The organism is Aeromonas sp. FDAARGOS 1414, from assembly GCF_019047065.1.
In the GTDB taxonomy this organism is placed as follows: Bacteria; Pseudomonadota; Gammaproteobacteria; order Enterobacterales; family Aeromonadaceae; genus Aeromonas; species Aeromonas veronii_A.
Window position 1 is genome coordinate 227,437 of sequence record NZ_CP077210.1, and the last position, 56,438, is coordinate 283,874.

Consider the following 56,438-nt stretch of genomic DNA (forward strand, 5'->3'; position numbering starts at 1 on the left):
GCAAATCCGTCGTCGTCCGCGAGTTGATGATTCCCATCTCCCCGCCACCCTGCACCCCCTGCTTCGTCAAATCTTCGCCAGCCGTGGCGTAGAGGATCCCGCCCTGCTGGAGCGCAGCGCCAGCCAGCTGTTGCCGCCCCAGCGCCTCTATGGGATGGAGCAGGCGGTGCCGCTGCTGGCGGATGCCCTGACTGCCCAGAAACGGATCCTTATCGTCGGCGACTTCGACTGCGATGGTGCCACCAGCTCCGCCCTGTGTTTGCTGGCCCTGCGCGCCATGGGCGGTCGCCACATCGATTTTCTGGTGCCCAACCGCTTCGAGTTTGGCTACGGCCTTACCCCCGAAATTGTCGAGCTGGCGGTGGCCCGCGGCGCCGAGTTCCTGATCACGGTGGATAACGGCATCTCCAGCATCGCCGGGGTGGCGGCTGCCAAGGCGGCTGGTATGCAGGTACTGGTTACCGATCACCATTTGCCGGGTCAGGAGCTGCCTGATGCCGATGCCATCGTCAACCCTAACCAGCGCGGTTGCGATTTCCCCTCCAAGTCCCTGGCCGGGGTGGGGGTGGCCTTCTACCTGATGGCGGCCCTCAACACCCATCTGCGTCAGCTTGGCTGGTACGAACGGCAAGGGTTGCGAGCCCCCAATGTGGCGGATTACCTCGATCTGGTGGCTCTTGGTACGGTCGCCGACGTGGTGGCGCTCGATGGCAACAACCGCATCCTGGTCCATCAGGGGTTGCAGCGGATCCGGGCCGGCCGCTGTCGCCCCGGCATTCAGGCGCTGGTGGATGTGTCGGGCCGCGATGGTCGCCGCCTCACCGCCGCCGACCTCGGTTTTGCGCTGGGGCCACGTCTCAATGCGGTAGGGCGCCTCGATGATATGTCCCTTGGGGTCGCCTGTCTGCTCTGCGATGATCTCAATCTGGCGCGCCAGCTTGCGGCCGAGATGGACAGCCTCAATCAGGAGCGCAAGGAGATCGAGCAGGGGATGCAGCAGGAGGCCCTCGCCACTCTGGAGCAGATCCGGTTTCGCGATGGCGAGGTGCCGTCGGGCATAGTGCTGCACCGCAACGAGTGGCATCAGGGGGTGGTGGGGCTGGTGGCCTCCAAGGTGAAGGAGAAGTACTACCGCCCGGTCATCGCGTTTGCCGAGAGCAGCGAGACCGAGCTCAAGGGCTCCGGCCGCTCCATCCCCGGGGTGCACCTGCGCGATGCGCTGGAACTGCTCGATACCCGCCATCCGGGCCTGATGGGCAAGTTTGGCGGCCATGCCATGGCGGCGGGGCTGACCCTGCCCAAGGCCAATATCGAGGCGTTCGGTCGGGCCTTTGAGGCGGTCATCAGCGAGCTGGTGACGCCGGAGCTCTTGACCGGGGTGCTGCTCACCGATGGCGAGCTGCTGCCGGACGAGCTCACTCTCGAGCTGGCGGAGCTTATTCGCGCCTCCGGCCCCTGGGGTCAGGCCTTCCCCGAGCCGCTGTTTGACGGCGAATTCGTGCTAGTGCAGCAGCGGCTGGTGGGGGAGAAGCACCTCAAGATGATGCTGACTACCGATTCTGGCCACGCGGTGGATGCCATCGCCTTCGGCGTCGATCTCAAGCGCTGGCCCGATGCCTCGGTCAAGCGGGTGCGGCTTGTCTACCGGCTTGACGTCAATGAGTGGCGCGGCAACCGCAGTGTGCAGCTGCTGGTGGAGCATCTGGAGGCGGCCGGTCTCTGAGCAGGTAGCATTGCTGCTCTGATCGCTGACATCGCTGACAACGGCCACCCTCGGGTGGCCGTTTTACTGTGGGCCCGGGGGTGACTCTACCGCCTTGTTATGTTGGTATTTAATTGCTGGCTTTCTTAGAAAGAGGGTTTTTAGTATCGTTTTACGTCAGTTAGTACGGTTTCAAATTCAAGAAAAAGAGGCGTTGTGATACATTCATCCCCGCATCATTTTGTTGTTTGAACGGGACTGACTCTTTGCTGTCTTCTGGCCGACTATCGACCTGGGCGATGGTCCTCGCTATCGCCAGCCTGCTGTGGTTTGCCGCTTTCGCTGCGGTAGGGGTCACTGCAACACCTCATCAGGCGTCGGTCAGGCAGAAGGTCTCGATGCAGTTGCATGAGCAATCCGATCCGGGATTGGTCAACAGTGTCGGCCTTCCTCCTGCCTCCCAGTGGCGACTCGGCTTCGAGCCGGGGCGGCGACTCGAAGGCGCCACTCATTCCGAGCGCTATCAGATGGTGCTGGCCTGGTTCCAGCACGATATCCTCGGCCTGCTCTGCGGTCTGCTACTGGTTCTCCCTCTTCTCTATGTCAGGCAGCTCCCCGTCTACTTCGGTTATTTGCACCGACGGCTGCTGCGCTGTCGCCACCTGCAATATCGTTTCTGTCACGGCGACTAGCCCACCCTGCTGGCGGGCGCCCATCCACCTTTTCACTCGGTTTGTAACGCTCCTGATTGACTGACGGGCAGGCTGATACCTGCTGCCTGCGCTCTATCGTCTGGTGCTGCGTCCGCGCTTTCTGTTGTGTCGTCCATGCTGCTGGCCATCGGCCAGAGGCAGACTTTTCTTTGCGCAAACATCTGGTGAGCACACCCTATGGACTACTACTTCAACCTGTTTATTCACTCGATCTTTGTCGAGAACCTCGCCCTGGCCTTCTTTCTGGGGATGTGTACCTTTCTGGCCGTTTCGAAGAACATCAACACTGCCTTTGGCCTTGGCATGACAATCCTGGTGGTGATGGTGATCGCCATTCCCCTCAACAACTTGATTTACCGCCATATCTTGCGGGCAGGCAGCACCTTTTTCGGAGAATTCGATTTGGGATTTCTCGATTACATCATCTACATCGGGGTGTTGGCGGCGTTGGTGCAGGTGATGGAGATGCTGCTCGACAAGTACTTCCCAAGCCTCTATCAGGCGCTCGGCATCTATCTGCCGTTGTTGACGGTCCATTGCGCCATCTTCGGCGGGGTGATGTTTATGGCGCAGCGGGATTACGATTTTGCCGAGTCGCTGGTCTACAGCGCAGGCTCCGGGCTTGGCTGGCTGCTGGCTATTGTCGCCATGGCCGGTTTGCGCCAGAAGCTGAAATACGCCGATGTCCCCGAGGGGCTGCGGGGCATCGGCATCACCTTTATCGTGGCGGGGCTGATGTCCCTCGGTTTTATGTCCTTCTCCGGTATATCGCTTTGATTGGAGATGAAAAAAACGAGGCGCCTGCGGGCGCCTCATTGTTTATCAGGGATGGCGGATGGCCATTACAGCTCGCGTGCCCAGGGGTGTGCCTTGGGGCGCAGCGCCAGCGCCAGACCCAGCAGCAGCACGGTCAGGCCGTAGAGGGGCCAGCTGCCAAAGCGCATGTAGGGGGTCTCGCCGTGGGCGGGACGCACTTCGCTGCGCAGCACGCCCGCTTCAAACTGCGGGATCTGGCCGATGATGCTGCCATCGATCTCGGTCACGATAGTGATGCCGGTGTTGGTGTCGCGCAGCAGCGGACGAGCCAGCTCCAGTGCGCGCATCCGGGCGATCTCCATATGTTGCCAGGGGCCTATGCTGGTGCCAAACCAGGCATCGTTGGAGACGGTCAGCAGGAAATCGGTATCGGCATTGACGTTGCGGCGCACCTCCTCCGGGAAGATGATCTCGTAGCAGATGGCGGCGGCGAACTTGAGCCCCTTGGCGATCAGATTCGGCTGCACTTCGTCACCCCGGCTGAAAGAGGACATCGGCAGGTTGAAGAAGGGGGCGATGGGGCGCAGCAGATCTTCAAACGGCACGAACTCGCCGATGGGCAGCAGGTGGTACTTGTTGTAACGGTTGGGGTGCCCGTAGAAGTAGGACTCCTTGCCATCCGCATCCTGCACCCCCATGCCGAGTACGGTATTGAAGAATCGTCTTTGCTCGAAATCATAGTGAATGATCCCCGCCAGCAGACCGGTGTTGTTCACCTTCATCGCCTTGTCCAGATTCTCCAGATAGGGCCCCATCTCCTTCTCGATGGCCGGGATGGCCGACTCCGGCCAGACGATGATATCGGCATCCTGATTCTCGCGGCTGAGATCCTGATATTTGCGCACCGTCGGCACTAGCGCCTCCGGATCCCACTTGAGGGACTGGGCGATATTGCCCTGAACCAGCGCCACCTTGACCGGCTCGCCACGGGTGACCCAGCTGAGCTGCATCAGACCGTGGGCACCGGCTACCAGCAGAGCGGGCACTGCCAGCCAGAGCGGGGAGCGGGATTTCCACACCTGCCAGATGGCGGAGGCAGAGAGCAACAGGGCGAGGGTGATGCCCTGCACCCCAAGGATTGGGGCGAAGCCCCTGAGCGGGCCGTCGATCTGGCTGTAGCCAAACCAGAGCCAAGGGAAGCCGGTCATTACCCAGCCACGCAGCCAGTCCGCCAGCAGCCAGAGTGCCGGGAAGGCGAGCAGCCAGCGGCTCCAGTGACGGCCGCCAAAGAAGCGGGCGAAAACCCAGCAGGCGAGCGTCGGGTAGAGCGCCAGATAGGCGGAGAGCCCGGCCAGCAGTACGAAGGCCATCGGCAGCGGGATGCCGCCAAATTCAGTCATGCTGACGTGGATCCACCACAGGCCAGGTAAAAAGAGTCCCATGGCATAGCCAAAGCCACGCCAGGCGGCCTGCTTTGGCGTGGCTTTGTCCAGCAGGGCGTAGAGGCCCAGCAGGGAGGGGAGCACCAGCGGCCAGTAGCCAAAGGGAGAGAAAGCCAATATAGCGATGGCACCACTGGCCAGTGCGCCGAGGCTCAACAGGATTTTGGACGTAACGGGGGATAATCTCACGGGCGATGGTGCTCGTCTTGGTCTGCAACTGGGTCGAATGGCCGGTATCTTAACCTGTAAGCGGGGCAACGGCGAGCCTCGATGCCGGTGGCAGAGAGCACAACGCCCCGAGGTCGGGGCGTTGTTTCACACATTGAGCGGATCTGCTTATTGCGGCTCGGATTGCGCCGCCGCGTGGTGCTCGGGGATCTTCACCTGCAACTGCTGCAGACGACGCCGGTCGGCATGCATCACCTTGAACAGGTAGCCGTCCAGCTCGATCTCCTCGCCCTTCTTGGGCAGATGACTGAAGGCGTGCATCACCAGACCACCCACAGTATCCACCTCTTCATCGCTGAACTGGGTGCCGAAGAAGTCGTTGAAATCCTCGATCTCGGTAAGGGCACTAACCGAGAAGACCCGTTTGCTGATGCGGCGGATCTCGTCCGGCTCATCCTCGATGTCATCGAATTCGTCATCTATCTCGCCGACGATAAGCTCGAGAATGTCTTCAATGGTCACCAGACCGGAGACGCCACCAAATTCGTCGACCACGATGGCCATGTGGTAGCGCTCTTCGCGGAACTCCTTGAGCAGACGGTCAACCCGTTTGCTTTCAGGCACGATCACCGTGGGGCGCAAGATTTTCTCGAGCTGCAGCGGCTCGCTGGCGTGATGGCCGCCAAACCCGAAGGGGAGCAGATCCTTGGCGAGCAGAATGCCCTCCACATGATCCTTGTCCTCGTTGATCACCGGGAAGCGGGAGTGGCCGGACTCGATGATCACCGGCAGGATTGCATCCACCGGCTGGGACTTCTCGATGGTCACCATCTGGGAGCGGGGGATCATGATATCGCGCACGCGAAGATCGGCTATCTCCAGCACCCCCTCGATCATGTCCTTGGTGTCCTGATCGATGAGGTCGCGCTCTTCGGCATCGGCTATCACGTCTACCAAATCATTGCGGTCTTTTGGCTCGCCCTGGAAGAGTTGGCTGAGTTTGTCGAGCCAGGTTTTCTTCGGCGAGCCGGTACTAGGGTGATCGTCGGTCATTTTCTCTCTTGGTTACTCGTATGAACACACTTGAAATAGTTCGGGTTATATAAGGATGGCCATCTGCTGTTTCAAGACGATGACCATCCGGTTCTTTACTCTTCGTCGTTCAGATAAGGATCGGCAAAACCGAGCTCCTGCATGATGTCGCGCTCAAGCGCTTCCATCTCTTCGGCTTCCTCATCCTCGATATGGTCATAACCTAGCAGATGCAGACTGCCGTGCACAACCATGTGGGCCCAGTGGGCCATCAGGGGCTTGCCCTGCTCCTCGGCCTCGCGCTCTACCACCTGACGGCAGATCACCAGATCGCCGAGCAGCGGCAGCTCCAGACCGGGTGGCGCCTCGAACGGGAAGGAGAGCACGTTGGTGGGCTTGTCCTTGCCGCGATAGGTGAGGTTGAGCTCGTTGCTCTCCGCCTCGTCGACGATACGCACCGTCACTTCTGCCTCCTGCTGGAAGCCGAGAATGGTGCCATCGAGCCAGCCTTGCAGCTGGGCTTCGGTGGGCAGGCCGTCAGTGCTGGCGCTGGCCAGTTGCAGATCCAGGGTTACGCTCATTGCTCACTCTCTTTGCTGGCGTTTGTTTGGCCGGTAACCTTCTCCGCTGCCTGTTTGGCATCGAATGCCTCGTAAGCCTGCACGATACGGGCCACCACCGGGTGGCGCACCACGTCTTTGGACTCGAAGAAGTTGAACGACAGACCATCGACCCCTTGCAGCACTTCCAGAGCATGGCGCAGGCCGGATTTGGCGTTGCGCGGCAGGTCTACCTGGGTGATGTCACCGGTGACCACCGCCTTGGAGTTGAAACCGATGCGGGTGAGGAACATCTTCATCTGCTCGGTGGTGGTGTTCTGGGCCTCATCGAGAATGATAAAGGCGTCATTGAGGGTTCTTCCGCGCATATAGGCGAGCGGCGCCACCTCGATGATGTTGCGCTCCATCAGCTTCTCGACCCGCTCAAAGCCCAGCATCTCGAACAGGGCGTCGTAGAGCGGGCGCAGGTAAGGATCCACCTTCTGGGAGAGATCGCCAGGCAGGAAGCCGAGCTTCTCACCCGCTTCCACCGCCGGACGGGTTAGCAGAATGCGGCGAATTTCCTGACGCTCCAGCGCATCCACCGCCGCCGCGACCGCCAGATAGGTCTTGCCGGTACCGGCCGGGCCGATGCCGAAGCAGATATCGTGGCGCACGATATTGGCGATGTACTGAGCCTGGTTGGGGCTGCGCGGTTTGATGAGACCGCGCTTGGTCTTGACCGTCACCTCCTTGCCATAAGGGATGCTCGGCGCCGGTTCGTCATCCTGCTCCAGCACTCGCGACTCCTGAATAGCCAAATGGACCATGTCGGGAGTGATGTCAGTCACCTTGCCACCCTTGAGGGGCTGGGTTTCCACATAGAGGTGCTTGAGGATGACTGCGGCGGCATCCAGCTGGGCCGGTTTGCCCACCAGCTGGAAGTGGCTGTCACGGTAGCTGATCTCGACGCCGAGGCGGCGCTCCAGCTGCTTGATGTTGTCATCGAAGGGGCCGCACAGGCTGGCAAGGCGCTGGTTGTCGGCGGGCTCCAGATGCAGATTCAGGGTCGAGATGTGTCGGCTCAAAATATCCTCGTCTCAAGGCGCTCCCCATCCGCCGGGCGAATGGGGAGGAGGGGATTAATGGGGAGTGAAGGCGGCAACGCCCAGCTCGTCCGGTACGTTATCCGGGCGACGGGCCAGGATTTCGCTCGGGGCGGTGGCGATCCGCAGGTTCATCTCGCTCTCGCCGCGGATGAACTTGCCGCGCAGGGAGTTGGGACGCACCTCGGTGATCTCCACGTCGGCAAAGCCGCCGATCAGGGTGTGCTGGCCTTCGAAGTTGACCACCCGGTTGTTCTCGGTGCGGCCACACAACTGCATCGGGTCGAGCTTGGAGGGCCCTTCCACCAGGATGCGCTGGGTGGTGCCCAGCATGGCACGGCCAATCTGCATCGCCTGGTTGTTGATGACGTGCTGCAGGCGGGCCAGACGGGCTTTTTTCACTTCCATATCGACATCGTCGGGCATGTCGGCGGCCGGGGTGCCCGGGCGCGGGCTGAAGATGAAGCTGAAGCTCATGTCGAAACCCACATCCTCGATCAGCTTCATGGTCGCTTCAAAGTCTTCGTCCGTCTCGTTCGGGAAGCCAACGATGAAGTCGGAGCTGATGGTGATGTCAGGACGGGCGGCACGCAGGCGACGGATCTTGGATTTGTACTCCAGGATGGTGTGCGGGCGCTTCATCATGGTCAGAATACGGTCGGAGCCGCTCTGCACCGGCAGGTGCAGGAAGCTGACCACTTCCGGGGTGTCTTTGTAGACTTCGATGATGTCGTCGGTGAACTCGATCGGGTGGCTGGTGGTGTAGCGAATGCGATCGATACCGTCGATAGCGGCCACCAGACGCAGCAATTCGGCGAAGGTGCAGATGCCGTCATCAAAGGTCGGGCCGCGGTAGGCGTTGACGTTCTGGCCGAGCAGGTTCACTTCGCGCACGCCCTGCTGGGCGAGCTGGGCGATTTCGTAGAGCACGTCGTCCAGCGGTCGGCTCACCTCTTCACCGCGGGTGTAGGGCACCACGCAGTAAGTACAGTATTTGGAGCAGCCTTCCATGATGGAGACGAACGCGGTGGCCCCTTCGGCGCGCGGTTCGGGCAGGCTGTCGAATTTTTCGATCTCGGGGAAGGCGATATCAACCTGGGCACCACGGCCCTCTTGCACTTCCTTGATCATGGCGGGCAGGCGATGCAGGGTCTGCGGGCCGAACACGATATCCACATAGGGAGCGCGCTGGCGGATGGCATCGCCCTCCTGAGAGGCAACGCAGCCACCCACGCCGATCACCAGACCGGGCTTGTTGGCCTTGAGCTTTTTCCAGCGTCCCAGCTGGTGGAACACCTTCTCCTGCGCCTTTTCGCGGATGGAGCAGGTATTCAGCAGCAAGACATCTGCCTCTTCGGGCTCTTCGGTAAGGGTGTAGCCATTGCTGGCATCCAACAGGTCGGCCATTTTGGACGAGTCATACTCGTTCATCTGGCAACCCCAGGTTTTAATGTGAAGTTTCTTGCTCATTGCTTCTCTTGACTTGTTTTGAAATCGGCATGGTCAAAGGACCGCGCATTTTACTCCGCAATCTGGATACTGCCTAGCTAATATCCAGCTGGCAATGGTGCTCACCCGATACCTGTTGCCAGTAAGCTCAATAAGCTTTCTCCTTGATTTGACGCAGCAATTCCCCGTTTGTCTCACTGTTTATCAGTCGCCCTTGCGCTATCATGCTGCCATCCGGTTCACGTCCGGGCGCTGTCGCCGGACGCACCCTTTCAGGAATAAATGTATGGAACAGTGTGATATCGCCATCGTCGGCGCCGGCATGGTGGGCGCCGCCACCGCCTGTCTGCTGGCGGCTCAGGGCCTCTCGGTGCGGGTCATCGAGACCCAACTGCCGGAGTATTACGCGCCGGAGCAGCCGCTGGATCTGCGGGTCTCCGCCATCAGTCAGGCCTCGGTGGCGCTGCTGGAGCAGGCCGGTGCCTGGCACCATCTGCAGCAGATGCGGCTCTGCCCCTATCGCCGGCTGGAGACCTGGGAGCTGGACGGCTTTGCCACCCGCTTCAATGCCGCCGATCTCGGTCTGCCCCAGCTCGGTTACATCATCGAAAACCGGTTGGTGCAGCTCGCCCTGCTCAAACGGATGGAGGATTTTCCCACCATCCAGACCCACACCCCGGCGGCGGTGACCAGCCTGCGCCAGAGTGCGGATGAAGCTGTGCTGACTCTGGATGACGGCTCCGAGCTGGCCGCGCGCTGGGTGCTGGCTTGCGACGGCGCCGAATCCCACACCCGCAAGCTGGCGGGTATCGGCGTATCGCGCTTCGAGTACCGCCAGCACTGCATGCTGATCAATATCGACACCGACTTTGCGCAGGAAGATATCACCTGGCAGCAGTTCACCCCGAGTGGCCCGCGCGCTTTCCTGCCGCTGCCCGGTCAGCACGGCTCCCTGGTGTGGTATGACAGCCCGGCCCGGATCCGGGCGCTCACTGCCATGAGCAACGAAGGGCTTGCCGCCGAGGTGCGTCGCCACTTCCCGAGCAGGCTCGGCGGATTTACCGTCACCGGTAAGGGAAGCTTCCCGCTGGTGCGCCGCCACGCCAACGACTATCACACCGGTCGGGTGGTGCTGCTTGGCGATGCTGCCCACACCATCAACCCGCTGGCGGGGCAGGGGGTCAACCTTGGCTTCAAGGATGTGGCCTGCTGGACTGATCTGCTGCAAGGAGCTGGCGCCGACTGGCATCAGCTGGCGTTGGCCGAGCGTTACGAGCGACGCCGTCGCCCCGACAACCTGCTGATGCAGTCGGGGATGGACCTCTTCTACGGGGTGTTCAGCAACGAGATTGGCCCCCTCAAGCTGGCCCGCAATCTGGCCCTCAATCTGGCGGATAAAGCTGGCCCCTTAAAGGAGATGGCACTGCGCTATGCACTGGGGCTGGTTTGACAGGTAGAAACCAGATAGCACGGGCTGAATGCGCGAAGGAGCAAAGGTGATGAACAAGGCACTGCTGGTGATCGATTTTATCAACGATATTGCCCATCCCGATGGGCGCATCGCCGCCTCCGCAGCCCACGTGCTGGAGCAGGATGCCATTGCGCATGCCAATCAGGCGCTGGCCCATGCCCGCGCCCATGGCTGGCTGGTGGTGCTGATCAAGGTAGGCTTTGATGGCGGCTATCAGCTGCAACCCAAGGGGTCTCCCATGTTTGGTCGCGCTCACCAGTTGGGGGCGCTCTCTTTGGCTGACAGCGGCACCGACTTTCATCCTGATCTGGATGTGAAGCCCGGCGATCTGGTGCTGACCAAGCCCAGGGTCAGTCCCTTCTATGGCACGGCGCTGGAGCCTGCGCTGCGGGCCAATCACATCGACCACCTCTATCTGTGCGGGGTGAGCACTAGCTGGGCCATTCAGGCGGCAGCGCGGGATGGTCACGATCGCGACTACGCCATCACCATTCTGGAGGATGCCTGCGCCGCCGCAGATGCCACCGAGCATCACACCTCGCTGCGCATGCTGGGTCGCATCGCCGAGATCATCAAGGTGTCCCGGCTGGCTTGATCCTTAACGCAGGCTGCACCCGATCACCGTTTTGAGATTGACTCTGCGGCCCCCTGTCGGGCCGCTGCACTTTTGGGCAACATGATTGTCGGGCAATATAGTGCTCACATGGATAACAACAAGGATGGACAGATGCGTTATCAGGGACGGATCGCGAGCTGGAACGAGGCGCGCGGCTTTGGATTTATTACGCCGGAGCAAAATGGCGCCGAGCAGGCAACCAATGGATCACGCAGTGCGGGGCTGTTTGTGCATGTTACGGCGCTGCAATCAGATGGCCGGGTGCCAGAGCCGGGGGAGCGTGTCACCTATCTGATCGGCAGTGGCCGGGATGGCAAACCGAGGGCGTTGCAGGTCTTTTTCCCCGATCGCCCGCTCATGTTGGCGGATGCCGTGCCGTCGGCCGCATCATCGGCGGCGCCATCGTTTCGGGCGGCAAGTCAGCCGCCACGCCCCACCTCGACCAGAGAGAGAAGCAACCCCTATCGACGTCGCAAGAGCAGCTGGAGTGGCAAACTGATCCCCCTGCTGGTGCTCGTCGGCCTCTTTTCCATCTATTCCCGTTTCTCGGCCGAGTCGATGGCGCCATTGCCGGTCTCCTCTTTCAATCGGGAGGAGGTCGGCACGCCACAGGCAACGACCTTTATTCGCCAGTGTGATGGTCGGCAGCATTGCTCCCAGATGACCTCCTGCGAGGAGGCAACCTGGTTTTTACAAAACTGCCCTGGTACCAAGATGGATGGGGAAGGAGATGGCATCCCCTGTGAAGATCAGTGGTGTGTTAATTGAAATGCTTTGATTCACAAAGGCCCGATTAATTCATCTCGATTGCTGAGCGCTATCTTCTCCTGGTTCCGTCTGCGGGAGTTTTTGGCTGGGTCAGCGATCGATTGTGGCTGGGTGCGGTGCGGGATGGGGATCGAGGACCAGCTGCACGAAGCGATCGCGGATCGGGTCGGCAAAGGCGGGGTTCCACACCAGACTTATCTCCCACTCGGAACAGGGGCCAAAGAGGGGATAGAGGGTGACGTCCGGGCCCGCGATAAAGCTGACGCTGTGCGGCAGGATGGCATTACCTATGCCTGCCGCAACCAATGCCACCAGAGTCTGAATATCCTCTGCCTCTTGAACCATGCCGGTCAGCCGGTTGGCGCCGAGAAACCCGGCGATCTGCCGGGTTAGGCCGGGACAACGGTAGCCCACCATCTGCAACAGGGGTTGACTGGTCAGTGCCTGCTGGACGTCAAACGATGACGGATCTGGCTGGGTCATCCGGGTTGGCACCGCCAGTACCAGCCGGTCGGTCAGCAGCCGATGCTCCTGCAACAGCGGAGTCTCTGGCCGACGCATAAAACCAAGTTGCAACTGGCCGGAGAGCAGCTGCTCCTGCTGGATCGCGGAGGGCATATCCTGCAGATGGACCATCACGTCCGTGACCTGCTGTTTGAAGCGGGCCACCAGCGCAGGGGCCAGCGCGAAACTCGACAGGCCAAACCCAATCTTGAGCCGACCGGCCACGCCACTCGCCACTGCCAGCGCGTGACGTTCAAACTCCCTGCCGTGTTTGACCAGTGCGCTTGCCTGAGTGAGCAGCTGGGCGCCGAGCGCCGTCAGCTCGGCACCATGGCGGCCCCGCTTGAACAGGGTGCAGCCCAGCGTCTGCTCCAGCCCCTGGATCTGCTTGGTGAGGGCCGGTTGGGTAATGAAGAGGCGATTGGCCGCTTCCCGGTAGTTGGCGGTCTCGGCCAGCGTCACAAACGCCTGCAGTTGCCTCAAGTCGAATTTCATTCCAATTGGTTATCCAAAGTGGCGATTTATTGATTATAAATTATCTAATCGCCTTGTTCTAATGGCTCGGCAAGGGGGGAATCGCCCTCCTCTGAACCGGAATAAGGAGCCATATCATGTCTACCCAACGTTATCTGTTTTTGATCAAGGGCAAGCTGGTGCTGGCTCAGCCGTTGGCGGCCCCGGAGACTGGGGAGCTGCTCGCCAGCCTGTTGCAACAGGGGTTTGTGGTCGGCCCCTTGCAAGTGTGGGCTGGCAGTACCGAGCAGGCGCTCGCCTGTTATGAGCGTGCCGCCCAGCAGCAGGCCTTTGCCGATGCGCTCTCTGGCTCTCTGCCCGAGCTGGCCGGGGTGCCTGTATGAGTGTCTGTATGAGTGCTGGCATGAACACGATCACCCTGTCGGTATCCGCCCTGCTGCTCGATATGGATGGCACCCTGGTCTGCTCGACAGGCGATGTGGAGCAGGTATGGCAGCTCTGGTGTCGTGAACATCTGCTCGATCCCGAGCCAGTGTTGGCGATGTGCCACGGTATACGTTCGCGCGAGGTGATCCGGGAGCTGGCCCCGCAGCTGGATGTGGAGCGGGAAGCGGCGCGGCTCGACGAGCTGGAGATGCTGCATACCGGCGGCGACGCCATCGCAGGAGCTGGCGAGTTGCTGCGCCATTTGCCGCCAGAGCTTTGGGCCATCGTGACCTCCGCCAGCGAGCAGGTTGCCCGTCACCGCCTGAATTGTGCCGGTTTGCCGCTGCCGGCCGTGCTGGTGGGGGCCGAAGCTGTGATCAATGGCAAACCCGATCCCGAGCCCTATCTGCTGGGCGCTGTACGGCTTGGCGTGTCGCCCGCTCGTTGCTTGGTGTTCGAGGATGCCCCGGCCGGTATCGAGAGCGCCCTGCGTGCAGGTTGCACCGTGGTGCAGGTAGGGGGCGATGCGCCGCTCAATCCGGCGGTGGTGGCGGTGATCCGCGACTGGCGCGAGGTGAGAGTGGTGTCAGGGAAAGGCGAGTCCTTGCTGGTGATGCTGTCGATGCAGGGCGCCAACCAAGAATGACGGCACGAGAGCTCTGGGAGTTGAATTAGGGGGCTGAGCCTGATGGCTGGCGGTCAGTTACTCAGGCGCATGTGGCTCTTGGTCGCAAAAGTTATAGACGATCCCCACCGATTATATTCCGGGCGTTTACATGCAGTGGGTTCACTTTCAACCGGAGGTAAAAAACCGTCTGCAGGCGACCGGATTGATCGCCTGCAGATGGAGCTGGTTTAGCTGAACAGCAGGTAGGAGAGGGTCATGCAGCAGATGATGCCCGAGATGATGGGCACCGAGGTGCGCTTGATAATCTCGATGGGGTTGCTGCCGGTGATCGAGGCGATGACGATGATCACCGCGGCGACCGGCGACATGGAGCGGATCAGGTTGGCGGTGAGCTGCATCGGCAGGGCCACCGCGACACTGTTGACCCCGACCTTCTCGGTGATCTCGGGAATGATGTTGATAAAGGAGTAGAAGACCGCCAGCCCGCTGCCGCTGATAAAGCCGATCAGCGCCGCCGTGCCGGAGAAGAAGAACATCAGGATGGAGCCGACGCCGTCGATGTGCTTCACGCTATCGACCAGGGTATCTATGATGCCGATGGCTTTGAGCCCCTCCACCAGCATGCTGGCCGCCACGATGAGCGAGACCACCTGAGCCAGACCTGTGCCCATGCCGGTAAAGAAGATGGCGAACTCCTTGCTGGTCTCCTTGATATTGCCTTTGCGCAGCAGCTCCACCCCTATGGTGAGCAGCAGGCAGACGAAGGTGATCTCCACCAACCCGAGGGAGATATGGGTGAAGCAGATGCCGAACAGCAGTACCAGCACCAGTGGCAGTACCGGAAAGAGGCCGTAGTAGGCGGGCGGCAAGCCGGTGGGCACGGCGAGCGACTCCTCTTTTTCCTCCAGTCCACCGCGCGCCTGCTGGCGCTTGTCCATCGCCTTCTGCCAGAAGTAGTGCACCACCGCCATCAACGCCAGCGTCGGCAGCGAGATGGGGGCGTGGTAGGAGACGATGTACTCCACCAGCGGGATCCCCAGCTTCTGGGCGGCCAGCACGTTATCGGCCCCCAGCGGGCTGGGCATGATGGTGGCAGTGGTGGCAATGACGGCCCCCGCGGTGAGGGAGGACATGTTCGACGCCTTGAGCACCGGATAGAGGGTCGCCATCAGCAACACCGCCAGACTGGCTGCGCTTGGCACCACCAGCGAGAGCAGGTTGCCCAAGAGGAAAATCACCGGCACCAGCAGATAGGGGGAGCGGATGCGGCTCAAGGGGCGGGTCAGCAGCATGACGGTGACGTCGTTGGCGCCGATGTGGCTCATGTAGCTGGAGAAGCCGAACAACACCATGATGGTGAGGCCGACATTGCCCATCTGGCTGATGAAGATCTGCTTGATCTGGACGAAGGGGTCAAGCCAGTTGAGGCCGCTGCTCTCCGCCGCAGGCAGCAGGGAGTGGCCCAGTCCGACGGCGGCAAACATCAGCAGCAATCCGGCGCCAAACAGCACTATCTTGGCATCGTAGTTTTTGGCGATGAGATAGCCGCAGATGACCAGGATCAGGGTGCTGACAATTATTTCCAGCATGTTTCCAACACTCTCTTCTTGATGTGAATGGGCCAGCGAGCTGGCGGTTCGGGATCAGATGGCGCGGGCAAGGGTCTCCATGCACCAGGCCCTGAATCCGGGCACGTCGATATCGAGGCACACCTCGGCGTTGGGCGCTCGTTTGAGCCGGTTGTTGATATCCACCGAGGTGGTGCCGAGGGTGTGTTCACCCCGGGTCTCGATGGCCACATGGCAGGCCCGGGTGATAAAGAGGTCGGGGCGAACCAGATAGGCGATGGCGCAGAGATCGTGCATCTTGAGTCCGGTCTGCATGCTGCCACCGCGATAGTGGCCGAACAGGGCGTGGAGCATGGCGCCGGTGCGGTTGAGGGCAGGCAGCGCCGCAATCATCTCGCCGGTCAGGGTGGCGCGGCTGGTGACATCGAGCCCGCACATCACGATGGGCAGGCCGCTGCTGAAGACGATGTGGGCCGCCTCGGGATCCACGTAGATATTGAACTCGGCATTGGGGGTGTGGTTGCCCCGACCGGCCGAGCCGCCCATCAGCACGATCCGTGCGATCTTCTCCCGACACTCGGGGTGTAGGGTGAGCAGCAGGGCGATATTGGTCAGCGGCCCGATGGGCACCAGCGTCATGGGCTGTTCGCTGGCGAGCAGAGTGGCCTTCATGGCTTCGACGGCATGCATCGGCAGCGGCTGTTGCCCGGGCTCGGCAAACTCGTAACCATCGAGGCCGGAATGGCCGTGGATATGGCTGGCATTGTCGAGGGGGCGCACGAGGGGTTGGCTGGCCCCCTGTGCCACCGGCACCTCTTTGCCGAAAAAGTGCAGCAGGCGCAGGGCGTTGCGGGTGGTCTTGCTGACATCGACATTGCCGGCGACCGTGGTGATGAGCGCCAGCTCGATCCCGGGATGAAACAGGGCGGCGGCGATGGCAACGGCATCATCGATGCCGGGGTCGGTATCCAGAATAATGGCGACAGGGTTCACGCTGTTCTCCTCGAGGTTAATCGGCTTGGCTGGCATCGTGGGGCCAGCAGCAGATAAAGGGGTCGACAATCTCGCGGGTCAGGCCATCGGTGAGACCGAGATCGGTCAGATGGGGCCCCGCATTGCAGGCAAGGCAGGTTCCCTCGATGGCCTTGAAGACACGGTAGGGGGGCTCCCACTCCACCACCTTGCCGCTCACTTCGCGCAGAGCGTGGAAGCTGGCGGCCAGCTCGCTGGCCGGCAGGTCGGAGAGCATGCCGGCGATGGGCATGGCAACGTGGGCCAGCACCTCACCCTGCTGGACGACCGCCATGCCGCCCCCGCTGGTGATCAGAGTGTTGGCGGCCAGCATCATCTCTTGCGGGTCGCGCCCCAGCACCACCAGATTGTGGGAGTCGTGGGAGTAGCTGGTGGCGATGGCCCCTTGCAGCTCGCCCCACCCCTCCAGCAGCGCCAGCCGGGTGCCCGCCTGATGGCGGCCATGGCGGTGTTGCACCGAGATGAGGCTAAATCCCGCAGGCACGATGACCTGACCATCCCGAACCTCAACCTCGGTTTCACTCCACTGGGTGAAGCGAGCCCCCTTGATGGTCTTGAAGCGGGCCCGACCCGCAGTCAGCCCGGGTACCCGGATGATGAACTCCTCCTGCGTGCGCAGGGGGATCTGCATGGTATCGCGCGGCGCCTGACAACCAGCGACAGGCTCGGAGGGTTTGAGAATGGCGCCATGGCGGGCGACCCGCTGGCCGCTGCTGTAGACCCAGATCGGGTTGAGATCAGTGAGGTTGTCGAACACCACCAGGTCGGCGCAGCGGCCGGCGGCAACCAGCCCCAGATCGTTGCGCTGCAACCGGATGGCGGCATTGAGGGTGGCCATTCGCAGCACGTCGGGCACCGCCAGCCCCAGCTCTGCCAGCAGCTTGACCAGCGCAATCATGCCTCCCTTCTCCAGCAGCATGTCGGGCGGCACATCGTCGGTACAGAGGGTGACTTGGGAGGAGAGGTGGGGCAGCTGTTTCAGCGCAGCGACGATCTCCGGCAGCAGGTAGGGGTGGGAGCCGCGCAGCTGGAGGGTGAGCCCGGCCCGCAGCTTCTCCAGCGCATCGGCTGCCGAGGTGAGTTCGTGATCCGAGCTGACCCCGGCAGCCAGATAGGCTTGCAGCCGGTGACCAGTGAGGCCCCTGGCGTGTCCCTCAATCAGGGCATTGCGCTGCAAACCGGCATGCAGAATGCCGGTCATCCGCTCGCTGCCGCCCAGCACCCCCTGCATGTCCATCACCTCGGCGATCCCCGCCACCTCAGGCCACTCCAGCATGGTGGCCATCTCGGGGCCGTGGAAGTCGGCGCCCGACATCTCGAGACCCGGCGTCGAGGGAACGCTGGAGGGGGCGGTGCAGATGACCCGCAGCGGCAGATTGCGGCTGGCGTCGATGGCATAGCGTACCCCCGCCAGCCCGAGCACATTGGCCAGCTCGTGGGGATCCCAGAAGATGGTGGTGGTGCCCTGCGCGACCACCACATCGGCGTAGCGCTCCGGCGTCAGGTGGGAGCTCTCCACATGGACATGGCTGTCGATAAGACCGGGCGAGAGATAGGCGCCGGCCAGATCGTGGGTCTCGCGTGCCTGCTGGAAGGAGCCGACCGGATGGACGCTGGCAATCAGCGGGCCGACCAGCCCCACGTCGACGGGGCGGATCTCGCCGGTCACCATGTCGATCAGGTTGGCGTTGGTCAGCAGCAGATCGAAGGGGGCTTCGCCGAGGGCAGCCTGCACGGCGCGGCGGCGCAAGTTGAGGGATGCATCTTGTTCACACATGAAGGAGATGGCCTGACAAGGGGAATAATGGGCCCACTTTAGGGAGGGGATTGGTCCGTGCATAGCGCAAAGAATTTATAACTGGATAAGAAAGGGTTATGCTGCTGTAAACGTTTTTCTCCGGTTGTCGATTTCATGTCCGAACCCTGGCGCCGTCTGCCTGCGCTCTCTCTCAAGCAGATCCAGTATTTTGTCACGCTGGCCCAGCTGCGCCACTTCACCGAAACGGCCAATCAGATGGCCATCAGCCAGCCCGCCCTGAGCAGTGCCCTGCGCCAGATTGAATCTGTGCTTGGCGGTAAACTGTTTCACCGTACCGCGCAGGCGGTTACCCTGACCGAACAGGGGGAGGCGATCCTGCCCCACGCCAAGGGGCTGCTCAATGTAGCCCACGCCGCTTTTTCCGATATGCAGCAGGTGATGGTCGAAGGGGGCGATGGCACCCTGCGCATCGGTCTGATCCCGTCGGCCTGCACCCTGATGTTTCCGCTGGCGGCCGCCCGTCTGCAGCAGCAATTTCCGGGCTTGCGGGTCGAGTTTCAGGATCACACCAACGACGGTCTGTTGCAGGCGCTGGCCGAGGGGGCTCTGGATGCGGGAATTGGCGTGCTGGATGGCGAGTTGCCCGACTCGCTGGAGGTGACGCCGCTGCTGGACGATGCGCTGGTGGCGGTGATCAACCAGCAGGATCCGCTGGCAGGGGAAGAGGCCATCAGCTGGCATGAGCTGACCCGCCGCGACATCGCCCTTTTTGCCAGAGGCAACGTCAGCCGGCAGGTCAACGGACTGGCCCAGAGCCAGTTGCCCGGGCTCAAGCCCAGATACACCACAGATTATGTCGAGACGCTTTACGGCTTGGTGCGCTCAGGGTTGGCAGTTGCTATCCTGCCCGGACTCTATGCCGCGAACCTGCGCGATCCCCAGCTGAAAGTCGTGGCGCTGCACGAGCCAGTGCTGAGTCGAACCCTGGCGCTGATGTGGGCGAAAGGACTCTCCCGATCAACTCGCATCGACGAAGGGCGAGCCCTGCTGCGCGCCACCATTATCGAACAGCTAAGTAGTCAGCACGGCTGAGGCTGGCACGAGGTGAAGGTGGAACCTGGAGAGACATCCCTGCTGGTGACGCTGCCCGCCTGAGCTGTGGTGCGAGTGCGTGACGACCGCAGATTGCGGTATGAACCATCGCTATCCGAACTCTTGATGTCGCAATAAAAACGCCCCCGAGATGCGGGGGCGTTTTGCTATCAGGCCGTTATTTGAAAACGCGGAAACGGGTGGCATCGTCGATGAAGGTCTTGTCGCCGGCCGGTTGCTGGATGCTGCCAAAGGGCATCTGGGCACGCAGCAGCCAGCTGGCTGGCAGGTTCCACTCCTTGCGTACCGCCTCGTCGATGAGGGGGTTGTAGTGTTGCAGGGAGGCGCCGATCTTCTCCTGGGCCAGGGTGGTCCAGACCGCAAACTGGGCGATGCCGGTGGCATGTTCCGACCAGATGGGGAAGTTGTCTGCATAGAGGGCAAACTTTTGCTGCAGATCCTTGATGACGTCGGTGTCTTCGAAGAACAGCACAGTGCCGAAACCTGCGCGGAAGCTGCCATCCACCTTGGCCTCACTCTGGGCGTAGGCCTCCGGCGGCACGATCTTTTTCAGCTCGGCTTTGACGATATCCCACAGCTTATGGTGCTGGGCGCCAAACAGGATGACGGCGCGGGAGCTCTGGGAATTGAAGGAGGAGGGGCTGTGCCTGATGGCATCCTGGATCAGGGCCGTCAGTTGTTCTGGTGTATGGGACACCTGGCTGCCCAGGGCATAGATGGTACGACGTGCTTTGATCTGTTCGATAAACGGACTGCTCATAACATCTCCTTGTTCTGCTTGGCGTTGCAGCCGGTGATGGACGGTTTGTCCAGCGCCGGCCGCGTCAGGTATAGACTATAACACCCGCAATGCAGAGCGGGGTTAACCCGGGGTAACTAGCGTTTTTCCTGTCAGTTGATATTCGTTTGCGAACCTTGATGTTTTGTTAGTATTGGAAATGTCATTAAAGGGGCGTTGAAGTGATATTAATCAATGATTCACTCTCCTTTCTCTCGCACAATCCCGCTATGTTTTCCCCTGTTCGGATGTCATGTGAGCCGCTCGTATCTCAACAAGCGTTACTATGTGCTGGCCCCCCTCTCCGCACTGCTTGGCTTGTTGATCCTGATCGTGACTATCATCATGGCCATTGCCAGCTATCTGCGGGATATCGACATGACGGTATCCGGCTTCGGTCACATGGCTTCCTCCGTTGAGGCGTCCTTGATCCACGAGATGGTGAAGGTCAATGAGCGGCAACTGGCAGTGCTGGAGGGCTCCCTAGACAAGGAGAAGATAGCCCGCGGCGAGCCGGCCGACTCTCCCATCTGGGCTATTGCCCATCAGATCAAGCCCGGCAACCACTATATCTACTTTTACAACCTGAAAGCGGATCGCATCGACAGTTACCCGGAGTGGCTCGCGCCCCCAGGTTATAAGGCAGCGCTGCGCCCCTGGTATCAGGTGACCGCCATGCCGGGCGACGAGCCCGTCTGGTTTGGCCCCTACCCTGAATACAATACTCAGGAGCTGATTCTCAGCCTGATCAAACGGGTGAGGGACGAGCAGGGGCAGTTGCTGGGTCTGCTGATGGTTGACATGTCATTCGACTCGCTGCAGCAGGCGCTGCAGCGCACGGTCGGTAGTAATCAGGCGGCACTCTATCTGACCTTGCGTGACACTGATCAGCTGGTAGTGGGCAGCAATATGGATCTGCTGGCGACCAACACCATCAAGCAGCATCAGAGTCAGCAGTGGCTCGGCCTGGATGTGCTGTGGCATGGGACGTATATCAAGCGTGAGCTGGCGGATATTGGTTGGGATCTCAACATCTATCTGCCGCCAGTACTGTTTCGTGACAGCCTCTACGATGCGTTGCAGATGGTGGTTTTTCCACTGCTCTCTCTGTTTGCCATCTGGTGTTGCAGCCTGAGTCTGCTGGTGCGGATCTTCCGCCAGGAGCAGGAGCTGGTGTCGGGCTCATTGACCGGCATCGTGCGCGATCTGGAGCGTTCAGCGCCTGTCAGTGAGCCCAAGACCTGGTTCGTGCGGCGTAGCCTGAACGAGATCGATCAGGTCAGGGCCAGTTTTCTCAAGGGGCAGGATGCGCTGTTGCGGGATCCCCTGACCGGTATCATGAACCGACGAGCCTTCGAGCAGCACAAGGCGGCACTGGAGCAGAGGGGGGCGTGCTTCTGGCTGCTGCTGTTTGATGTCGATCACTTCAAGGGGATCAACGACAGCCAGGGCCATGCCTTCGGCGATCAGGTGCTGTGTCGGGTGGCCAACTGTCTTGCTGATGTGCTGGGGGTGAGTACGGTTTACCGGATAGGTGGGGATGAATTTGCCGCTCTGCTGCAACAGCCACAGGATGAGTTGGCGGAGAAACTCGGTTGTCTGCTTGAACTGGTGCGTCAGCAACAGTGGCGTGAACACCATGGGCCGATCACCCTGAGTGCCGGCGGCGCCTGCCATTCTCCTGCCGCCGGCCCTATCTTCGAGCGGGCTGATGCTGCCCTCTACCGCAGCAAGGAGGCTGGCCGGAACTGCTGGCATCTGGCTGAAGGGGTGGCAGGGGCCCTTGACTGACAGCTTTTGTCCCAGCGCGCTGACTATTCGACAGGACGCGGCTGCCAGGTTATCGGTCACTTTGTCGTGACTGTCTGGTTCAATGTTAATTTTCACGTTTTAATTCAATAGGTTGATTCTACTCTTCCTGTGTTGGCTGTGACTGTACTGCCATTGACTGTCGCATCCCTGTTTTCTGCTGGCTGGCGAACCTGATAGCTCTTTGTATAGTGCTGCTGATTATTAATCAGGTTTGACAGGAGTATCCATGGATATGAGTACGCGTGGCATCGGTGCTCTGGCTCTGTTGGGGGCGTCATTGCTGGGCAGCACTGCGGCCCACGGTTCGGAAACTCTCAACACCATTCTCGGTGGTGGCGCAGGCGGGGTGGCGGGCACCATGATCGGCAAGGAGTTGGGGGGAGATACCGGTGCGCTGGTAGGTGCGGCCATTGGCGGCGCAGCCGGTGGTGCGGCGACGGCCAACAAGGGCAACAAGAATGAAGCGGCCCTTGGCGGCGCGGTGGGGGCGCTGGGCGGTGCCGCCATCGGAAAGAGTGTCGGTGGTGATACCGGCCAGCTGATCGGCGCCGGGGTTGGTGGGGCGAGTGGCTCGGCCATCGGTGCCAAGACTGGCGATGGCCACCAGAGTCAGGATCGCTATTACGATGATGACGACGATCATCACCATCACAAGCACCACAAGAAGTACAAAAAGCATAAAAAGCACAGATGGCATGACGACGATTGATGCGTGTGCAGTGAGTGCGGAAGATGCAAAACGGGGCCTGTTGGTCCCGTTTTGCATGGTGTGGTCACTCGATTTTGTGGTTACTCGATCGTGCAGTCACACCAGCCGGTGCTGGCGGCGACCGGCGGCAAAGGCGTTGATGTTGTCGATAAGCTGGTCGGCCAGTCGCTGCATCGACTCTTCGCTGGCCCAGGCCACATGGGGGGTCAGAATGAAGTGGGGGTATTGCAGCGCTTTCATCAAGGGATGGTCGGGGGGCGGGGGTTCGACGCTCGCCACATCGAAACCGGCGCCACCGAGGCGGCCGTTGGCCAGTGCTTGCAGCAGCGCCTCCTCATCCACCAGCCCGCCACGGCCGACGTTGATCAGCAGGGCGCCCGGTTTCATCAGATCCAGCTCCCGCTCGCCAATCAGGTTGCGGGTGTAGGGGGTGAGCGGGCAGTGCAGGCTGATGACGTCCGAGCTTTGCAGCAACTCGTCGAGGGGGAGGCGATCCTCGCCGTGACTGGCGCCGACCTGGCTCTGGGCGTAACGCACTGTCATCCCCATCCCTTTGGCCCGCTCGCCAAGCGCCTGTCCCAGAGTTCCCTTACCGATGATGCCAAGCTGCTTGCCGTGCAGATCCATGATGTTGTGGTCGAAAAAGCAGAACTGGCCGCTCTGTTGCCAGCGTCCCTCCAGCAGCGACTGGCGCCAGCAGAAGAGGTTGCGCGACAGGGCCAGCATCAGCGCCATGGCGTGCTCCGGCACCGAGGGGCCCGAGTAGTTGCGGATATTGCACACCCCGACGTTGGCGGCGCGGCACGCTTCCAGATCCACGTTGTCGCTGCCGGTTGCGGCGAGCGCGATGAGTTTGAGCTCCGGCAGCTGGGCCAGTTCGGCGGCGCCGATCCGTACCTTGTTGATGATGGCGATGCTGGCATCTTTGAGCCGTTCCACCACCTGTTCCGGGGTAGTACTTGGATAGCTCTGCCAGTGGTGGGGGAAGTCGGGGTGATGCAGGGTGATGCCCGCATCCAGGGTATCGCTGTCGAGAAACACAATCTGCTGCATGGGCCTTCCTGCCATTGTTCAGGTTCGAGAGGCCATGATGCCAAAGAGGATACGGTCAGGGCCAGATCGTCGCCGTGGCAGGGTTGGGCTTTATCCGGCAGATGTGAGCTGGCGCGCGCTTTATTGCGCCACGGTGGCGGCTGGTTTAGAGCCAGCCCAGATGGTTGAGCCAGCCCTGAATGCGGGTGGGGGTCTCCTCCAGCTCCATCAGGGCGTAGGGGCGATAGTTGAGCTTGTTGCTGCGCCGGCTCTCGCTTCTGCGGGCCTCGGCGGCCAGCAGGGGCCAGCGACCGCCATCCTCCTGATAGAGGTCCAGGGTCGGGATGGCCGCCTGAGCCACCTGTTTGGCCAGGGTCTGGTTGCTCTGCTGATTGGGGAAGAAACCATCGAGCAGCACCAGTGCATCGGGGGCGGGTAACTGTTCGCTGGCGATAAGGTTGGCAGTCCAGGCGGCGCCGGTACCTTGCGCCAGGATCAGCTTGAAGCCCCCCTCCTGCAGCTTGGCATCGGCCAGTTTGCTGATCCGCTCGGCCAGTTGTTTGCGAAAGGCGTCACTCTCCTTGGCTTTTTTCTCGGCGGCAGGGTCGAGCTCGGTTTGCTGGGGAGAGGGGAGCAGCAGCAGGGTATCAAAGCCCAGTCGGCTGAGGGCGCGAGTCAGTTGCCAGAGTTGGCCGCTGCGCTGCCAGTCGGGCAGTAAAATGGCGAGCCCCAGATAGTTTTCACTGTCGTGTTTGGCGAACAGCACCGTCTGCTTGTCGATCTGGGTAGCATCGGGCAACCCTTTCCAGTCGCTGGCTTGCCAGTGGTCGAGGGGCATAGGTTCGGCAACGGGGGGGGCGACCTCGCTCGCCTCTGCCCCATGGCCAGCCAGCAAGGTCAATAACAGCAGTGATAAGGATAATCTGGCCATAGTGTGCTCCCCCGGTTATCTGGGTTAGCGGCGGCGGCGGGATTTTCTGAAGGCGGGCGGTGTGATGGCAACTCGGAGGCAATAAAAAAGCGAGCCGGTGGCTCGCTTTTTTGTAATCAATTCAAAGCGGTCAATTAGTTGACGCGACGCTTGAATTCGCCGGTGCGGGTATCGATTTCGATCTTGTCACCGATCTCTACGAAAGCGGCAACAGCCAGCTCGTAGGTAGTGCCTTTCAGACGGGCAGGCTTGGTTACTTTACCGGAGGTGTCGCCACGGGCAGCCGGTTCGGTGTACTCAACTTCGCGCACGATGGTGGTCGGCAGTTCTACGGAGATGGCTTTCTCGTTGTAGAAAGTCACTTCGCAGATGTCTTCCATGCCGTCTACCAGGTAGTTCAGCACGTCACCCAGGTTGTCTTTCTCTACGTCGTACTGGTTGTACTCGGTGTCCATAAAGACATACAGGGGGTCGGAGAAGTAGGAGTAGGTGCACTCTTTACGTTCCAGCTGAACAACGTCCAGCTTGTCGTCGGCCTTGAAGACGGTCTCGGTAGCGCTGCCGTTCAGCAGGCCCTTCAGCTTCATTTTGACCACGGCGGAGTTACGGCCGGATTTGTTGAATTCAGCCTTCTGAACCACCATCGGCTCGGTGCCGATCATGACTACGTTACCAGCGCGGATTTCCTGTGCGGTTTTCATGTAAAAAATTCCTGTTCGTGAAACGGACGGATAAAAACTGCCAGATTATATACGGCTTTCTAAAAATTTCACCAACCGTGTGACGAGATCCCCATCCCGGAGCAACTTCTGTGACCAGCTTCGCCCATGTTGCTGCCAAATGGCGCTATATCGTGGCCATTGGGTCCAAAGTTCGCGGCAATCTTCACCACGGTTGAGAGCCAGATTAAAGCGGCGCAGCCATTGGCCGCACTCGGCGGGTAGATCGGATAAGTAGTGGTCAAGGAACTGCTCCAGCTTGACCAGATGGGCCTCCTCCTCCTGTTGGTAGATGTGCCAGAGGAAAGGACGAGCCGCCCACTGGGCCCGCACGAAGGAGTCCTCCCCGCGTACCAGATTGAGATCGCAGCTCCACAGCAGTCGATCGTAGCCAGCCTGATCGGTCATCGGCAGCAGCTTGATGGTGAGGTTGCCCGAGTGGAGTAGGTCCCCCGCGTTGGCTGCAGGGATGGCATCAGTCAGACCGGCACCGGTGAGCACATCGTTGAGAGAGCGCCCCAGCGGCAGCAGCAGGGTGACGGGCGTGGCGCTCTGGCACCAGCTCTCGACCAGACTCTTCAGCGCATCGCTCTCGTAGGTAAAGAGGCTGACCCGCAGCTCGTGCTCTTGTTTTGGCGGCAAACCGAGGCTGGCCCAGTAGGCGGTAAGTCCCGCCTCATCTTGCTGCCACTGTTCCCGTTCGGTGATGAGGTCGCGTTCGCACAAAAGGCCGCCGGTTTTAGCGGTAAAGCCCGGGAAGAAGAAGTATTTATTGAGGCTTTTATTGCCAACCCGCTGGGGCGAGGCGAGACCGTGGCAATCCTCGACCCAGCTCTCCGCCGAGAGGTACTCCAGATTGATCCAGCATGGGGGGCTGGGTTGGCTCGCCATCAGCTCTATGAAGAGGTTGGGCAGCTCGCAGGCAAAAGCCTCGATCACCACTCTGGCCGGGGTCATGTCGGTCGGCAGGGTCTCATGCCAGTGCTGGATATAGATGCCATCGACCCACTGGCCATCCTGCGCTGGGTCGAGCTTGGGGCAGATGCGGGCGAAACTTTCCAGATCGTCCACCCAGAGCCGCACCTGAACCTCATTGCCATGTGCCGCAATATTCCCCTCCCGTTTTAGCTGGCGGGCAAGTCGCCAGGTGACGCCGATGTCACCGAAGTTGTCGACGACGCAACAGAAGATGTCCCAGTCAAACGGGGGCAGGGGAGTAGTCATGGCTCGGGATCCAAGATGCAAAAAACCGGTGCGCAGGGTAGCACACCGGTTGACTGGCTTCTAACCGTCAGCGCGTGACGGTCGCTGCGGCAGGTTACTCCTTGCCGTAGACGTTGTTCTCTTGTTCGCGTACCCGGATAAAGGTAGTGCGCTTGGTCAGCTCTTTCAGCTGGCTGGCACCCACGTAGGTACAGGTGGAGCGCACGCCGCCCAGAATGTCGCGCACGGCGTTCTCGACCGGGCCGCGGTAGGGCAGTAGTACGGTTTTACCCTCGGAGGCGCGGTATTCGGCGACGCCGCCGGCGTGCTTATCCATGGCGCTGGAGGAGCTCATGCCGTAGAACTTCATGAAAGGCTCACCGTCTACATCGACGATCTCGCCACCGCACTCCTCGTGGGCTGCCAGCATGCCGCCCAGCATCACGAAGTCGGCACCGCCGCCGAACGCTTTGGCGACGTCGCCCGGGCAGGTACAGCCGCCGTCACCGACGATCTGGCCGCCGAGGCCGTGGGCCGCATCGGCACACTCGATGATGGCGGAGAGTTGCGGATAACCGACACCGGTCTTGACGCGAGTGGTGCAGACCGAGCCCGGGCCGATGCCGACCTTGACGATGTCGGCGCCGGAGAGGATCAGCTCTTCGACCATCTCGCCAGTCACCACGTTGCCCGCCAGAATGACGTGGTTGGGGCAGGCTTCACGAATTTTGCGCACGAACTCGACGAAGTGTTCGGAGTAGCCGTTGGCCACGTCGACACAGATGAAGCGCAGCGCTTCGGACATGGCGAGGATCTGGCGGGTCTTGGCGAAATCTTCAGCCGAGGTGCCGGTGGAGACCATCACATGGCCCAGCAGCGCCGGGTCGGTCTCGTTGACGAAAGCTTGCCACTGCTCAAGGCTGTAGTGCTTGTGTACCGCGGTCATCATCTCGAAACCGGCCAGCGTGCGTGCCATGGCAAAGCTGCCGACGGTATCCATGTTGGCGGCGATAACGGGTACGCCTTGCCATTGGGTCTGAGTGTGTTTGAAGGTGAACTGACGGGTCAGGCTTACTTGGGAACGGCTCTTGAGAGTAGAGCGCTTGGGGCGGAACAGGACATCCTTGAAACCGAGCTTCAAGTCTTCTTCGATACGCATTACAAATTCCTTATTGAGCCTTGTTGAAAGTCACTTTTGCAGTGGCAAATTTTCGGCAGGCGCAAAAAAACCGGTGGTTTTCAGGCCCTCCGGTTTACAACAGTGTAGGCAAAAATCCCTTCAGAACAAGACTGATAATTCGCTCATTGTTGTGGTAGCCTTTGGCGTCACAACCTGAGGTTAACCACCAGTTTCATCCAGCACCGTTCGGTGCCTTGCTCTCCTACGATATTCCCGCCCGCTTGGGCCGCCATTCGGCCACTCTTTGTCGTCTCTCTCCTGACCCGCCAGATATTATCCAAGTAGCTGAAATAAATCGGATTGACCCACAATGGGACTGTGGTAGATCTGGGCGCAGGATTGACAAGGCAGGGCAGTAAAATGGGCAAGATGATGGTGGGGATCACCCTGATGCTGGCACTGTGTGGCAGTGCGCTGGCAGAGACCCCGACCAGCTATGGCTGGATCGAGAAGGGACTTATTTTGCCCACCGGCGTGGCGGTGAAGATGAAACTCGACACCGGGGCGCTCACCTCTTCCCTCGATGCACGCTCTATCACCAGATTCAAACGGGATGGCAAGCCCTGGGTGCGCTTCATGTTGGTGGTGACCGATGCCGACAGCGGCAAACTGGTCAAGCAGCAGTTCGAACGGCGGGTCGAGCGCAGCGTGACGGTGCGTGGGGCGGGCGGCATGGAGCAGCGGCCAACGGTGACCATGTCCATCTGTCTGGGGGACAAGGTGTATGAGGAGTGGTTCACCCTGCGGGATCGCAGCAAGATGATCTATCCGGTGCTGCTGGGCCGACGTCTGCTGGCGGAGCTGGGCCCGGTGGACTCCAGTCGAACCTTTACCGTGCAGCCAGATTGTCATTGAAAGTAAAGAGCCCGCATCGCGGGCTCTTTACTTATCGCTTATCTTGCCGGCGGCAGCGGGAGCAGCACGCTCACCTCCAGCCCCCCTTTCGGCCGGTTGTGGACATCGAGGTCGGCGCCGTGCAACTGGGCGATGCGTGAGACGATGGCCATGCCGAGACCCACGCCATCCCCCTGCTGGGGATTGACCCGAAAGAAGCGTTCATACAACCGGGGCAAGGCGCTGGCGGGAATGCCGGGGCCATTGTCGCTCACATCCACCCTCACCCGATTGCCCTCTCGCTGAACCCGCACCCTGATCTCGCCCTCCGGCTGGGTGTAGCGCAGCGCATTGTCGATCAGGTTGCTAAACAGCAGTTCGAGCAGGGTGGCCTGCCCCATCACCAGCTGCGGCACTTCACACTCCAGCGACAGCTGCTGATCCTTCTTGAGCGCGATGGGGGCCAGGGTCGCCAGGGTGCCTTGCAGCAGGTGGCCCACCTCCAGCTCGGTCAATACCAGCCCCTGTTGGTTGTCGATACGAGCCTGGGTCAGCAGTTGGCGGATCAGCCGATCGCTGCGGTCGAGGGCCTGCAGCATCTTGTGCAGGGATTGCTGGCGGCTCACTTCATCTTCGGCAGCCAGGGCATTTTCACTGTGGATCCGCAGCACCGCCAGCGGGGTGCGCAGCTCGTGGGCCGCCTCGTTGGTAAACTGTTTCTCCCGCTCTATGGTCTCCGCCAGCGCCTGCATCAGCCGGTTGATCTCGTTGGTGAGGGGGGTCAGCTCCTGAGCGCTTATCTTGAGGCTGAGCGGGCTCAGGTTGGCGGGGTGACGTTCACTGATGGCCTGGGCCAGCTGACGCAGGGGGGCCAGCCCGCGGGTGATGAGCCACCAGAGCAGGGCCAGCAGGAAGGGCAGGGTGATCAGCAGCGGCAGCATGGTGAGGGTGGCCATCTTGCTGGCCAGTTCGCTGCGCTCGTCGTCCCGCTCGGCCACCACCAGCCAGGTCTGCTCCTGCTGGTTGTAGAGAGTGAAGGTGCGCCACTGGTGATTATCTTTTTCGACCGTGTCGAAGCCGATGGCCAGGGTGACCAGCGGCTGATCCGGGGCGCTGGGGGCGCGCAGCAGCAAGCCGCCCTTTTCATCGAGCAGCTGGAAGTAGAGATTGCGTTCGAACTCGTGGCCGTAGGGGGTGATCTCCCGATCCTCGCCGGTCAGGTTGAGACTGGGGTCTTTTTGCCACTCATCGGGATTTTGCGCCTCCCACTCCTGATAGACGGTGCCGTTGGCGGGCAGTTGCCCCTGCTGGGCCATGTAGCGAGCAAGCAGCTGATTGGTGATGCGGGCCGACTGGGCGAGGCGGGCATCAAACAGCTCCTCCATTTCGTGGCTCGCCTCCATGTAGCCGATAAAGGCGCTGATGGTAAGACTCAGGCTCACCAGCGTCAGGATACCGGTGAGCAGAAAGCGGCGAATGGAGCGGGGACGTTTCATCGTGCGGGTGTCCGGCTTGGCTGTTCGAGCTGGGGAATGATGTAGCCGACCCCGCGAATATTGCGGATGAGGTCGCTGTAGAACTTCTTGCGCAGATGGTGGATATGCACCTCTACCGCGTTGCTCTCGGCCCCTTCATCCCAGCCGTAGAGGCTCTGTTGCAGCTGATCCTTGCTCAGCACCCGGCCGCTCTGGCTGATCAGCTCCTGCAGCAACTTGTATTCATGGGGGGTGAGTTTGACCGCTTCCCCCTGATAGGTGACCTGCTGGGATTCGGGATAGATGAGGATGTCGCCATACTCCAGTACCGCCTGAGCCTGCCCCTTGCTGCGACGAACCAGGGCGCGCAGGCGGGCGTTGAGCTCCTGCAGGGCGAAGGGCTTGACCATGTAGTCATCGGAGCCGGCATCAAGGCCGACCACCCGATCGTCCAGCGCATCGCGGGCGGTGAGGATCAGCACCGGCAACTGGTGGCCTTCACGCCGCAACTTGCGCAGCAGGCTGAGGCCATCGATGTCGGGCAGGTTGAGATCGAGGATCAGGGCGGCGAACTCGTCGCTCTTGAGGGCTGCCAGAGCGGGCAACCCCTGTTGCAGCCAGTCCACCGTGTAGCCGCTATGGCGCAGTGCATCCTGCATACCATCCCCCAGCATCACATCATCTTCCACCAGCAGGATCCGCATTCTTTTCTCCCTGTTTGTTGGGTGTGGCGATCTGGCTCAGCGCCAGGGCGTGCCGTGGCATAAACAACCCTGCCCACCAGTATGCAAGCTGGTGGGCAGAGTTTAAATAGTTCTTTGATCCATCAGGATTTTATAGCTTGGCCAGCCGATCGCGGATCTCCATTCTGCGCCCTTCGTCGGCCACTTCGCGGCCCGGGCGAGCCGGGGCGGCCAGCGCCTTGTCGAGATAGGTTTTGGCCTCGGCCTTGCGACCCTGATCCAGCAGGAAGTCGCCATAGAAGAAGTTGGGGTCGATGCCATCCGGATTGATGGCCAGCGCCTGCTTGAGCAGCTGCTCTGCCTTTTCGTCATCGCCAAAGCCGACCGGCCAGCCGGGCACCTGATAGTAGAGGGAGCCCAGACTGGTGTAGGCAGAGCCGTCCAGCGCCTTGGGATCCTGCTTGAGCGCCAGCTCCAGCTTGGCTTTGGCCTCTTTCACCAGACCCAGTGCCCCCAGCCCCCCTTTGGCCCCCGCCCAGGTGCTCTTGACGATGGCCGACCAGATCAGCAGATCGGCGCGAAAAGGCTCCTTGGCGCTGGCCGCTTCGGCCTGGGTGCTCAGGGTTTCGAGGCAGCTCTCTTTCGCCTTGCCGCTCTGTTGATACTGGCAGACGGCCCACTGTTGCTGGATGGGGACGAGGGCATCACCCGCGGCCATGACTGAGGTGGATCCCAGCAGGATGGCGATGGCACAAGAGGTCACTGATTGACGGAAAAAGTTCATATTAATGCTCCTTCTTGGTCGGGATCGGGCGGGACAAGTCTGGTTGTGGCGCGCTGTTGGCGCCAGCATCAGCCGTCCCTGGCTGAAGATGACGGGCATAACGTTTGATGATCGGCAGCTGTCTGGCCAGCGCCTTGTCGACAATGCCGGGCAGCATGGCATTGAGCCGCACGAACAGTTTTTCCGGCCAGCCGAGCCAGCTGCGGCGGGTTTCGTTGCACAGGGCGATGACCGCCTCTTCGGCCACCTCCTGCGGGCTGTCGGTCTGGGTGCCTAGCGCTGCATTCATCTCGTAGGCAGCCTCGGAGTTGAGCTTGGTGCGGGTGGCGCGGGGGGCAAAGTGCAGCACCTTGATGCCGCTCCCCTCCAGCTCCCGTCCCAGCGCTTCGCTAAAGCCGCGCAGGGCAAATTTGCTGGCGCAGTAGACGCTGTAACCGGGGTAGCCGATGCTGCCCAGGCTCGAGCCCATGTTCATGATGATCCCCGGCTTGCGCATGGTTGGCAGCAGGGCACGGGTGAGCTGGATGGGCGCCTCGATATTGAGCAGCAGTTGGCGCTCCACCTGCTCAAAGCTCTGATCTTCCAGCCAGGCAAACTGGTTGCAGCCAGCGTTGTTGATCAGGATGTCGATCCCATGCTCCAGCGCCGGGTGTTGCAACAGCTTGGCCCGCTCCTGTGCAGAGCCGAGGTCGGCGAGCACCACCTGATGGCGCTCGGGATGAGGCAGTGACTTGCACAGCCGCTCCAGTGCCGGGCCGCGACGTCCGTGCAGCAGCAGGCGGGCCCCCTGGGCGGCCAGCTCCTGTGCCAGCTCCTCACCTATGCCACCGCTGGCGCCGGTGAGCAGCACGAGTTTCCCTTCAAGGTTCATGGTATGGATTCCCTTTTTGCTGTCTGCTGCCGACTTACGGTGTGGCGGTGAGGTTGTAGAGCATCTCGCCATAGAGGCGGTAGACCACCTTGGCCCCGTGGATGATGGCGGCCTGATCTGCCGGGCTCTCGACCCGATCCATCAGGGATTCAAAGAATTTGAGGTGCTCCTGATCCAGGGCGCCGTGGGAGCTCAGGTAGCTCATCGCCTGGGGTGGCAGGCCGAGACCCTTTTTCAGCTGGTCGGCGACGGTGAGGGCGATGGCCACGCTGGTGCCTTCCAGCACCTGTACCATGCCGAAGAAGCCCATGGGGTTGCCGCGCTGGATCTGGTCGTAGAGGAAGGCGACCATCAGCTCGATGGACAGCCCGGGCTGGCCGTGGCGCACCGCCTCGGCATCACCGCCACAGGCGCGGATATCGCTTAAGATCCACTCCTGATGGCCATACTCCTCGTCGATGTATTCGGCAATGGCGCCGCGCACCCACTCGTACTCCTGACCCAGCTTGCCGCCGGTTGCCATCAGCAGCGGAACTGTGTGGCGCACGTGGTAGTAAGCCTGCGCCAGAAAGGCGAGATAGGTGTCACGGCTGATATCGCCACGGCGACAGGCTTCGATAATGGGGGCGTTGAACAGATGCTCACGCTCACTGGCAGTGGCTTGTTGCAGAGTCTGGTAGAAGCTCATGACGATTCTCCTGTAAGGCATTGGCTGATTTGCCGGGAAAAGTGTTGGTAAATCTCGTTGCGACGGGGGCGCCCGTTGGCGGTCAGCAGCCCGGGATGTTGATCCAGCGCCACCGGCAACCAGTGGTGCAGCCGGGCATAATCGGGCAGCCGCTGGTTCAGACCGGCGATCTGGTGGGGCAGATCCGCCTCTTTGCCCGGCAGGGGCTGGATCAGCGCCACGTTGGCAGGCTGGCCATCGCCAAACACCACGATGCGGGCGATGGCGGGGCAGAGCTGGGCCTCGGCTTCCACCCACTCGGGGGAGAAGTTGCGGCCAAAGGCGGTGATCTGGACATTCTTCTTGCGCCCGGTGATATGGAGGTAGCCCTCATCATCGAGATGACCCAGATCGCCTGTGGCGATCTGCATGGCAGAAGGTTCGCCAGTGGCGATCTGTTCGGGAGTCGGTTCGTTGCTGCCGAGATAGCCCAGCATGGCACTGCCGCTCACCATAATTTCGCCGTCGCTGGCGATGGTGACCTGACAGTGGGGCAGGGGGCGGCCGACGCTGCCGGGCTTGTCAGCATCCGGGCTGTTGAGCGCCACCACGGAGCCACACTCCGAGAGGCCATATCCCTCATACACCGGCAGGCCGAGCTGGCGGGCATGTTTGATCAGGTCGGGGGCCACCTTGCCGCCACCGACGGCAATAAAGCGCAGGCTCTTGAGCTGTTGGGCCAGCGTTGGGGTGCTGATGCAGAGCGCCAGTAGCAGGCGCAGCAGTTCGGGCACCAGCACCAGACTGTGGGTCGACCAGCGCAGCAGCGCTTCCCCCAGCATGGCCGCATTGAGCGAACTGGAGCCGGTGAAACCGAGCTCCCCGAGGGACGGAATGCGGCTGCAGGCGCCGGTCAGCAGCGGCACATAGAGGCCGGTGATGTTCTCAAGCAGGGTCGCCAGCGGCAGCAGGGTCAGGTGTTTTTCCACCTTGGCTGGCGCAACCCGCTCGGCCAGCGCATGGCTTACCGCCATCATCTGGGTCAGTAACAGGCAGACGCCCTTGGGCTGGCCCGTGGTGCCGGAGGTGTAGGTGATCTTGGCAGTGCCCTTGGGAAGCGCCGGTCGATTGGCCGGGATATAGCGCCAGAGCGGCAGCTCGCCGGTGATCAGCGAGAGCGGCTCGGCGGCATGCCACCCCTGATGATATGGCCCCACCAGCGCATCGGCGCCGCTGCTCTCCAGCAACCAGGCCTGCTGGGCCTGACTGAAGAAGTGGGGCACCGGAATGACCACGATACCGGCACGGGTGCAAGCGAGATCCAGCAGCGCCCAGGGCAGGCCGTTGTCCAGTTGCAGCGCCAGACGGCTGATGTCGAGCTGTTGCAGCTGGCTGGCCAGACGCTGGATCTGTTGCCACAGGGTCTGGTAATCGAGACGCTGCTGGCTGCTCAGCAGCGCAGGGGATTGCGGATCCTCGTGGGCATGTTTGGCGATGGCGTCGAACAGGCTCATTGGGCGCACCTTTTTTGATGGGTCTGGTTATCACTGCTCTTGCTGGTCTCGTCAAACAGGGTCGGCATGGGGGCCAGCAGATTGAGCAGCAGGCTGCGCTGGGCGAGCACCTCGCGCCCCTGATTGATGTCACCCACCATCACCTTGGGTTGGCAGCGGTAGTACTCACCCCAGGCATCGGCGTCGGCTCCCACCTGATGGGCCTGTGCGGGGGCCAGCTCCACCGGATTGAGTTGCAGGCGGGCAAAGCTGTTGCGCAGCTTGGCTGTGCCGGTAAAGACCACGTAGTCGAGGGCGTTTTCACATAGCAGACGACACAGGGCCGCGAACATCAGGCGGGCATTGCCCGGTTCGCTGCAGGCCAGATTGCCCACTTCGATAATGCGGTTGCGTGCCGGATAGACTCCGAGGCGGGTATTGATGGCGGCCTCGATGGGTTGCTCCAGATACTGTTCCAGATAGAGAGGCCCCTCACTGGCATGATTGAGACCACAGGCACCGACCAGCGTCCCGTCCGCCCGATAGAGCCCCAGCAGACAGGGGAGGAAATGGGGGATGCGGGCGTTGAACTCGAGGGTGTAGGCTGCCTGGATATAGGTTTGCAGCGCCATGACCTGCTGCGGGGACTTGGCTAGCAGCAATCGGTAGGGGGCCTGGATCTCGATGGTCATGGGTGACTCCTTCTCTTGCGATGGTTTGAGAGTAAAAGGGCAAACTTAAGAAACCCTTAAGGAGCAAAAAAAGTTGTCAGCGAGCCAGCGGGCAGGCAATCTGCGCCGCTGTTATCCAACAGGAAGCCCCCAAGAGGAACCGCCATGTCATCCACCGTCAGCTGCCCCCTGTGTGCCAGCCATCGCAGTTATCCCCTGCCGGTGGCGGGCAAACGCTATCATCGCTGCCTCGCGTGCGAGCTGGTCTGGCTGGATGAGGCGGATCATCTGGATGAGGCGGCGGAGAAGGCGGTCTATGACGGTCACGACAATCGGGTGGATGATCCCCGTTATCGCACTTTTTTGATGCGGGCTTTTGGCGAAGTGCTGGCGCGGGTGCCGCTACCTGCCAGTGGTCTCGATTTTGGCTGTGGCCCGGGCCCGGCGCTGGTGGCGATGGGGCGTGAGGCGGGTTACCAGATGGCGGGGTATGACAAGTTCTACGCCGATTTTCCAGAGTTGCTGATGCGTCAGTATGACTTCATCACCAGTACCGAGGTGATCGAGCATATCGCCGAGCCGCGCACGGTGCTGGCGCAGTTGTGGGATTGCCTCAAGCCCGGTGGCCTGCTGGTGCTGCAGACCCAGCGGGTGCTCAGTGACGAGCGGTTTAAAAACTGGCGCTATCGCCACGACCCGACCCACATTGTCTTCTTTGCCGAGGCATCGTTTCAGGTGTTGGCCGCCAGCTGGCAGGCCGAACTCAGCTTCCCCCACGCCGATGTGGTGGTATTGCAGAAAGGCACGCCCTGAGGCGTGCCTTCGTCTGTTACTCGGCTGTTTCTTGCTCGGCTCTCGGTTACTCCTTGTAGCCCTTGTCCTGCCACTGGTAGTACATCAGGGCAGATTTGACGCCGATTGACTTGAACGGCTCTGGCGGCAGCCACATCGGCAGCGTCTGCTCCGCGTGGTTGAACCAGGGATGCTCCTTGCCCTGATAGAGGCTGGCCACGATGTCGCCAAACAGGAAGGAGAGGTTGATGCCGTGGCCGTTGTAGCCGAGGGCGTAGTAGATGTTCTTGTGATCCCCCATTACCCCCACCGCTTCAGTGCTGTCGCCGGTCATGCCGAGCACCCCGTCCCACACCTGCTCAAACTTGATCCCCTTGAGGGCCGGATAGAGGGTCACCAGCTCGGTCATCATCATCTCGCTGACCCGATTGAGATCTCCCTTGTAGTTGAGGCCATCGTTGAAGACGTACTCGGCATTGCCACCGCCGATGACGATGCGGTTATCCGGGGTCAACACCAGATGGAACAAGATGTTGCGGGTGTCGTAATAGGGCACCCGACTCTGCCACTGGATGGCGGCCAGCTGTTTTTTGGTAAGCGGCTCGGTGACGGCGCTCTGGGCGTGTACCGGAAAGACCCGCCCGCTGAAGTAGCCAAGTTTTGAGGTATAGCCGTTGGTCGCCAGCACTATGCTGTCGGCGGTCACCTTGTACTTGTCGGCTACATTGAGCTCGATCTGCTTGCCCTCCTTGATCCCCATTACCGGGCTCTGCTCGTAGATGGTGACGCCCGCCTGCTCCACCGCCTTGCGCAGGGCATTGACCAGTTTCATGGCGTGTACTTGGCCGCCATTGGGGTCGTAGACCGCCCCCACGTAGCGGTCGGTGCCGAGTTTTTCCTCTGTGGTATCGGCGTTCCAGTACTGGAGCGGGATGCCGAGGCGATTGGCGGTTTTCACATAGTCGCGGTACTCGGCGATATCCTCCTCATCGAGGATCGCCTCCACATAGCCATCGAGCTTGAGGTCGGCCTCGACGCCGGTTGAGGCGACCAGCGCCTGCAGCTTGCGCATGCTGGCGACGGTGAGATCGTAGTGACGTTTGCTCGCTTCCCCCTCTTCGTAGAGGTCCATCACCTCGGAGCCCGGCAACACCATGCCGCCGTTGCGGCCCGAGGCACCGCTGCCCACCTGTTTGGCCTCGAAGATGGCGATCTTGAGCGACGGATTGGCCTTGGCCAGATGCCAGGCGCTGGAGAGGCCGCTGTAGCCGCCACCTATGATGGCGATATCCACCTTCAGATCTTGTGCCAGCGGGGCACTCTCCTCTGCCGGTTTCTCCTTGAACCAGTAGCTGGTGTTGGGCTCAAAGTCGCTCATCTTGGGGCCGCAGGCGGCGAGGAAAAAACAGCTGATGCACATGGTCAACGCTCGTTGGCAAAGGGTGGTCGGATTCATCTTCTACTCCGGTTACAGATACAAAATATCAAATCATTTCATCGGGTTGGGCGGTATTGACCCGGCGGCCTATGTCTCGCAGCCGGGCCAGCTGATCGGCAAGACCGGGCCCCTCATCCAGGCTGGTGACAAAGTTCCAGAGGTAGGTCATCACAGCATAGACATGGCCTGCCGAGACCTGGGGTTGGGCCATCAGCATGGTGATGGCCAGCAGGAACAGCAGGGAGGCGCTGATGCCGACCGCCAGAAAAGCGAGTGCCTCCCGATCCGAAATCCGGATTCGGAGCCAGGCCAGCGCGCGGTAGTGGCGGGCGAGGCTGGTTGATTGGGCATGGGTGACCAGTTTGACCTCGTGTTCCAGTCGATCGTTGAGCCGCTCGTGCAGCAGCTGGTTCTTGCGCGAAAAGCCGGGCAGCAGCAGGCCGAACAGCAGCAATACCCCCATGCAGGCGATGCCGACCCAGAACTCGATCACCATCAGCATCACGGCCGCCCCGACGATGGAGATCAGGCTGGTGGCCAGGATCGGGATATGTTTCTCGAAGAAGTCGACAAACTCCCGCGCCAGGGTGACCCGCGCCACTATGGTAGATTGCCCCTCCTGCTGCTGGCGTTGTGTCAGGATCACCGGCACCGCCAGTGCCGCATAGATATGGGTAAAGGTGCGGGTATCGACCGCCCGGCGCAGGGCGCCGATGAGCCAGAACAGCAGCACGATCAGGGCGTAGCTTGAAGCCTGCCACCACTGGCCCTTGACGATGGCGTCGATGGCAAAGCCGGCAAACAGGGGATAGACCACCAGCAGGATGTTTTCGAGGGCCACCAGCGAGAAGGTGCCCGCCAGCTTGAGTGGATTGGCCCGCGCAATCGCCCCCAGCGAACGACCGGCCGAGTGTGGCAACGGCGTGGCCTGCTCGTCGCAACTGGCTGCCGAAGTGGTTGGTGTTGTCATGGGTTATCTCCTAAGATGTCGGAAACGCTAAGTTTGAGCGAGTGCTCAAAGCTTGTTTGAGCGACTGCTCAAAGTCAAGCAGAACGATGGATATCGCAGGAGGTCAGATGGCACGCCCATCAGCAGAACAGCGCAAAGAGATGATCATCGAGGCAGTACTGGCCCTGTTTCGAGAGAAGGGGATGGCGGCATCGTCAACCCGTGATATTGCCGAGCGCACCGGTCTGGCGCGCAGTCACGTCTACCACTACTTCAAGGATTGGAAGGAGCTCTGCCTCTGTGCCGTGGAGCGTTTCACCTATCAGGAGATCGCCGAGCAGCGGGAGTGGCTGTTGCCGCTGCCGGCCCGCGAAGCGTTGCCGCTCTTTGTGCGGGACAACCTGCCGACCAGTCAGGATGCCTCCTGGGCCATCTACCTCGATGCCTGGAACGAGTCACTGCGCGACCCTGTGTTTGCCGAGAGCTACCGCAAAATCATTCTGGCGTGGCGCGAGGTGTTGGAGCAGATCCTGCAAAAGGGGATCGACAGCGGCGAGTTTGTAGCGGGCGATGCCCGGCGACTGGCGCGCCAGGTCACCTCCCTCATCAACGGCTATGCCGATGACCTTATTCTGGAGCCGACCCCCGAGACGGTAGAGGCCACTTATCAAGAGATCATGCTGGTGGTCAATCAGCTGGTCTTGCCCCCGGCCCACTCATAGCGGCGCTGGCACACAAGGGAGGGGAGGCATGCCAGCGTGGTACCTCCCCCGGTTTTGTTGGCTATCCGTCGGGCGTGCGATGGTCAGATACCAGGGAGCGGTTGTTGATGTCGATTACCCATTTGTCACTGCAAGATGCCCGTCATCTGCAACTGGCGGCGCAGGGGCTGCTTGCCCCCCGTCGCAGCAAGGCGACCCCGGCTGATCTGCTGGCCACTATTCGCCGCATGGCGCTGCTGCAGATCGATACCATCTCGGTGGTGGCGCGCAGCCCCTATCTGGTGCTCTTTAGCCGCCTTGGCCAGTACGAACCGCGTTGGCTGGAGCAGCTGTTGGCCGACGGCGAGATCTTCGAATATTGGGCCCACGAGGCCTGCTTTGTGCCCCGCGAAGATTACCGATTGCTGCGCCACCGGATGCTTGACCCTGCCGCCATGGGGTGGAAGTTTTCGGCCAACTGGCTCGCCACCCATCAGCAGGAGATTGGCCAGCTGATCGAGCGCATTCGCCGGCACGGTCCGGTGCGGGCGGCTGACTTTGAACGCACAACAGGCAAGGGGAATGGCTGGTGGGACTGGAAACCGGAGAAGCGCCATCTGGAGGTGTTGTTTACCACCGGTCAGCTGATGGTACGGGAGCGGCGCAACTTTCAGCGAGTCTATGATCTCGCCGAGCGGGTCATCCCCGAGTGGAGCGACCAGCGGGATCTGCCAAGCGTCGAGCAGGCGCAGCGGGATATGGTGCGCGCCAGCTGCCGGGCGCTGGGGCTGGTCAAAACCGGTTGGGTGGCGGACTACTACCGGCTGCGGCGCGGCAAATACGATGACCAGCTCCATCAGCTGGCGGACGAAGGGGAGCTGTTGCCGGTACGGGTGGAGGGATGGCAGTACGGCGCTTTTGTGCACGCCTCGCTGGCCGATGAGCTGGCAAGGGCACAGGCGGGCACCCTCAAGGCGACCCATACCACAGCCTTGTCGCCGTTCGATCCGCTGGTGTGGGATCGCAAACGGGCCAGTGAGCTGTTCAACTTCGACTATCGCATCGAATGCTATACCCCGGCCCCCAAGCGCCAGTATGGCTACTTCGTGTTGCCCTTGCTGCATCGTGGCAAGCTGGTGGGCAGGATGGATGCCAAGGCCCATCGCCAGCAGGGGATCTTCGAGATCAAGAGCCTCTATCTGGAAGCCGGGGTGAGAGTGACCCGTACGCTTGCACAGGATCTGGTGAAAGCCCTGCAAAAGCTGGCTGACTGGCACCAGACGCCGCAGCTTCGTTATGGTGCCATTCCGGCCAATTTGCTGGCGTTGTGGCATGAAAGCGCCCCTGCAAAGTGAGCAAAATCTCTTCTGGGCTAAGCTGCAAGAGGGATAAACAGTCCGGGAGCGGGAGATGAAACGAGCGGCAACATGGTGGGCGGGATTGGCGATGGCCATTTTGTCCCCCGCGCTATGGGGGCAAGAGCCACCAGTGAAGATCTGTCTGGGGGAGGGCAACGAGTGGGCCCCCTTTACCTACTGGGAGCGCAAGGACGGTGTGCCCGATACCAGCCGCCTGACCGGTTCGGCGACCACACTCGTGCTCGATGCATTGGAAAAGAGCGGATTGTCATATCAGATCCGCTATCTTCCCTGGGCGCGGGTCCAGCAGGAGCTGGCAGACTATCGCCAGAATGGTCTGTGCGAGTTGACCTGGGATGCCAGTTACAAACCGGAGCGGGCCGAGTTTGCTTTCTACAGCGTTCCTCTCTATTACACCCGCCTCGGCTTTTTCTATCTCAAGCGTCGCTTCCCCGACGCACCAGATTTACAGATGGTCAATCGCTCACGTGTGTGCGGGGTGATTGGCTATAATTACACCCCCTACGGTTTGGCACAGGAGCCACGCAGGGTGAGGCAGTTACAGCAGGCGCTCGATATGCTGGAGCGGGATCGCTGCGATTTTCTGCCAAGCGAAATTGAACCACTGGTGAGTGGCATCAGTCTCGGGATTTACCAGAGCGAGAGTGGATTGCTCAACCTCGTCTTGCCCAGCCGAAAGCAGTTTTACCTGCTGGTCAGCAAGGGCTCCCCCCGCGCTCACGAGCTGGTGAATAACCTCAATCAGGCTCTGGTGGCGTTTCAGGAAGGAGGGCATGCCGACGAGGTGATGCGCCGTTTCTTGCCGCCGATGGAGTAGGTGCTCATCAGGAAATGCAGCTGAAAAGGGCCAGCCTGAGCAATCTTGCTGGCCCTTTTCAGCTGTTCAGGAGGATAAAAAAACCGGGCAGAGTGCCCGGTTTGGTCTATCAGTCAGATGTGATTACTGGAGTACCAGCACCATCAGCAAGCCGACGCTAATGGCAGATACCAGGAAGGCAAAGCCATAGAACACATAGTGGTGCAGCTTGGTGGTGTGGATCCCCAGATCGTGCAGACCGTGGTAGATACGGTGCATACCGTGCCAGACTGGCAGGGCGATGATCACCAGCAGGATGCAGGCACCCCACCAGGAGCTGGCGAACGCGTGCACGCGGTCATAGCTCATGGTTTCCACGTCCATGATGCCCATGGGCACCAGCAGACCGGTGATGAGGACAATGACCGGCAGCAGCATGGCAACGACCATGCCACCCGCACCAAACAGACCCCAGTAAATTGGTTCGTCAGAACGTCTCATTGTTTTCTCCTCAGGCCACGATGATCAGGACAAGCAGGGACACCACCGCCAGCGCCACATACTGGGCGAGAACGATCGGCTTCTCCGGTACCAAGTCTTCACCACGGAAGATACGCATGGCTTTCGGCGCCAGGGCGAACCAGGTTTTGGCATGGAACAGGCACGCCGCCAGAGCGACGACATGGAACAGGATGGCGATCGGGCTTTGCAGGGATTCCAGCCAGCCGTTGAACGCTTCCTGACCCTGAACCAGGCGCATCAGGCCCCACATCAGCACAACGGCGTAGATGGAGACGAAGATACTGGTGCCTTCACGGATCATGTAACCGGTGTAGAAGGCGTTCTTCAGCCACCAGTCTTTCTTCATTTCGCGGACGTAAGGTTTACGTTTGCTATCAGTGTTGTTCATGGTCTCAATCCTGCTCTCAATCTGGCTTGAACATGGCGATCATGTAGTCCTTGGCGCTTTCGACCTTGCCAAGCTGGATGGCCGCTGCCGGATCGACGCCCTTCGGGCACACTTCGGAGCAGTAGCCCACGAAGGTACAGCCCCAGACGCCTTCGTCCTGGCTGATGATGCGCATACGCTCTTTGGCGCCGGCATCACGGTTGTCGACGTTGTAGCGATAGGCCAGAGCCAGTGCCGCCGGACCGGTGAACTTCTTGTTGATGCCGTACTGCGGGCAGGCCGCGTAGCAGAGACCACAGTTGATGCACTGGGAGAACTGCTTGTACTGCGCCATCTGGGCCGGCGTCTGGATGTACTCGCCATCACACAGGCTGCGCGGCTCGCTCGGGATGATGTACGGCTTGATGCTCTCCAGCTTCTCGATGAAGTCGGACATGTCGACCACCAGATCGCGCTCGATCGGGAAGTTGTTGAGCGGCTCGACGGTCATCTTGCCCGGCAGATAGTCGCGCAGGAACGCCTTGCAACCCAGCTTGGGCACGCCGTTGACCATCATGCCGCAGGAGCCGCAGATCGCCATCCGGCAGGACCAGCGGAAGCTCAGGGTTGAGTCCAGGTGATCCTTGATGTACTGCAGAGCATCCAGCAGAGACATCTCTCTCTGGTATGGCACCTGGAAGGTTTGCATCCAGGGCTCGTTATCCTGTTCCGGACGGTAGCGCAGGATCTCAATTTCAATCATCTCAGCCATTCTTCTTAGCCTCGTCTTGTTTCTCACCCTCGGAGCCGTACACGCGTTTTGCCGGCTGGGACTTAGTGATCTTCACATCGGAGTAATCGATGGAGGGCGTTTCGCCATTTTTGTAGAACGAGAGCGTGTGCTTGAGGAAGTTCACGTCATCGCGCTCTTCGTAACCATCCAGACGCTGGTGGGAACCGCGGGACTCTTTACGATTGATGGCGGAGTGCGCCATGGCTTCAGCCACGTCCAGCATGTAGCCCAGTTCGATGGCGTACAGCAGATCGGTGTTGAAGACAGAGGACTTGTCGTTGATCTTGACCTTCTTGTAACGGGCTTTCAGCTCGTTGATCTTGTCGATGGTGCCCTGCATCAGCTCTTCGGTACGGTAGATACCGACACCGGCTTCCATGGACATGCCCAGCTCGTTGCGGATATCGGCCGGGTTTTCGGTACCGTCTATGTCCATCAGGGAGAGGTGCTGCTTGATGAGCGCCTCGGCCTTGGCGGCCAGCGCTTCGGTATTGCCATGCTTCTGAGTCTTGGCAAATTCACCTGCCTGCTCACCGGCCAGCTTGCCGAATACCACGATCTCGGACAGGGAGTTGGAACCCAGACGGTTGGCACCGTGCAGACCGACGGAGGCACATTCGCCCGCGGCGTAGAGGCCGGGCAGACGGGTGGCACACTTGTTGTCAGTCTCGATACCACCCATGGTGTAGTGGGCAGTCGGACGTACCGGGATAGGCTCTTTGGCCGGATCCACGTTGACGTAGGCTTTGGCCAGTTCGCAGATGAACGGCAGACGCTCTTTCAGGTATTTCTCGCCAAGGTGACGCAGGTCGAGGTGAACCACATCGCCCATCGGGCCCTGAATGACGCGACCTTTCTGCTGCTCTTGCCAGAATGCCTGGGAAACACGGTCGCGCGGACCCAGCTCCATGTATTTGCTCTTCGGCTGGCCGATCGGGGTTTCCGGGCCCAAGCCGTAGTCTTGCAGGTAGCGGTAGCCATCCTTGTTCAGCAGGACGCCACCCTCACCACGACAACCTTCGGTCATCAGGATGCCGGTGCCCGGCAGACCGGTCGGGTGATACTGGACGAATTCCATATCACGCAGCGGTACGCCGTGACGGTAGGCGAGTGCCATGCCGTCGCCGGTGACGATGCCACCGTTGGTGTTGTAGCGATAGACACGGCCAGCACCGCCGGTTGCCACGATCACGGATTTGGCCTGGATGAAGCGGGTGATACCGTTCTGGATGTCGAAGGTCAGTACGCCCTGGACACGGCCGTCGTCCACGATCAGATCAAGGCAGAAATGCTCGTCGAAGCGCTTGATGCTCGGGTATTTGACGGAGGTCTGGAACAGGGTGTGCAGAATATGGAAACCGGACTTGTCTGCGGCGAACCAGGTACGCGGAACCTTCATGCCACCAAACGGACGCACGTTGGCTTTACCATCCGGCTTGCGGCTCCAGGGGCAACCCCAGTGCTCCAGCTGGATCATCTCTTTGGTCGCGTTGTTGACGAAGTATTCCACTACGTCCTGCTCGCACAGCCAGTCACCACCGGAGACGGTGTCGTTGAAGTGGTTTTCGAGGGAGTCGTCATCACGGACGACACCGGCGGCGCCGCCTTCGGCAGCAACCGTGTGGCTGCGCATCGGGTAAACCTTGGAAATCAGGGCGATGTCCAGGTCTGGCTGTGATTCGGCTATAGCGATAGCGGCGCGTAAGCCGGTACCGCCAGCACCGATGATGGCCACATCGGTCTTGATAATATCCACATCTGCCTCCTTAGGGATAGATTTGCTGGGCACGATTTTGCTCTATGAAAAAAATTCAGGCTTGATGCAAGTCAAACTGCTAGGTTTTATTCCCTTTTTATTGGTTATTTTTCTATAAAACACCCAAATCCCTGGATGAAAATGTCGTTATTATCGTCATTTTTTGGTGTTACTGAGCAGTTGAACACCTAGCTACGAGCACTTTAACTTCTGGATTGTACGTAGTTTTCTTTCAATAAAATGCGAATCACCTCTCTTTTTAGGTACTCGCGAAAAAAATTTTAAGTTTTTTATTGTAATTTTTTAATGAGAATTATTGGCATTTATCTATTCGGATAGAAATAGGTAATCCGAAATGCTGCGGTGACCACGGCGGTGATCTGATAATTCCAGACGAATTACAAGGATTTCAAGGCGGGGTATTTGGCGGGTAATGTGAGATTACTCACTGAAAATTAAGCGCTATTTAGAAAAATAAAAGGGGCCTGTACGGCCCCTTTTGCTCATCCTCAAATGCGGAACATACCGACCTGATTGCTCAGTTCACCCGAAATATTTTTAAGTTGTTCAGAGAGATGGCGTGAGCTGTCTGCATCCACTGCCAGTTCGTCCGAGACATCTTTCACCGCCTGAATGTTGCGGCTTACCTCATCGGTGACGGCCCGCTGCTCTTCAGCCGCGCTGGAGATCTGGGTCGCCATGTCGGAGATCTGGTTGATCGAGGTGGTGATCTGCTCCAGCGCATGGGTGGCGTTGTTGGCGTCATCCACGCTGTTCTGGGCCAGCAGCTGGCCTTCGTGCATGGTGCTGACCGCCCCCTGGGTATTGCGTTGCAGGGTTTCGATCATATTGCGGATCTCGACGGTGGAGCTGTGGGTACGCTGTGACAGGACGCGCACCTCGTCGGCAACCACCGCAAAGCCGCGACCCTGTTCACCGGCACGTGCCGCTTCGATGGCGGCGTTGAGTGCCAGCAGGTTGGTCTGCTCGGCGATGCCCTGAATGGTGGAGAGGATGGTGTTGATCTCCTGAGCGTTTTTTTCCAGTTCCTGAATGATGTTGGAGGCCTGTTCCACCTGGGTGGCCAGATCGGTGATGGAGCGCTGGTTGCGGGCAATCACCTGCTTGCCATGCTCGCAGCTGCTGGAGGAGCTGCGGGCCGCTTCGGCGGTCTGCTCGGCGTTGCTGGCGACCTCGACCGCGGTGGCCGACATCTCGTGTACCGCAGTGGCGATCTGGGAGATCTCGTTTTGCTGGCGTGCCAGCCCCTGATTGGCCTTTTCCGCCATGCTGTGGGAGGACTTGGCCTGCTGATTGAGTTGGCCGGAGGAGTTGGAGATATCCTGCACCATCACATGGATCCGCTCGATGAAGGTGTTGACGTGTTTGGCAACCGCGCCTACTTCATCCTCACGTTCAATCTTGATCCGGCGGGTCAGATCGCCGTTGCCACGGGAGAGATCGGCAATCGCTTCGCCCAGGGTTTTCAAAGGGGCCAGCGAGCCGTTGATGGCGACATAGGAGAAGCCTGCCACGATCAGTATGGTGATAAGCCCCTGAATGAGGGAAGAGGTGACCATGTTGCGTACCGACTGGTAGGCGGTATCCTCATCAACCATCATGCCGTAATACCAGTTAGTATTGGGGATGGCGTTAAAGTCAAAGACCTCTTTCTTGCCGCTGATCACCAGCTCGTTGATCGTACCGTCATGAGCTATCTGGTTGATGTAAGATGCGGTCAACTCAGGGGCTAACGCAGTGGCGGGTTTCAGGCTCAGGGAGGCATCGGGGTGCGCGATGATGGTGCCATTGCTGTCCACCAGCATGGCGTAGGTGCCCTCGGTGGTGACCGCAAGAATGTCCGAGATCAGTGAGCTGATGGAGACGTCACCGGCGATGACCCCCTGGGTGTTGCCACGCTGGAACGGCTCGGCAATGGTGACAATCAGCTGGCCAGTGGAGATGTCGGCATAGGGGGCTGTGATGACCAGCTTGCCTGCGGCGGCCGCGTCCTTGTACCAGGGGCGTTGACGTGGGTCATAACCGGCGGGCAAATCGGTTGGTTTGCTCTGGATCATCTTGCCGTCTGCGGTACCGGCATAGACCAGGTCGAAGCCACCGGCATTCATGGACTGGGCCAGATGACTGATGGGTTCGTCTTCTTTGGCGAATGCTTCCTTGGTGGTGCTGACCATGCTGATCCGGGAGTCGACCCAGCGGGAGATCCCCTTGACGTTGGCCATGGAGCTTTCGTCGATGATGTTCCAGACCAGTCGCTGGGTCTCGCTGCGCAGTTGCGAGGTGTTGTACCAGACCTGTATCCCGGTGATCACCAGAATGATGACCCCGATAGCCAGGACCAGCTTGTTTTTAATGGATAAGTTCATAGTTACATCCTTGTGAGCGTCAGTCTGAGTGTGTGGAAACTGGTTATTGTTATGTGCCTGTTCTTATCGGCTGAAGTTGAACTCTTTGTATCCCGATCAGCTATTTAAAGTTAGTGCCTAAATCAGAGCTTATCCATATGTGTATCCTTGTCAGGTGGCTACAGGAAACGATCTGGACGATTGGTGAAGATTCCATCGACCCCCATGCTGGCTAGTTTTTCATAATCTTCATGATAATCAACGGTATAAACTAGAACCCTTAATCCGCGTTGATGTGCATCTTCCACCAGTATCCGGTCGACAAAATCCACGTCGCAGTTAAGTGACCAGGCCCCCAGCTCATCAGCAAACAGCGCCAGGTTGAGTGGCAGATTGGCGGTCAGGGCGCCGAGGCGGATATCGGGCCGCAAGGCGGCAAATCGGGCCAGCTCCGGGTGATGGAAGGACGAAACCACCCACTGCTCTGGGGTAAAACCAAGCTCGGCCTCTGCCCTTCGGGTCAGGGATGCCACTGCGTTAGCGGTATCGGCACCCTTGAGCTCGATATGCAGCTCGCAGCGTCCGGCGATAATCTCCATCACTTGCCACAGGGTCGGGATCACCTCTCCCTCACCGGCATCGAGTTGCTCCAGATAGGCTCGTGATTGTTCAGTCAGCACCCCCTTGCCGTTGGTACAACGCTCCAGCCTCCGATCGTGAAATACCCATAACTCGTCATCTGCTGCCTGTACATCCAGTTCGATGGCACTGACTCCCAGCGTCAGTGCTTTTGCCATCGCCTTGAGGGTGTTCTCCGGTGCCAGACCGCTGGCGCCACGATGGGCAATAATCTGCATGTTCTGCTCCTTTTACCTCGCGGATCAGCCGCGGCTCAGGTGAATGTCGATCTGTTGATGGGGCAGGGTAAGTCCCTGCTGCTGCATCTTCTCCAGCACCAGCGAGTGAACCTCGTGAGTGATGGGCATCCGGTGATCCATGTTGTTGACGTAGAGGCGGATCTCGTAGATCAGTGCCGAGTCGGTGAATTCGATCAGGAAGACCTCGGGCGTCGGCGTCTCCAATACCAGGGTCGATGCCTGGATGGACTCTTCCAGAATGCGCTGCACCAGTTTCGGATCCCGGGTCAGGCCGATCCGGATCCGCAGTTTGACCCGGGTGATGGCATCGGAGAGCGACCAGTTGATGAACTGCTCGGTGATGAAGGCCTTGTTGGGCACGATGATCTCCTTGCGATCCCAATCCACTATGGTGGTGGCCCGGGTCTTGATCTTGGTGACGGTGCCGGTGAGATCGCGGATGGTGACGGTGTCACCGAGCCGGATCGGCTTCTCAAACAGAATGATGAGGCCGGAGACAAAGTTGGCGAAGATCTCCTGTAGACCGAAACCCAACCCCACCGAGAGGGCGGCGACCAGCCACTGGGTCTTCGACCAGTCGATGCCGAGCATGGAGAAGCCGGTGAGGGCGCCGATCAGGATCACCAGATACTTGCTGGTGGTCGTGAGGGCAAAGCCGGTACCCGGGGAGAGGCTGAGGTGTTGCAGCAGGGTCAGCTCCATCAGTCCTGGCAGGTTGCGGGCAGTCACCACGGTCAGAATGAAAACGAAGGCGGTCAGCATCAGATCCTGCAAGGTGATGGCCGAGAGCTGCTCGATGCCGCCAATCTTGCTGCTCACCTGCCACACCTCGATATTGCTGAGGAAACTGAAGGCGGAGTTGAGATCCGACCATTGCACCACCACCAGCATGGTGAATCCCAGCATCAGCAGGGTGCGCACCAGTCCCAGCGACTGGGCGCTGATGGTATCGAGATCCAGCTCAGTCTCTTCCACCACGTCCGGGGTCTCGGAGCTGAGCTCGTCATGCCCCTCTTCCCGGCCGCGCTGGGCCAGGATCTCGGCCCGCTTGCTCTTGGCACGCTCGAAGGCGAGGCGGCGGCGCTGGATCAGCATCCAGCGTCTGGCCAGATAGTAGACCAGCAGGCAACCCAGCCCCATCAGCAGGCTAAGCTCCAGCTGGCGCAGCAGGGTGCGCGAGGTATAGAAGTAGCCAAACAGGGCGCCGATCACCGCCAGCAGCGGCGCCAGCATCAGGCTGTTCCAGATGAAGTGGTGCAGCAGATGGGGCTTGGTCATATCGGTCTGGCCCCAGGTGAGCGGCAATCGCTCCCGGTTGAGACGGGCAAAGAAGAGCAGCAGCCAGAGTGCACCGATCATGAAGGCCATCCGGCCGAGGGAGTCGTAGAAGGCGTGCTCCTGATAGCTGTTGGCCATCCCCTGCACAAAGAAACTCGGGATCAGCACCAGCAGCAGGGTGCGAAACTGCCCCCATACCTTTTGCACCTGTTCCCGGGGCCAGCGGAAGTGGTGGATCAAAATCCCCCGCTCCAGTGTCAGATGGCGGGCCATCACCAACGCCAGCAGCAGAAACCAGATCTCGCCAAGGCCGCGCGCCACAGCCACCGCAAACGGGTATTGCCAGGCCCCTTCGAGCAGGCCGCGCACCATCAGCACCATGGCGGGCAAGGGGAGGGCGGCAAGCAGGGAGCGCAGCAGCAAGCGGCTGGTGAGGCTGAATTTGTCCTGAGTTACCTTGCCGATCCGCGGCGCAATATGGTCGCAATAGAGGCTCAGGTGACGGGCCAACTTGAACCAGCTCCAGGCCAGCACCAGCAGACCAATACCGGCCAGAGTGAGGCTCAGCGGGCTGTTCTCGGCGATGGCATAGGGCAGTTGCAACCAGTTGTCCGGGTTGAAGGCCAGTGTCAGCGCGGCAGGAATACCGAGCATCACCTGTGGGGTAAAGGGGCGCACATCCGGCATCCAGAACAGGTGGCTGGCGCTTATTTCGCGGATCTCGTCGATCTTGCTGTTCTGACGGCTGTAGAGCAGTTTGAGGCGGGTCTGCTCCTGAATGAGGGTGTCTGAGGCGTCGTTGAGCCGGGTCAGCAGCTGGCGCCGGGCCTTGAGCAGGTTGTCGAGCACCGCTTGCTGCGGCCGATCGAGCGTCACCTCCTCTTCGGCCATCAGCTTGTCGCGCAGCTGGCGGGTATCCTTGAGCCCATCCTGCTCGCTCTCGTACTGGTACTTGGCCATGCGGGCGCTGACGATGGCGGACTCCAGCTTGTCGAGGGGGAACTGAGGAGGCAGATCGGAGAGTTTGCTGCGCAGGTTCTCGCCGTAGGCATTACTGATCTGCAGCCACTCCAGCTGTTCGCGTACCGAGTTGACCAGCTCATTCAGTTCAAACAGATTCTTGTCGACACTGCGCTGTTCGTCCTGCACCCGCTCAATCTGATCCTCCAGCGTGCCGAGCTGGATGGAGAGCGCCTGATTCTGCTGTTGCTGCTCCAGCAGCAGCGGCATGTCGGTGGTGAGCTGTTTGCGCAGCCGTTCGCTCTCCTCCAGCGCCTGCTCGGTCTTCTCCCTACGCAGCTGGTTCTGCTGGGTAAGCAGGCTGGCTTGCCACTCATCCTCGTCGGCGATAGCCAGATTGAGCTCCTGCAGTTTCAGCTTGCCGAGATCGTTGCGCTGCTGGGCCGAGAGTTGCTCCAGCTCCAGCATCTGGATCCGGTCGGAGAGGCTCTGCTCCTTCATTCTGGTCAGCAGCAGCTGTGCCTCCTGCTGGCGATCCGATTCGCTGCTGAAGCTCAGTCGCTCCAGCTGGCTGCGGGTCAGTTGCAGCTGTTTGCGCAGATCGTCCACCCGCAGGTGATACTCCTGCCCGGTGCTCTCCAGCTGGTTGAGGCTATCCATCACCCCCTGCCGCTCCTTGCGCAGGTTGAGCTGACGGTTGCTGCTCAGACCTATGGCCTGGCGCAGCGCCTCCTCCTTGAGGCTCGCCAGCTGCGGGCGAGCTGCGGGCTGATAGTTGTGCAGGCTCTCCTTGAGGCGCGCCGACTCCTTGGGGTAATCGATGAGGATCTGCTGATAGGCTTTGCTCTGCTCCCGGTAGCGCTCGGCCTCTCTGGCAAATTGCAGCGCCTGCTGGTAGCTCTCCCGCAGCTTCTGGTTTTCCGGGGTATCGCTCTTGGGCACGCTCTGCAACAGGGATTCGGCCTGGGCAATGGCATCATCGGCGCGCACGGCTGGCGACAACAAGATAAGGGAGAGCAGCAAGAGGGTGAGCAGGCGTTGCAACATGAGGCTCGTTTCCGTTCAGAAGAGGTGGCCCTAGCCTAAAACAGGGCAGGGAGGCGGGTAAAGCAGTCTATATTAATGATTCATAACACAAATAACAGGAAGTCGTGCTGCCGTTTCGCTATGATCCCGGCCGCTTTCTCTCCACCGAGTCGAATATGTCAGCTGTTGATCTGGGCACAGCCCCGCTATCTCGCCTTTTCTGGCGTTACGTAACCCCGACCGTGGCGGCCATGCTGATCACCGGCATCTATGTCACCATCGATGGCATCTTCGTTGGCCATGTGCTGGGTCAGGATGGCATGGCCGGTTTGATGCTGGCTTATCCCATCTGCGCCGTGCTCTATGCGGTGGGGGCGCTGATCGGTATGGGGGCCTCATCGCTGGTCTCCTTCTATCTGGGGCAGGGCAACCCGGCCAAAGCCCGCCATATCGTCGGCAATGCGCTGGTGATGGTGTTGCTGGCCTCGGCACTGCTCAGTTTTATCGGGATCCGTTATGGCGAGCCCATGCTGGCCTGGATGGGGGCGGAGGGGGAGATCTTCACCGCCGGGCTCTCCTACCTGCAGGCCTACGCATGGCTTGGCTTCTTTGCGGTGCTGTCGATGGCGTTCAGCTCGCTGCTGCGCAACGATGGCCGCCCCGGATTTGTCACCCTCATCATGGTGGTCGGGGGCCTGCTCAACGTGCTGCTCGACTATCTGCTGATGGTGGTGTTTCCGTTCGGACTGGCCGGGGTGGCGACGGCCACCATGCTCTCCCAGGCAGTGACGGGCCTTGCCTGCCTGTGGCACTTCTTCACGCCGCGCAGCCAGCTGCGGATAAGCTGGGACACCCTGCGCCCCGATCTGCGGCTGATGGGCGAAACGGTGCGCCTCGGGATCTCCAGTTTTCTGATGTACCTCTATCTCTCTGTGGTGCTGGCACTGCACAACAAGGCGTTGCTGGCGGTGGGTACTTCGCTGCATGTGGCGGCCTACGGGGTGATCAGTTACACCGAGGCCTTCTTCTATCTGGTGTTTGAGGGGATCGCCATGGGTATCCAGCCCATCGCCAGCTTTAACGCGGGCGCAGGTCACTGGCGGCGGGTGTTGCGGATCCGCAATCTGGCACTCGGAGTGACGTTGGGGATCGCCCTATCCGCGATGATCCCGCTCTATCTGTGGCCGGAGGTGGCGGTCTATCTGTTTGCTGGCGACAACGCCACCTTGCTGCCGGTGGCGAGCCTCGGGATCTGGCTCTACTTCTGGGGGCTGCCGATGGAGGGCTTGCTGCTGGTGGGGGCCACTTACTTCCAGGCCATCAATCGGGCCCGCATCGCCTCCCTGCTCACCGGTGGCAAGCTGGTGCTGATCGGCGGTTTCTTGTGGGGATTCTCGACCCTGTGGGGCGTGCTCGGCGTCTGGCTGGCATTGCCAACGTGCAGCTCGCTGCTGGTGCTGGTAATGTGGCGGGCGATGCGTCGGGAGTCCGGCGCCCACGCGCTGGCCGGATAGGTAATCGGGTTCGACGTGCAGATAGCAGACAGGCAGCCATGGGCTGCCTGTTTTGTTAGAGGATGTTTTGTTAACGGGCTCTGCCGATTCAGGGCTTGAAGGCGCCGATAAAGATGGCGGGATCGACCCGGGTATCGTTGAGGCTGACGTTCCAGTGCATATGGGGGCCGGTAGCGCGGCCGGTCGAACCGACTCGCCCGACGATGCCGCCACGCGGCAGGCTCTGGCCGAGCTTCACATCTACCTTCGACATGTGGCAGAACATGCTGATGAGCCCCTGACCGTGGTCGACAAAGACGGTATTGCCATTGAAGAAGTAGTTGCCGATCAGGATCACCTTGCCTGCGGCGGGGGACTTGATCGGGGTGCCGGCGCCGACAGCGAAGTCGAGGCCGGAGTGGGGATTGCGCTCCTCGCCATTGAAGAAGCGACGCAGGCCAAACGGGCTGGAGAGGGGGCCGTTGACCGGCTTGTCGAACATCAGGTTGCTCGGCTGGTTGGGGCTGAAGGTCTGGTAAGCCCGGGTCTGCTCCGCCAGCTCGCGGTTGATACGTGTCATATCCTCGGCGAGCGGATTGACCTGACGGCTGTTCTTGAGCTTGATGTGCTGCTCGCGGTAGTGCTTGGGGGTCACGGTGAAGCCGAGAGTACGGCCATCACCTGTGGTCAGTTGCTGGGCGCCGGGCGTGCTTTTCAGAGAGATGCCGACGATGGCGATCCACTGGTTGTCTTCGCGCACCACCAGCACGGGTTTGTCGTGATAGCGGGCCGTGGGGGCAGTGGCAGAGGCGCCAAGAGGGATCACCGCAACGCCACCCGGCACCGGATGGTTGAGCAGGCGACTGATAAAACCCTCGGCCAGGGCTGACTGGCTGGCCAGTAACAACAACAGACAACAAACAACTCTCATGACGATACCACTCGATGTTAAAGCGCCCGGGATGGCGGGATGACAACCCCCCTGTCCGGCATTCGTCGATCACTAAAGGATGATCACGGCACGCTGGCCACGACAGGCGCGGCAGGGGAAGGGGGCAGATTGTGCCTCGTTATGGTCGGGGCAGCCAGAGGCGGGGCGTGGCTGACGCCCCTTTTGTGCATAGCTGCGTCAGGTTTTATGTCGTGGTCGGGCCGCTTCGCCATTGAGTCGCCCCCGCCCTGGCTCTAGAATCGGCTTCCGGCACTGATGCCACCGACACTCCGAGGAGACGATATGAACGGATTACCCCCTTTGCGCACCACACCGGCCCGGTACACGACAGGTCGTGGCTGGCTCTGGGTTCGCAGCGGGTTCGATATCTTCAACAAGGGGATGGGGATCAGCGTAGCCATGGTGCTGGTCTGGTTTATGGTGGGCATGCTGCTGGAGCAACTGCCGGCGGGTGGCCTTATCTCCCAGCTGCTCTACATGGTGTGGGGCGCGGGTTGGGTGGCGGTCGCCGCTCGGGGTTATCGGGGGGAGCCGCTGCAGTTTGCCGATCTCTTCGCCGGTTTTCGCCACAAGCTGACCCCGCTGATGCTAGGCGGTCTGCTGGTGTTGCTGCTGTTCAGCCTGGTTGGCCTCATCTGTCTCGGTCTGCTCTCTATGTGGGGACTGCTCCCGCTGCTGACGCAGGATCCCGAGAGCATGGTGGTCTCTGCCAGCCAGTTGCAACAACTGCTGCTGGTGTTGCTGGTGGGTATGCTGCTCATCATTCCCGTGCTGATGGGGGTCACCTTTGCTCCGGCGCTGATCTACCACCACGATATCGGCATCATTCAGGCGGTACGGCTGAGCTTCTTCGGCTGCTGGCGCAATATTTTTCCCTTCTTCTGGTGGGGGCTGCTCTCAGCCATGTTGCTGCTGTTTGGCGCTGCGCTGCTGCTGGTGGGTCTGCTGGTGGTGATCCCGGCGCTCAACTACTCCATCTATGTGGCTTATCGGGATATTTTCCTGGACGAGAGTGCGCAGCAGGAAGCGCCTCACTCAGAACCATTCGGATTTGAAGCCTGATCAAGGGATCGGAATGAAGAAGGGGCACGCAGCGGCCCCTTCTCTTCATGGTCGGGTTTGAGGTGTGCTTACTCCTGCCAGATGGGATCCGCCGCCATGCGGGCTAGCAGAAAATCGAGGAAGCTGCGCAGCAGTGGCGACATCTGTTTGCGGGTGGCATACACCCCGTAGACCCCGAGGCGCTTGGGCTGCCAGTCGGTCAGCAGGGGCACCAGTTCTCCGCGCTCCAGATAGGGTTGGGCCGAGTAGCGTGGCTGCAGGCTGATCCCTGCGCCTTCCAGCGTTGCTTCCAGCAGCAGGTTGGAGATATTGGCGCTCAGGTTACCGCTGACCGGCACTGACTCGGGACCGTCCGGTCCATTAAACTCCCACAGGCTCTTGCCGAAGTAGGTGTAGGTGAGGCAGTTGTGCAGCGCCAAATCCTGCACCTTGTGTGGCATCGGATGACGGGCCAGATAGGCCGGGCTGGCACAGACTACCGAGTGGCAGGTGCCGAGACGGCGCGCCACCAGATTGGGGTCGAGGTCGTTGGTGATGCGCACCGCCAGATCGATCCGCTCCTCTACCAGATTGACGGTTCTGTCGAGCAGCAGAATGTCGATGGCCGTCCCCGGGTATTGCGCCAGATAGTCGTTGGCAGCCCCGACCAGCAGCGCTTCTGACAGGGAGTAGCTGCTGGTGATCCGCAGTTGTCCCTTGGGGGCGTCATCTCCCTTCACGGCGATCTGCTCCATCTCTTCGCCGAGGGCCAGCATGGCGCGGGCCCGGTTCAGCGCTTCCTCTCCCGGCCCGGTCAGGCTCAGACGACGGGTGGTGCGGTGCAGCAGGCGAGCGCCCATCCAGCTCTCCAGCTCGGCCAGATAGCGTGACACCATGGCGCGCGACATATCCAGTTTCTCTCCGGCGCCGCTCAGGCTCCCCTGTTCGACTACGCTGACGAAGACCCGCAATGCGGTCAGTCGATCCATGTATGGCTCTCTATATGTTCGATAAGTGCAACAGTGATGTGCTTTTTATGCTGTATTTGCACCTTATGTGATCCAATACACTCTGTCCATCAAATGAACCCCCGAATACTTAATGAGGAATAGATGATGAACAACACCCTGATCCGCAACCTGACTCTGGCGACCACCCTGCTGAGTGGCGCCGCACTGGCAGCCCCCCTGAGCGTGACCGTCTATAACCCTGGCGAGAAGGCGATCTTCCCGGTCTCCTCCTCACTGGTGACCGGTGACAAAGAGGCCATCCTGATCGATGCCCAGTTCGACGTACAAAATGGTCAGGCGCTGGTCGACATGATCAAGAAGAGCGGCAAGAAGCTGACCACTGTCTATATCAGTGCCGGTGACCCCGACTTCTACTTCGGTCTGGAGCCGGTCATGGCGGCGTTCCCGGATGTCAAAGTGCTGGCCGACCAGCATGTGGTTGACCATATCAACAAGACCAAGGATGCCAAGCTGAGCTACTGGAGCCCGATCCTCGGCAAGGGTGCACCGAAGAGCCTGACCGTGCCGCAAGTGATGACCGCCAGCCACCTGACGCTGGATGGCGAGAAGATTGAAATCAAAGAGATGAATACCCCGAATGCCTACCTCTGGGCCCCTTCCATCAAGACTGCTTTTGGTGGTGTGCCGGTCTACCACGGGGTGCATGTCTGGATGGCCGACAGCCAGACCAAAGCGGCTCGCAGCAACTGGGTCAAGGCGCTGGATAACCTGCTGGCCCTGAAACCCGAGCGTGTGGTACCGGGCCACTTCCTGGGCACTGCTCCCAAAGGCACTGCTGCTGTGACCTTTACCCGTGACTATGTAGAGCGTTT

General features: G+C 60.5%; 53 protein-coding genes (3 of these 53 cut by a window edge). 20 read left to right on the forward strand and 33 right to left on the reverse strand.

Annotated features, from left to right (window positions below):
- Positions 1-27: the 3' end of a disulfide isomerase DsbC N-terminal domain-containing protein gene (locus tag I6L44_RS01075; protein ID WP_216953024.1), read on the forward strand. 621 nt of this gene lie to the left of the window's left edge; the window shows 27 of its 648 coding nt (coding positions 622-648); its start codon lies off the left edge, out of view; the stop codon is at positions 25-27.
- Positions 1-1,723, forward strand: partial view of a single-stranded-DNA-specific exonuclease RecJ gene (gene recJ, locus I6L44_RS01080; RefSeq protein WP_216953025.1) — the 3' portion only. Its footprint begins 8 nt before the window's first position; the window shows 1,723 of its 1,731 coding nt (coding positions 9-1,731); its start codon lies off the left edge, out of view; it ends in the stop codon at positions 1,721-1,723. Before I6L44_RS01075 ends, recJ begins: the two co-directional genes overlap by 35 nt.
- 278 nt (positions 1,724-2,001) lie before the next feature.
- Entirely contained in the window at positions 2,002-2,394 is a 393-nt protein-coding gene (locus I6L44_RS01085) for a hypothetical protein (RefSeq protein WP_254204248.1), read from the forward strand.
- Between the two features lie 198 nt (positions 2,395-2,592).
- Positions 2,593-3,192, forward strand: a complete 600-nt coding sequence (gene nqrE, locus I6L44_RS01090; protein ID WP_216953026.1) for an NADH:ubiquinone reductase (Na(+)-transporting) subunit E — start codon at positions 2,593-2,595, stop codon at positions 3,190-3,192.
- Between the two features lie 65 nt (positions 3,193-3,257).
- On the opposite strand, the gene lnt is transcribed toward nqrE, so the two are convergent.
- From lnt to miaB, 5 genes are all read right to left on the reverse strand, one after another.
- Positions 3,258-4,802, reverse strand: coding sequence for an apolipoprotein N-acyltransferase (gene lnt, locus I6L44_RS01095; RefSeq protein WP_216953027.1), 1,545 nt, complete (start codon positions 4,800-4,802; stop codon positions 3,258-3,260).
- Between the two features lie 147 nt (positions 4,803-4,949).
- A complete protein-coding gene (gene corC / locus I6L44_RS01100) occupies positions 4,950-5,834 on the reverse strand; it encodes a CNNM family magnesium/cobalt transport protein CorC (RefSeq protein WP_203118663.1) in 885 nt (294 codons plus the stop codon).
- A 95-nt stretch (positions 5,835-5,929) separates the two neighbouring features.
- Positions 5,930-6,394 carry an rRNA maturation RNase YbeY gene (gene ybeY / locus I6L44_RS01105; protein ID WP_005354089.1) on the reverse strand — a complete coding sequence of 155 codons (465 nt, stop codon included), beginning with the start codon at positions 6,392-6,394 and terminating at the stop codon, positions 5,930-5,932.
- Positions 6,391-7,440: a PhoH family protein gene (locus I6L44_RS01110; RefSeq protein ID WP_139463536.1), complete on the reverse strand. Its 1,050-nt coding sequence runs from the start codon at positions 7,438-7,440 to the stop codon at positions 6,391-6,393. Before I6L44_RS01110 ends, ybeY begins: the two co-directional genes overlap by 4 nt.
- Positions 7,441-7,494: 54 nt before the next feature.
- On the reverse strand, positions 7,495-8,928 hold the full coding sequence (gene miaB, locus I6L44_RS01115; RefSeq protein WP_042082727.1) for a tRNA (N6-isopentenyl adenosine(37)-C2)-methylthiotransferase MiaB: 1,434 nt from the start codon (positions 8,926-8,928) through the stop codon (positions 7,495-7,497).
- Between the two features lie 265 nt (positions 8,929-9,193).
- On the opposite strand from miaB, the gene I6L44_RS01120 reads away from it, so the two are divergent.
- The 3 genes from I6L44_RS01120 (at position 9,194) to I6L44_RS01130 (ending at position 11,762) form a co-directional block, all read left to right on the forward strand.
- Positions 9,194-10,357, forward strand: coding sequence for an FAD-dependent oxidoreductase (locus I6L44_RS01120; protein WP_216953028.1), 1,164 nt, complete (start codon positions 9,194-9,196; stop codon positions 10,355-10,357).
- A gap of 49 nt (positions 10,358-10,406) precedes the next feature.
- The gene (locus I6L44_RS01125; RefSeq protein WP_216953029.1) at positions 10,407-10,973 is read left to right on the forward strand and encodes a cysteine hydrolase family protein; all 567 of its coding nucleotides are present in this window, start codon (positions 10,407-10,409) and stop codon (positions 10,971-10,973) included.
- 132 nt (positions 10,974-11,105) lie between these two features.
- Positions 11,106-11,762 carry an excalibur calcium-binding domain-containing protein gene (locus I6L44_RS01130; RefSeq protein ID WP_216954312.1) on the forward strand — a complete coding sequence of 219 codons (657 nt, stop codon included), beginning with the start codon at positions 11,106-11,108 and terminating at the stop codon, positions 11,760-11,762.
- Between the two features lie 90 nt (positions 11,763-11,852).
- Here I6L44_RS01130 and I6L44_RS01135 read toward each other — a convergent pair whose 3' ends face one another.
- Positions 11,853-12,761, reverse strand: coding sequence for a LysR family transcriptional regulator (locus I6L44_RS01135; protein WP_216953030.1), 909 nt, complete (start codon positions 12,759-12,761; stop codon positions 11,853-11,855).
- A gap of 116 nt (positions 12,762-12,877) precedes the next feature.
- Between I6L44_RS01135 and I6L44_RS01140 the strand changes: the two genes are divergently transcribed.
- Both I6L44_RS01140 and I6L44_RS01145 read left to right on the forward strand, forming a co-directional pair.
- Entirely contained in the window at positions 12,878-13,123 is a 246-nt protein-coding gene (locus tag I6L44_RS01140) for a hypothetical protein (RefSeq protein ID WP_088868650.1), read from the forward strand.
- A gap of 20 nt (positions 13,124-13,143) precedes the next feature.
- Positions 13,144-13,812: an HAD-IA family hydrolase gene (locus I6L44_RS01145; RefSeq protein ID WP_216953031.1), complete on the forward strand. Its 669-nt coding sequence runs from the start codon at positions 13,144-13,146 to the stop codon at positions 13,810-13,812.
- A gap of 209 nt (positions 13,813-14,021) precedes the next feature.
- On the opposite strand, the gene dcuC is transcribed toward I6L44_RS01145, so the two are convergent.
- From dcuC to I6L44_RS01160, 3 genes are read right to left on the reverse strand one after another with little or no spacing between them, the layout of a single operon-like run.
- On the reverse strand, positions 14,022-15,383 hold the full coding sequence (gene dcuC, locus I6L44_RS01150) for a C4-dicarboxylate transporter DcuC (protein ID WP_216953032.1): 1,362 nt from the start codon (positions 15,381-15,383) through the stop codon (positions 14,022-14,024).
- A gap of 54 nt (positions 15,384-15,437) precedes the next feature.
- Positions 15,438-16,355 (reverse strand): ribonucleoside hydrolase RihC, encoded by a 918-nt coding sequence (gene rihC, locus I6L44_RS01155; protein WP_254204249.1) that lies wholly within the window; start codon positions 16,353-16,355, stop codon positions 15,438-15,440.
- Positions 16,356-16,371: 16 nt separating this feature from the next.
- Positions 16,372-18,171 (reverse strand): adenine deaminase, encoded by a 1,800-nt coding sequence (locus I6L44_RS01160; RefSeq protein ID WP_216953034.1) that lies wholly within the window; start codon positions 18,169-18,171, stop codon positions 16,372-16,374.
- A gap of 135 nt (positions 18,172-18,306) precedes the next feature.
- Between I6L44_RS01160 and I6L44_RS01165 the strand changes: the two genes are divergently transcribed.
- Positions 18,307-19,245 (forward strand): LysR family transcriptional regulator, encoded by a 939-nt coding sequence (locus I6L44_RS01165; RefSeq protein ID WP_216953035.1) that lies wholly within the window; start codon positions 18,307-18,309, stop codon positions 19,243-19,245.
- Positions 19,246-19,423: 178 nt separating this feature from the next.
- Here I6L44_RS01165 and I6L44_RS01170 read toward each other — a convergent pair whose 3' ends face one another.
- Positions 19,424-20,026, reverse strand: a complete 603-nt coding sequence (locus I6L44_RS01170; protein WP_216953036.1) for a nitroreductase family protein — start codon at positions 20,024-20,026, stop codon at positions 19,424-19,426.
- A 273-nt stretch (positions 20,027-20,299) separates the two neighbouring features.
- On the opposite strand from I6L44_RS01170, the gene I6L44_RS01175 reads away from it, so the two are divergent.
- Together I6L44_RS01175 and I6L44_RS01180 are read left to right on the forward strand one after the other, a co-directional pair.
- Positions 20,300-21,835, forward strand: coding sequence for a sensor domain-containing diguanylate cyclase (locus I6L44_RS01175; RefSeq protein WP_164536238.1), 1,536 nt, complete (start codon positions 20,300-20,302; stop codon positions 21,833-21,835).
- Positions 21,836-22,082: 247 nt separating this feature from the next.
- Positions 22,083-22,565 (forward strand): YMGG-like glycine zipper-containing protein, encoded by a 483-nt coding sequence (locus tag I6L44_RS01180; protein ID WP_216953037.1) that lies wholly within the window; start codon positions 22,083-22,085, stop codon positions 22,563-22,565.
- A gap of 96 nt (positions 22,566-22,661) precedes the next feature.
- On the opposite strand, the gene I6L44_RS01185 is transcribed toward I6L44_RS01180, so the two are convergent.
- The 5 genes from I6L44_RS01185 to I6L44_RS01205 form a co-directional block, all read right to left on the reverse strand.
- Positions 22,662-23,618: a D-2-hydroxyacid dehydrogenase gene (locus tag I6L44_RS01185; RefSeq protein WP_216953038.1), complete on the reverse strand. Its 957-nt coding sequence runs from the start codon at positions 23,616-23,618 to the stop codon at positions 22,662-22,664.
- A gap of 145 nt (positions 23,619-23,763) precedes the next feature.
- Complete coding sequence (locus I6L44_RS01190) at positions 23,764-24,528, reverse strand: DUF3530 family protein (protein ID WP_216953039.1); 765 nt, start codon at positions 24,526-24,528, stop codon at positions 23,764-23,766.
- Between the two features lie 134 nt (positions 24,529-24,662).
- Positions 24,663-25,229, reverse strand: coding sequence for an elongation factor P (efp, locus tag I6L44_RS01195; RefSeq protein WP_005362323.1), 567 nt, complete (start codon positions 25,227-25,229; stop codon positions 24,663-24,665).
- 45 nt (positions 25,230-25,274) lie between these two features.
- Positions 25,275-26,471 (reverse strand): elongation factor P maturation arginine rhamnosyltransferase EarP, encoded by a 1,197-nt coding sequence (earP, locus tag I6L44_RS01200; RefSeq protein WP_216953040.1) that lies wholly within the window; start codon positions 26,469-26,471, stop codon positions 25,275-25,277.
- A 94-nt stretch (positions 26,472-26,565) separates the two neighbouring features.
- Entirely contained in the window at positions 26,566-27,609 is a 1,044-nt protein-coding gene (locus tag I6L44_RS01205; protein ID WP_005348017.1) for a GMP reductase, read from the reverse strand.
- Positions 27,610-27,990: 381 nt separating this feature from the next.
- Between I6L44_RS01205 and I6L44_RS01210 the strand changes: the two genes are divergently transcribed.
- The gene (locus I6L44_RS01210; protein ID WP_081990717.1) at positions 27,991-28,485 is read left to right on the forward strand and encodes a RimK/LysX family protein; all 495 of its coding nucleotides are present in this window, start codon (positions 27,991-27,993) and stop codon (positions 28,483-28,485) included.
- A 38-nt stretch (positions 28,486-28,523) separates the two neighbouring features.
- Here I6L44_RS01210 and I6L44_RS01215 read toward each other — a convergent pair whose 3' ends face one another.
- From I6L44_RS01215 to I6L44_RS01245, 7 genes are all read right to left on the reverse strand, one after another.
- A complete protein-coding gene (locus I6L44_RS01215) occupies positions 28,524-29,960 on the reverse strand; it encodes an ATP-binding protein (RefSeq protein WP_216950291.1) in 1,437 nt (478 codons plus the stop codon).
- The gene (locus I6L44_RS01220) at positions 29,957-30,643 is read right to left on the reverse strand and encodes a response regulator (protein ID WP_005335091.1); all 687 of its coding nucleotides are present in this window, start codon (positions 30,641-30,643) and stop codon (positions 29,957-29,959) included. Before I6L44_RS01220 ends, I6L44_RS01215 begins: the two co-directional genes overlap by 4 nt.
- Positions 30,644-30,773: 130 nt before the next feature.
- Positions 30,774-31,406 (reverse strand): tetratricopeptide repeat protein, encoded by a 633-nt coding sequence (locus tag I6L44_RS01225; RefSeq protein ID WP_216950292.1) that lies wholly within the window; start codon positions 31,404-31,406, stop codon positions 30,774-30,776.
- 1 nt (position 31,407) lies between these two features.
- The gene (locus I6L44_RS01230) at positions 31,408-32,277 is read right to left on the reverse strand and encodes an SDR family oxidoreductase (protein WP_216950293.1); all 870 of its coding nucleotides are present in this window, start codon (positions 32,275-32,277) and stop codon (positions 31,408-31,410) included.
- A 34-nt stretch (positions 32,278-32,311) separates the two neighbouring features.
- Positions 32,312-32,965, reverse strand: a complete 654-nt coding sequence (locus tag I6L44_RS01235; RefSeq protein WP_216953041.1) for a TenA family transcriptional regulator — start codon at positions 32,963-32,965, stop codon at positions 32,312-32,314.
- Positions 32,962-34,458, reverse strand: a complete 1,497-nt coding sequence (locus tag I6L44_RS01240) for an AMP-dependent synthetase/ligase (protein ID WP_216953042.1) — start codon at positions 34,456-34,458, stop codon at positions 32,962-32,964. Before I6L44_RS01240 ends, I6L44_RS01235 begins: the two co-directional genes overlap by 4 nt.
- Positions 34,455-35,129, reverse strand: a complete 675-nt coding sequence (locus I6L44_RS01245; RefSeq protein WP_139463518.1) for a thermostable hemolysin — start codon at positions 35,127-35,129, stop codon at positions 34,455-34,457. The genes I6L44_RS01240 and I6L44_RS01245 overlap by 4 nt, the downstream gene beginning before the upstream one ends.
- Positions 35,130-35,273: 144 nt before the next feature.
- On the opposite strand from I6L44_RS01245, the gene I6L44_RS01250 reads away from it, so the two are divergent.
- Positions 35,274-35,921 carry a class I SAM-dependent methyltransferase gene (locus tag I6L44_RS01250; RefSeq protein ID WP_216953043.1) on the forward strand — a complete coding sequence of 216 codons (648 nt, stop codon included), beginning with the start codon at positions 35,274-35,276 and terminating at the stop codon, positions 35,919-35,921.
- 46 nt (positions 35,922-35,967) lie between these two features.
- Here the strand turns inward: I6L44_RS01250 and I6L44_RS01255 are convergent, their stop codons facing one another.
- Together I6L44_RS01255 and I6L44_RS01260 are read right to left on the reverse strand one after the other, a co-directional pair.
- Positions 35,968-37,356 (reverse strand): FAD-binding oxidoreductase, encoded by a 1,389-nt coding sequence (locus I6L44_RS01255; RefSeq protein ID WP_216953044.1) that lies wholly within the window; start codon positions 37,354-37,356, stop codon positions 35,968-35,970.
- Positions 37,357-37,384: 28 nt separating this feature from the next.
- Complete coding sequence (locus I6L44_RS01260) at positions 37,385-38,308, reverse strand: ABC transporter six-transmembrane domain-containing protein (RefSeq protein ID WP_201904880.1); 924 nt, start codon at positions 38,306-38,308, stop codon at positions 37,385-37,387.
- A gap of 107 nt (positions 38,309-38,415) precedes the next feature.
- On the opposite strand from I6L44_RS01260, the gene I6L44_RS01265 reads away from it, so the two are divergent.
- The 3 genes from I6L44_RS01265 (at position 38,416) to I6L44_RS01275 (ending at position 41,184) form a co-directional block, all read left to right on the forward strand.
- Positions 38,416-39,009, forward strand: a complete 594-nt coding sequence (locus I6L44_RS01265) for a TetR/AcrR family transcriptional regulator (RefSeq protein ID WP_216953045.1) — start codon at positions 38,416-38,418, stop codon at positions 39,007-39,009.
- Positions 39,010-39,116: 107 nt separating this feature from the next.
- Positions 39,117-40,343 (forward strand): winged helix-turn-helix domain-containing protein, encoded by a 1,227-nt coding sequence (locus I6L44_RS01270; protein ID WP_216953046.1) that lies wholly within the window; start codon positions 39,117-39,119, stop codon positions 40,341-40,343.
- Between the two features lie 91 nt (positions 40,344-40,434).
- Positions 40,435-41,184 carry an ABC transporter substrate-binding protein gene (locus I6L44_RS01275; RefSeq protein WP_216954313.1) on the forward strand — a complete coding sequence of 250 codons (750 nt, stop codon included), beginning with the start codon at positions 40,435-40,437 and terminating at the stop codon, positions 41,182-41,184.
- A gap of 123 nt (positions 41,185-41,307) precedes the next feature.
- Here I6L44_RS01275 and frdD read toward each other — a convergent pair whose 3' ends face one another.
- The 7 genes from frdD to mscM form a co-directional block, all read right to left on the reverse strand.
- Entirely contained in the window at positions 41,308-41,664 is a 357-nt protein-coding gene (frdD, locus tag I6L44_RS01280) for a fumarate reductase subunit FrdD (RefSeq protein ID WP_005335059.1), read from the reverse strand.
- A gap of 10 nt (positions 41,665-41,674) precedes the next feature.
- A complete protein-coding gene (locus I6L44_RS01285; protein WP_005335058.1) occupies positions 41,675-42,073 on the reverse strand; it encodes a hypothetical protein in 399 nt (132 codons plus the stop codon).
- A gap of 16 nt (positions 42,074-42,089) precedes the next feature.
- Positions 42,090-42,824: a succinate dehydrogenase/fumarate reductase iron-sulfur subunit gene (locus I6L44_RS01290; RefSeq protein ID WP_005335057.1), complete on the reverse strand. Its 735-nt coding sequence runs from the start codon at positions 42,822-42,824 to the stop codon at positions 42,090-42,092.
- A complete protein-coding gene (gene frdA, locus I6L44_RS01295) occupies positions 42,817-44,601 on the reverse strand; it encodes a fumarate reductase (quinol) flavoprotein subunit (protein WP_047437968.1) in 1,785 nt (594 codons plus the stop codon). The genes I6L44_RS01290 and frdA overlap by 8 nt, the downstream gene beginning before the upstream one ends.
- Positions 44,602-45,110: 509 nt before the next feature.
- Positions 45,111-46,988, reverse strand: coding sequence for a methyl-accepting chemotaxis protein (locus I6L44_RS01300; RefSeq protein ID WP_216953047.1), 1,878 nt, complete (start codon positions 46,986-46,988; stop codon positions 45,111-45,113).
- 158 nt (positions 46,989-47,146) lie between these two features.
- Positions 47,147-47,824 (reverse strand): glycerophosphodiester phosphodiesterase family protein, encoded by a 678-nt coding sequence (locus I6L44_RS01305; protein ID WP_216953048.1) that lies wholly within the window; start codon positions 47,822-47,824, stop codon positions 47,147-47,149.
- Between the two features lie 24 nt (positions 47,825-47,848).
- Positions 47,849-51,130, reverse strand: coding sequence for a miniconductance mechanosensitive channel MscM (gene mscM / locus I6L44_RS01310; RefSeq protein ID WP_216953049.1), 3,282 nt, complete (start codon positions 51,128-51,130; stop codon positions 47,849-47,851).
- A 155-nt stretch (positions 51,131-51,285) separates the two neighbouring features.
- Here mscM and I6L44_RS01315 point away from each other — a divergent pair, with 155 nt between their 5' ends.
- Positions 51,286-52,623 carry an MATE family efflux transporter gene (locus tag I6L44_RS01315; protein WP_216953050.1) on the forward strand — a complete coding sequence of 446 codons (1,338 nt, stop codon included), beginning with the start codon at positions 51,286-51,288 and terminating at the stop codon, positions 52,621-52,623.
- Positions 52,624-52,711: 88 nt separating this feature from the next.
- On the opposite strand, the gene I6L44_RS01320 is transcribed toward I6L44_RS01315, so the two are convergent.
- Positions 52,712-53,533, reverse strand: coding sequence for a peptidoglycan DD-metalloendopeptidase family protein (locus I6L44_RS01320; protein WP_216953051.1), 822 nt, complete (start codon positions 53,531-53,533; stop codon positions 52,712-52,714).
- Between the two features lie 303 nt (positions 53,534-53,836).
- Between I6L44_RS01320 and I6L44_RS01325 the strand changes: the two genes are divergently transcribed.
- Positions 53,837-54,616: a BPSS1780 family membrane protein gene (locus tag I6L44_RS01325; protein WP_216953052.1), complete on the forward strand. Its 780-nt coding sequence runs from the start codon at positions 53,837-53,839 to the stop codon at positions 54,614-54,616.
- A gap of 68 nt (positions 54,617-54,684) precedes the next feature.
- Here the strand turns inward: I6L44_RS01325 and I6L44_RS01330 are convergent, their stop codons facing one another.
- Entirely contained in the window at positions 54,685-55,584 is a 900-nt protein-coding gene (locus I6L44_RS01330) for a LysR family transcriptional regulator (RefSeq protein WP_005362277.1), read from the reverse strand.
- A 126-nt stretch (positions 55,585-55,710) separates the two neighbouring features.
- Between I6L44_RS01330 and I6L44_RS01335 the strand changes: the two genes are divergently transcribed.
- Positions 55,711-56,438: the 5' portion of a Vmh family MBL fold metallo-hydrolase gene (locus tag I6L44_RS01335; protein WP_026035063.1), read on the forward strand. The gene runs 133 nt beyond the window's last position; only the first 728 of its 861 coding nucleotides appear in the window; its start codon is at positions 55,711-55,713; the stop codon falls past the right edge of the window.

Coding starts and splice junctions, on each gene's coding strand:
- I6L44_RS01275 (WP_216954313.1), top strand. CDS start 40,435: ATGGCCATTTTGTCCCCCGCGCTATGGGGGCAAGAGCCACCAGTGAAG.
- I6L44_RS01220 (WP_005335091.1), bottom strand. CDS start 30,643: ATGCGGATCCTGCTGGTGGAAGATGATGTGATGCTGGGGGATGGTATG.
- I6L44_RS01230 (WP_216950293.1), bottom strand. CDS start 32,277: ATGAACCTTGAAGGGAAACTCGTGCTGCTCACCGGCGCCAGCGGTGGC.
- I6L44_RS01305 (WP_216953048.1), bottom strand. CDS start 47,824: ATGCAGATTATTGCCCATCGTGGCGCCAGCGGTCTGGCACCGGAGAAC.
- nqrE (WP_216953026.1), top strand. CDS start 2,593: ATGGACTACTACTTCAACCTGTTTATTCACTCGATCTTTGTCGAGAAC.
- I6L44_RS01130 (WP_216954312.1), top strand. CDS start 11,106: ATGCGTTATCAGGGACGGATCGCGAGCTGGAACGAGGCGCGCGGCTTT.
- I6L44_RS01290 (WP_005335057.1), bottom strand. CDS start 42,824: ATGGCTGAGATGATTGAAATTGAGATCCTGCGCTACCGTCCGGAACAG.
- I6L44_RS01165 (WP_216953035.1), top strand. CDS start 18,307: ATGTCCGAACCCTGGCGCCGTCTGCCTGCGCTCTCTCTCAAGCAGATC.
- I6L44_RS01120 (WP_216953028.1), top strand. CDS start 9,194: ATGGAACAGTGTGATATCGCCATCGTCGGCGCCGGCATGGTGGGCGCC.
- I6L44_RS01330 (WP_005362277.1), bottom strand. CDS start 55,584: ATGGATCGACTGACCGCATTGCGGGTCTTCGTCAGCGTAGTCGAACAG.
- I6L44_RS01300 (WP_216953047.1), bottom strand. CDS start 46,988: ATGAACTTATCCATTAAAAACAAGCTGGTCCTGGCTATCGGGGTCATC.
- I6L44_RS01285 (WP_005335058.1), bottom strand. CDS start 42,073: ATGAACAACACTGATAGCAAACGTAAACCTTACGTCCGCGAAATGAAG.
- I6L44_RS01180 (WP_216953037.1), top strand. CDS start 22,083: ATGGATATGAGTACGCGTGGCATCGGTGCTCTGGCTCTGTTGGGGGCG.
- I6L44_RS01225 (WP_216950292.1), bottom strand. CDS start 31,406: ATGAACTTTTTCCGTCAATCAGTGACCTCTTGTGCCATCGCCATCCTG.
- I6L44_RS01085 (WP_254204248.1), top strand. CDS start 2,002: ATGGTCCTCGCTATCGCCAGCCTGCTGTGGTTTGCCGCTTTCGCTGCG.
- miaB (WP_042082727.1), bottom strand. CDS start 8,928: ATGAGCAAGAAACTTCACATTAAAACCTGGGGTTGCCAGATGAACGAG.
- I6L44_RS01265 (WP_216953045.1), top strand. CDS start 38,416: ATGGCACGCCCATCAGCAGAACAGCGCAAAGAGATGATCATCGAGGCA.
- I6L44_RS01140 (WP_088868650.1), top strand. CDS start 12,878: ATGTCTACCCAACGTTATCTGTTTTTGATCAAGGGCAAGCTGGTGCTG.
- I6L44_RS01270 (WP_216953046.1), top strand. CDS start 39,117: ATGTCGATTACCCATTTGTCACTGCAAGATGCCCGTCATCTGCAACTG.
- I6L44_RS01235 (WP_216953041.1), bottom strand. CDS start 32,965: ATGAGCTTCTACCAGACTCTGCAACAAGCCACTGCCAGTGAGCGTGAG.
- mscM (WP_216953049.1), bottom strand. CDS start 51,130: ATGTTGCAACGCCTGCTCACCCTCTTGCTGCTCTCCCTTATCTTGTTG.
- I6L44_RS01205 (WP_005348017.1), bottom strand. CDS start 27,609: ATGCGTATCGAAGAAGACTTGAAGCTCGGTTTCAAGGATGTCCTGTTC.
- I6L44_RS01320 (WP_216953051.1), bottom strand. CDS start 53,533: ATGAGAGTTGTTTGTTGTCTGTTGTTGTTACTGGCCAGCCAGTCAGCC.
- I6L44_RS01125 (WP_216953029.1), top strand. CDS start 10,407: ATGAACAAGGCACTGCTGGTGATCGATTTTATCAACGATATTGCCCAT.
- efp (WP_005362323.1), bottom strand. CDS start 25,229: ATGAAAACCGCACAGGAAATCCGCGCTGGTAACGTAGTCATGATCGGC.
- I6L44_RS01190 (WP_216953039.1), bottom strand. CDS start 24,528: ATGGCCAGATTATCCTTATCACTGCTGTTATTGACCTTGCTGGCTGGC.
- I6L44_RS01325 (WP_216953052.1), top strand. CDS start 53,837: ATGAACGGATTACCCCCTTTGCGCACCACACCGGCCCGGTACACGACA.
- I6L44_RS01260 (WP_201904880.1), bottom strand. CDS start 38,308: ATGACAACACCAACCACTTCGGCAGCCAGTTGCGACGAGCAGGCCACG.
- earP (WP_216953040.1), bottom strand. CDS start 26,471: ATGACTACTCCCCTGCCCCCGTTTGACTGGGACATCTTCTGTTGCGTC.
- I6L44_RS01315 (WP_216953050.1), top strand. CDS start 51,286: ATGTCAGCTGTTGATCTGGGCACAGCCCCGCTATCTCGCCTTTTCTGG.
- ybeY (WP_005354089.1), bottom strand. CDS start 6,394: ATGAGCGTAACCCTGGATCTGCAACTGGCCAGCGCCAGCACTGACGGC.
- I6L44_RS01240 (WP_216953042.1), bottom strand. CDS start 34,458: ATGAGCCTGTTCGACGCCATCGCCAAACATGCCCACGAGGATCCGCAA.
- I6L44_RS01185 (WP_216953038.1), bottom strand. CDS start 23,618: ATGCAGCAGATTGTGTTTCTCGACAGCGATACCCTGGATGCGGGCATC.
- I6L44_RS01245 (WP_139463518.1), bottom strand. CDS start 35,129: ATGACCATCGAGATCCAGGCCCCCTACCGATTGCTGCTAGCCAAGTCC.
- corC (WP_203118663.1), bottom strand. CDS start 5,834: ATGACCGACGATCACCCTAGTACCGGCTCGCCGAAGAAAACCTGGCTC.
- I6L44_RS01210 (WP_081990717.1), top strand. CDS start 27,991: ATGGGCAAGATGATGGTGGGGATCACCCTGATGCTGGCACTGTGTGGC.
- I6L44_RS01135 (WP_216953030.1), bottom strand. CDS start 12,761: ATGAAATTCGACTTGAGGCAACTGCAGGCGTTTGTGACGCTGGCCGAG.
- I6L44_RS01255 (WP_216953044.1), bottom strand. CDS start 37,356: ATGAATCCGACCACCCTTTGCCAACGAGCGTTGACCATGTGCATCAGC.
- I6L44_RS01160 (WP_216953034.1), bottom strand. CDS start 18,171: ATGTGTGAACAAGATGCATCCCTCAACTTGCGCCGCCGCGCCGTGCAG.
- I6L44_RS01145 (WP_216953031.1), top strand. CDS start 13,144: ATGAACACGATCACCCTGTCGGTATCCGCCCTGCTGCTCGATATGGAT.
- frdD (WP_005335059.1), bottom strand. CDS start 41,664: ATGAGACGTTCTGACGAACCAATTTACTGGGGTCTGTTTGGTGCGGGT.
- dcuC (WP_216953032.1), bottom strand. CDS start 15,383: ATGCTGGAAATAATTGTCAGCACCCTGATCCTGGTCATCTGCGGCTAT.
- I6L44_RS01215 (WP_216950291.1), bottom strand. CDS start 29,960: ATGAAACGTCCCCGCTCCATTCGCCGCTTTCTGCTCACCGGTATCCTG.
- I6L44_RS01170 (WP_216953036.1), bottom strand. CDS start 20,026: ATGAGCAGTCCGTTTATCGAACAGATCAAAGCACGTCGTACCATCTAT.
- I6L44_RS01250 (WP_216953043.1), top strand. CDS start 35,274: ATGTCATCCACCGTCAGCTGCCCCCTGTGTGCCAGCCATCGCAGTTAT.